Consider the following 55072-nt stretch of genomic DNA (forward strand, 5'->3'; position numbering starts at 1 on the left):
GGTTTGCAGTCATCAGGGGCTTTCGGTGCGCGCGATGTGCATCAGTCCTTCTTGACCTTGGCCGCCTTGCCGTCGAGAAAGGCGCGCACGCGGGCCTTGGCCTCGGGTGCGCTCTGTGCGATGGCGGCCATCATGGCTTCGGTCATCAGGCCCTGGTCGGACGGCTGCTCGGCAATGCGGGGCAGCGCGTGCATCAGCGCGTAGTTGGTCAGCGGCGCGTTCTGGGCGATGCGCTGGGCCAGCTCGAAGGCCTTGTCGAACGCGGTGCCAGCGGGCACGAGGTACTGCGCAAAGCCGACCTTCTCGCCGTCCACGGCGTTGTAGACGCGGCCGGTCATCATCATGTCGGTCATGCGGGCCGTGCCGATCAGGCGCGGGATGCGCACCGCGCCGCCACCGCCCACGAAGATGCCGCGCGAGCCTTCGGGCAGCGCGTAGAAGGTCGATTCGTCGGCCACGCGGATGTGGCACGCGCTGGCCAGCTCCAGTCCGCCGCCCACCACGGCACCGTGCAGCGCGGCCACCACGGGCACGGGGCCGAACTGGACGCGATCGAGCGCTGCATGCCACATGCGCGAGTGGTGCAGGCCCTGGCCGGCATCGCGCTCCTTGAGTTCGCTGAGGTCCAGCCCCGAGCAGAAGTGCTCGCCCTGGCCGTCGATCACCGCGGCGGCCACAGTGGCGGGCAGGCTTTCCATCAACTCGCGCAGCGCGAGGATCAGGCCGTCGTTCAAGGCGTTGCGCTTGGCGGGGCGGGTCAGGCGGATGACCGCGATTTCCTCGCGTTCGCCGCGAATTTCCAGGGAGATGTCGGTGGACTGGGTCATGGTGATGTGGGTGAGTTGGCGGAATTATGGTTATTGAAGATAACTAAAACAAGGTCGAGGCCGGGCTCTTTTCTAGGTGCTTTCCCTAGCTTTTCCAGTGGATCATATGGTTATGATAAATAACTAAATGCAGACCTAAGGAACAAGGAACCCGCCGTGAACGCCTTCATCCCCTACGGTATCTACTGGTCGTCTCCCTTTGCCAAGTGGCAGGGCTCGCTGGCCAACCTCAATGCACTGCCGCTGGCCGCCAAGGTGGGCCGGCAGGCGCTGGCGGCGCGCGGCTACGACCTCGCGGCGGTGGACCTGGCCATCCTGGGCATCACCAATCCGCAGAAGGGCAGCTTCTACGGACTGCCGTGGGTCACGGGGCTCATGGGCATCGATCGCGTGGCCGGCCCCACGGTGCAGCAGGCCTGCGCCACCAGCGTGCGCGCACTGCAGATGGCCGCGCAGGAAGTGGCCTGCGGCACGGCCGGTAGCGCGCTGCTGGTGATGGCCGACCGTCAGTCCAACGGGCCGGTCGTGTACTACCCGGATTCGAGTGGCACCGGCGGCTATGGCATCACCGAGCACTGGGTGCCCGACAACATGGCGCACGACCCCTACGCCAAGAACGCGATGCTGCAGACAGGCGAGAACGTGGCCGCGCGCTATGGCATCAGCACCGAGGAACAGCACGCGCTGAAGCTGCACCGCTACACCCAGTACCAGCAGGCGCTGGCCGATGACCGCGCGTTCCAGAAGCGCTACATGGCCGACGTACCGCTCTCCGACTCGAAATTCCGCAAGCAGACCGGCACGCTCGGCACCGACGAAGGCATCTTCCCGACCACGGCCGAAGGCCTGGCCAGGCTCAAGCCCGTGAAGGAGGGCGGCACCGTCACCTTCGGCGGGCAGACCCATCCGGCCGACGGCAACGCGGGCGCCATCGTCACCACGCGCGAACGGGCGCGCGCTGCGTCCATCGATCCCGGCATCGAGATCGAGATCCTGGGCTTCGGCATGGCGCGCGTGGAGGCGGGCTACATGCCCATGGCGCCGGTGCCCGCCACCTTCAATGCGCTGAAGCACGCGGGCCTCGCCATGAAGGACGTGGACGCCGTCAAGACCCACAACCCGTTCGCCGTGAACGACATCGCCCTGGCGCGCGACACCGGCTTCGCGTGGGAGCGCATGAACAACTACGGCAGCTCCATCATCTGGGGCCACCCGCAGGCGCCCACGGGACTGCGCGCCATCATCGAACTCATCGAAGAGCTGGTGCTGCGCGGTGGCGGCGTGGGCCTGTTCACCGGCTGCGCCGCAGGCGACAGCGGCTATGCCACCGTGCTGCGCGTGACCGACAGCAGAACCCAGAAAGCTTGATCCATGACCACTGAACATTCCTTTTCCGCTCCCCTGAACGCCTGGCTGATCGACGGCGTGCGCACGCCGATGGTCGACTACTGCGGTCCCCTGGGCCATGTGTCGCCCACCGACATGGGCATCAAGGTCGCCCGTGCGGTGCTGGAGCGCAGCGGCGTGTCCGCCGCCGACGTGAACTCGGTCATCACCGGATCGATGGCGCAGGCCGACTTCGACGCCTTCGTGCTGCCGCGCCACATCGGCCTGTACGCGGGCGTGCCGCAGAGTGTGCCGGCCATCCTGGTGCAGCGCATCTGCGGCACGGGCTTTGAGCTGCTGCGCCAGGCGGCCGACCAGGTCGCGCTGGGCTATGCCGACGTGGCGCTGGTGGTGGGCACCGAGTCCATGACGCGCAACCCGATTGCCGCCTACACGCACCGCACGGGCTTCAAGCTGGGCGCGCCGGTGGAGTTCAAGGACTTCCTGATGGAAGCGCTGATCGACACCGCGGGCCCGGTCACGATGATCGAGACCGCCGAGAATCTGGCGAAGAAATACGGCATCACCCGCGAAGACGTGGACGCCTACGCCGCCCGCTCGTTCGAGCGAGCGCTCAAGGCCCAGGCCGATGGCTTCCTGGCCGGCGAGATCGTGCCGGTGACGAGCGAAAAATTCGCGCTCGAAGGCTATGCCACGCGGGGCATCACGCTGCCGCGCAAGGTGGCGCAGCTCGACCGCGACACCCACCCGCGCCCCTCGCCCATCGAGGCCCTGGCGGGCTTGCGCACCGTCTATCCCGGTGGCGTGCAGACGGCCGGCAACAGCTCGGCCCTGGTCGATGGCGCCGTGGGCGCGGTGGTGGCCGGCGATGCGTATGTGCAGCAGCGCGGCCTCAAGCCCCTGGCGCGCCTGCGCGGTGCGGCAGCGGTGGGCGTGGCGCCCGAGTACATGGGCATCGGCCCGGCCCCCGCCATCCGCGCGCTGCTGGCGCGCACCGGGCTCGCGCTGGACGACATCGGCCTGTTCGAAATCAACGAGGCCCAGGGCGCGCAGACCATCGCGGTGGAGCGCGAGCTGGGCCTCGACCGCGACAAGCTCAACGTGAACGGCGGCGCCATCGCGCTGGGCCACCCGCTTGCCGCCACCGGCGTGCGCCTCACGGTGACGCTGGCGCGCGAACTGCGCCGCCGCGGCCTGCGCTACGGCATTTCCAGCGCCTGCGTGGGCGGCGGGCAGGGCATGGCGTTGCTTATCGAAAACCCCGAAGCCTGAGAGCTGCCGGACTCAAGACGCCAGAACGACCGAACCCGTTCCCGACAACAAAACCACACACCATGAAAATCATCACCGCCGCCCAAGCCGGGGCCCTCATCCCCGACGACGCCACCATCTTCCTGGGCGGCCTGGCCGTCACCAGCCTGCCCGAGGAAGTGCTCAAGGGCGTGGAGCAAACCTTTCTGGACACTGGCCACCCGCGCAACGTGACCACCTGGGCCTGCGGCGCCATCGGCAACAGCAAGGACGCGGGCATGGTGCACTTCGCCCACCCCGGCATGATCAAGCGCACCGTGGCCGGCCACTTCGGCCAGACCGGCGCCGAGATGATGAAGATGGTGTTCGAAGGCGAGGTCGAGGCCTACAACTTCCCGCAGGGCAGCCTGTCGCACCTCACACGGCACATCGCCAGCCGCAGCCCGGGCCTGCTGACCAAGGTGGGCCTGGGCACGTTCGTCGATCCGCGCATCGAGGGCGGAAAGCTCAACGGCAAGTCCACCGAAGACCTGGTCAGGCTGGTCGAATTCAACGGCGAGGAATGGTTGTTCTACCCCTCGCCCAAGATCGACGTGGCCATCATCCGCGGCACCCTGGCCGACGAGAACGGCAATATCACGCTGGACAAGGAAGGCATGCTGCTGGAGCAGATCAACATTGCCCATGCGGCCAAGGCCTGCGGCGGCATCGTCATCGCGCAGGTGGAGCGCATCGTCCAGGCCGGCAGCCTGCACCCCAAGTCGGTGAAGGTGCCTGGCGTGTCGGTGGACTACGTGGTGGTCAGCCAGCCCGAGAACCACATGCAGACCATCACCACGCAGTTCAGCCCCGCGCTGTGCGGTGACGTGCGCGTGCCCGTGAACTCGCTGGAGCCCATGCCGCTGGACGAGCGCAAGGTGATTGCCCGCCGCTCGGCGCTGGAGCTTGCGCCCGGCGCGATCACCAACCTGGGCATCGGCATCCCGGCCGGCGTGCCCTCGGTGGCAGCGGAGGAGGGCGTGGCCGACCAGCTGACCCTGAGTGTCGAGAGCGGCATCACCGGCGGCATTCCCGCGCAGGGCGGCGACTTCGGTGTGGCCTACAACGCCGACGCCATCATCGAGCAGTCGCTGCAGTTCGACTTCTACGACGGCGGCGGCCTGGACGCCAGCTTCCTGGGCCTGGCCCAGGTGGACAACCACGGCAACGTGAACGTGAGCAAGTTCAACGGCCGCCCCGTGGGCTGCGGCGGCTTCGTGAACATCACGTGCTCCACGAAGAATCTGGTGTTCTGCGGCACCTTCACCGCCGGGGGCCTGCAGGTGAAGGTGGCCGACGGGCAGCTCACCATCGTCAAGGAAGGCAAGTCCCGCAAGTTCATCGAGAAGGTGGAGCAGATCACCTTCAATGGGCTGGATGCCGCGCGGCGCCAGCAGAACGTGCTGTTCGTCACCGAACGCGCGGTGTTCCACCTGACCACCGAAGGGCTGGAACTGATCGAGATCGCGCCGGGCATCGACCTGGAGCGCGATGTGCTGGCGCACATGGGGTTCAGGCCCCTGATGCGCGACGTGAAGACCATGGACCCAGGGCTGTTCCGCGCCCGGTGGGGTGGCCTGGCCAAGGCCATGGCCGAAAGGTCGCGCGTCGAGTGAAGTACCTCCGATAGCGCCCGCATCGTCTTCGGCCCTGCGCGCGGACGCAGAACCACAGGGAACTTCATTCCCCCCGCGAGTACACCTTCTGCAGCAGCCGGATCAGCGTCTTGCGCTCGGCGGCCGTCAGGCGCCCGGTGGCGTCCACCTCCAGGTCGGCGGCGGTCTGCTCGGCCTGCGCGGTCAGATCCATCCCTGCCGGCGTGAGGTGCAGGCCGAGGGCGCGGCCGTCGCTCGGGTGCGGGCGGCGTTCGATCAACCCACGCCGCTCCAGCGCGGCGATCAGTCCCACCAGGTTGGGCGGCAGCACATCGAGCGTGGCGCACAGCTGGCGCGAGGTGATGCCGGGGTTGTGCGCCATCAGCGACAGCACCGAGAAATCCACCACCTTCAGGCCGTACACCGCCATGCGCTCCATGAACACCTCGATCACGGCCAGCGAGGCGCGGCGCGCGTTGTAGCCCACCAGCGTGCGAAGGAAGGCGGTGTCCACGGACCCGGTCATGGGCGCCGGGGTGGCTGCGACCGCAGGGGCTGTCTTTTTCTTGATGGGTTGGACGCTGGGCATGGGGTGATTGTGCCGAGGCGACGCGTTCGCACGGCGTTCCATGTCCGATTACAACAGTCGGCTTGCGAAGCCGCCGCGGCGCTCGTGGACAACCCCGCCATCCCGAAGAGGGACCCGTCGCCCGCATTAAGCGCGCATCGGCGCGCGGCTCTTTTCGTTGTTGACGGTGACGAATTTCCTGAGCAACGCCATGAAATCCGCGCGCTCCTTCTCGCTCAGCGAACCCAGGAGAGTGTCTTGCATCTGCGCCATCGCGGGCACCATCTCTGCAAGCAAATCCTCGCCGGCGGTCGTGAGGCGCAACTCGCGCTGTCCGCGCGCCAGCATCTTGCGGGTTATCAATCCCTTCGTTTCCAGGCGCGCGGCGATGTCGGCAGCGCTGGAGGTATCGAGGGCCACCTGCTGGGCCAGGGTGATCTGGTCGATGCCCGGCTTGTCCTGCAAGACGCGCATCGCGGCATATTGCACCGGCGTGACGTCGCGCCCCAGCGTCTCGTGGAATACCGACACTGCGATCTGATGGGCGCGCCGGATGAGGTGGCCCGGCTGGTCGTTGATGTCGATCGCGGCGGTATTGGACTTGCTGAGGGACATGATGGAGAAAACAGATCGGCTTCGGCGGCGCAGAAGCCCGCGATCTTACCGAGACCCTCCCGCTCCAAGCGCCCTACAGGTCGAGCACGAGGATCGGCGAACGCGATCGCGAACAGCAGGGCGTGAACTGATCGTTGGCTGCCTGTTCCTCGGGCGTCAGATACATGTCCTTGTGGTCGGGTTCGCCTTCGAGCACGCGCGTGAGGCACGTGCCGCACACGCCCTGCTCGCACGAAGTGGCGACCTCGATACCCGCCGCCGCAAGGGCCTGCACCACCGTCTTGTCCTTGGGCACCGCAACGATGCGGCCGGAGCTCGCGAGCTTGACCTCGAAGGCTGCGTCGGCGTCCGACTTGACCACCTCGGCCGAGAAGAATTCGTAGTGGAGCTGGTCGACCGGCCAGCCGGCGGCGCGTGCAGCGTCGAGCACCCAGTCCATGAAGCCCTTGGGCCCGCACACGTACAGATGAACGCCCGTCTTCGGAGCCTGGACAATGGCCGGAAGCGACAACTTCTGCGCTTCATCCCCGTCATCGAAGTGAAATTGCACCCGGGAAGCGAATGGCGCTCGCGCGATGCGCTCGACAAACGCGGTGCGTTCCTGCGAACGCGTGCAGTAGTGCATTTCAAAGGCCGCGTCGGCGACCGCCAGCCGCTCTGCCATGCACAGAATGGGCGTCACACCGATTCCGCCGGCAATCAGCACGCTGTGCGCAGCGCCGTGCGCCAGCGGGAAGTGGTTCTTCGGTGCGCTGATGCGAAGCGCGTCGCCCTCCTTGACGAGGTCGTGCATCGTTTGCGATCCGCCGCGGGAGTTCGGGTCGCGCAGCACGCCGATCAGATAACGATGGCTCTCGCTCGGGTCATTGCACAGCGAGTACTGGCGCGTGGCACCGTTCGGCATGTGCACGTCGATGTGCGAACCGGCCGAGAACGCCGGCAGGGCACCTCCATCCTCCCGCACCAGTTCGAATGTGCAGATGTCCAGCGCTTCGACGTGCTTGCGTGCAACGCGCACGTTGAGTTCGGAGGCGTTCATTCTGCGACCTCCTGCTTGCTGGAAGCTTCGTCTTCCTGTGCGATCAGGCGTTCGATGACACGGCGCGACTGCACGCCGCCGGAATCGATGTTGAGCTTGAGCAACTGCCGTTGCGGGTGCGCGAGCAGGTTGCGCTGCTGCGATTCGAGCATCTCGAGGTCTTCGCTGAAGATCTTGCCCTGACCCTCGCGGATCGATGCGGTGAGCGCCTTGTCGTGCGGCTGAAAATTGCGCGCCATGCCCCAGAAGTACCAGATCGAGGTTTCCGTCTCGGGGGTGATGAAGTCGACCACGATGCTCGACACCTTGTGCGCCGGGTCGGCGTGATAGCCGCCCTTGCCGGCGTGCGCGACGCCGACTTCGATCAGCACGTGGCTCGGCGGCGTGAAACGGCAGATTTGCCAGCGGTCGACCGGCACGTCGTCGGCCAGGTGGTTGCCGCGCAGCGCCATGCGCCAGAAAGGGGGCGCCATGATGTTTTCCATGTGGCGGGCGGTGGTGACGGTGTCGCCTTCGGTGACGGTCTTGGTCGGCGTCTCGTCGATTTCCTTCTGGCCGATGCTGGTCGCGTGCACGTAGGTCTCGTGCGTCAGGTCCATCAGGTTGTCGATCATGAGCCGGTAGTCGCACTGGATATGGAAGAGGCCGCCGCCGTAGGCCCAATCCGGGCTTTCGGCCCACTCGAGGTGATGCAGCTTGGCCGGGTCGGCCAGGGCCGGGTCGCCGGGCCACACCCAGACAAAACCATAGCGCTCGATCACCGGGAAGGACCGGATCGCGGGGAATCCACGCACGCGCTGGCCGGGCATGGCGACCGTCTTGCCGTCGCAGCCCATCTCCAGGCCGTGATAGCCGCACACGAGCTTGCCTTCGACGACCGAGCCGAGCGAGAGCGGTGCACCCCGATGCGGGCAGAAATCCTCCAGCGCCGCAGCCTTGCCCTCAGCCGCACGGTACAGCACGAGCTTTTCGCCGCAGATCATCCGGCCCAGCGGCTTGTCGTCGATTTCGTTGGCGGTGCAGGCCACGTACCAGGCATTTTTCGGGAACATGTGTGTCTCCTTGAGATTTCCGGGAAAGAAAAAGAAACCGGCTCAGTGCGCACTGATCACGGCGCCTGTGGATTGCCGCGCGGCGCTTTGGCGCAGCGCCAGCACTGCCGCCATCGCCGCGATCAGCGGCAGCGCATAGGCGTAGTACAGCTTCGGTGCCTGCCAGCCGCTGTCGAGCAGCATGCCGGCAATCAGCGGAGCGAGGATGGCACCGATGCGCCCGATACCGATGGCCCAGCCCATGCCGGTCGTGCGCACCGCCGCCGGATAGATGACCGGCGCGAACGCATAAAGGCCGGCCATCGAGCCGAAGATGAATGCGCCGATCAGGAAGGCAATCGCGAACGACGCACCGAGGTGACCGGTCGAGGCGCCGAAGGCAGCCATGGCGACGGCTGTCATCGTCAGGCTGGCAGCCGTCAGCCGGCCGAGGTCCAGCCGGGCGGCCAGCAGCCCGAACAGGCTGCCGCCAACGATGCCCCCGATGTTCAGCAGCACGCCGCCCGTGATCCCCTGGCGGGCCGAGAGCCCCGCCGAAACCAGCAGCTTCGGCGTCCAGCTGAGCGCGAAGTAGAAGCTGAACATGAGCAGGAAGAACGCGGCCCAGAGCAGCAGCGTCGAGCGGGCCAGTCCGCCGTTGAACAGGCCCGGGATCGTGTTGGAAGGGCGTTCGCCAACGGCCGGGAGCGGCGGGAGTTCGGCCAGTTCGGTGCGCTGCATTTTTCGCAGCAGGGCGTTGAGCTTTTGCAGCGCGCCAGCCGGGCGCCTCGAAGTGAGGAAGTCGACGGATTCCGGCAGCCGCCAGAGCACCAGCGGAATCATGGCAACAGTGGCCACGCCGCCGAAGACGAAGACCGAGCGCCACCCGTAGGCCTCGAGCAGCACCGCGGCGATGCTGCCACCGATCGTCGCACCGATGGGATAGCCCGTCGCCTGCAGGGCGACAGCCGTGCTGCGCCACTTGTTCGAGGCGAATTCGGCCGTGATGACGCCGACGCTGGCCAGCATTCCGCCGATGCCGAGCCCCGTGAGTGCGCGCAGGGCCGCCAGTTGGGTGCTGCCTTGGGCCAGCGCCGAAAGCCCCATGCCGAGCGCGATCACGACGAGGCACAGGAGGATGATGGCCTGGCGCCCGAATCGGTCGGCGAGGGGCGCGAGAAACAGCGAACCCGCGGCCATGCCAAACAGCCCGGCACTGAACAGCACGCCGAGCTGGGCGCCGCTGAGCTTCCATTCGGCCGAGACGCTGGCGGCGGTGAATGCCATCACCAGCACGTCGAAGCCGTCGAGCATGATGAGCGTGACGCAGATGGCGATCGCACTCCATTGGAATCTGCTCATGGGACCTTCGTCCAGGTCACGGCGCAAGGCGTGTTTCATCGTTGTCTCCTGAAGGGAAATACAAGCGCAGTCGCACGAAGTTTTTTTTTGAGTGCGACATGACATTCAGCACACTGAATATGACAATCAGTGTACTGAATGAAGGATCGGGGCTTGCTGAGGGGAAACCCTGATGGAAATCGATATGGCGTCCCGCTCTTCGTGGCTGGGGCGGCAGGTCCACGCCCGACGTGATGTCGGGGCCCCTGGAGGCGCGAGCGGAAGGGCGCTACGCGTCCGCCTCTTCCTTCGTTGCCTCGTTTTCGTCGATCCGATCCCAGTCGCGCCCCGAGCGCCGCTGTCGCTCCTCGCGCTCGCGCGCCATCTGTTCCTCGAACTGCTGGCGGCCCGCCTTGTTGGCCGCGATCAGCTTGGCGCGGTCCTTGTAGTGCGGATAGATCTCGTCGCTGAGCTTGATATTCCGGCGGCGAAAGCGCATGGCCGACTCGCGCGCTTCATGCGCCGGCCAGCCCAGTGCTTCGAGCGTGGTGCGGGCGCTGCGCAGCGATGACTCGAACACCTCGCGCTCCACGTCCATCACGCCACGGTCGCGCAGCTGGAACAGGTGCGTCACGTTGCGGGCCCGCGCGATGATGCGCGCCTGTGGGAAGTTCTCCCGCACGAGATCGACGATTTCGAGCGACTGCTCGATGTCGTCCACCGCCACCACGATGGCCTTGGCCGTGCCCGCGCCTGCGGTGCGCAGCAGGTCGAGCCGCGTGGCATCGCCGTAGAACACGCGAAAGCCGAACTGGCGCAAGCCTTCGACGGTGTCGGCGTCGTGGTCGAGTACGGTCACGCGCAGGCCTTGCGACATCAGCATGCGGCCGACGATCTGGCCGTATCGGCCGAAGCCGCAGATCAGCACCTTGGCGTCCTGCTGCTCCGAAATCTCTTCCAGCTGGGTGCCGCCGTTGCGGCTGTAGCGCGGCAGCACGAATTTGTCGAGCAGCACCAGCAGCAGCGGCGACAGCAGCATCGACAGCGCGACCGCGCCGATCAGCAGCGAGGTGATCTCGGGCGGCAGCACGTCGGGCCCCGCGGCCTGGAACACCACGAACGCGAACTCGCCGCCCTGCGCCAGCAGCAGCGTGAACACCGGGCGCTCCTGGTAGGCAATGCCCATGGCCTTGGCGAGCGCGTAGATCACCACCAGCTTGACGGCCATGAAACCGACCACCAGCATCGCCATGACCCAGGGGCTCGCGATCAGCACGCCGAAGTTGATCGACATGCCCACGGCGATGAAGAACAGGCCCAGCAGCAGGCCCTTGAAGGGCTCGATGTCGGTCTCGAGCTCGCGCCGGTATTCGCTCTCGGCCAGCAGCACGCCGGCGAGGAACGCGCCGAGCGCCATCGACAGGCCGACCGCCTGCATCAGCGCGGCGATGGCCACCACCAGCAGCAGCGCGGCGGCGGTGAAGATCTCGGGCGTGTCGCTGCGCGCGATCCAGCGCAGGATGGGACGCAGCAGCAGCCGGCCGCCAAGGATGATGCCGCCGATCACGCCGATGATCTTCGCGGCCTCCAGCGCGCGTTCGAGGCCGGTGATGGACTGCTCGGCCGCGGTGGCGCCCGCGAGCAGCGGCAGCAGCGCGAGGATCGGAATCGCGGCCACGTCCTGGAACAGCAGGATCGAGAAGCCGGCCTGGCCGCTGGGCGTCCTCAGCAGGTTGCGCTCACCGAACACCTGCAGCGCAATGGCGGTGGACGACAAGGCGAGGCCCAGCGCTGCCACCAGCGCCACGCGCCATTCGGCGCCCACGGCCCAGCCCGCGGCGAACAGCACCGTGGCGCAGCTCAGCACCTGCGCGGTGCCCCAGCCGAAGATGGGGCGGCGCAGGCTCCACAGGCGCCTGGGTTCGAGTTCGAGGCCCACGAGGAACAGCATCAGCACCACGCCGAACTCGGCGAAGTGCAGCACGTCCTCGACGCTGGACACGAGGCCCAGTCCCCAGGGGCCGATGGCGATGCCGGCCACGAGGTAGCCGATGATCGAGCCGAGGCCCAGGGCCTTCGACAGCGGCACCACGAGCACGGCGGCGCCCAGGTAGATCAGGCTGCTGGTCAGCCAGGCGGGTGCGTGTTCCATTCAGGCCGCCTTGCCGTTGTCTGCGGCCGTGGCCGCGAGGCCGTGGGCCATGGCAGCCTGGAGGGCGCTGGAGACCACCTGGCCGATGTCGTCGGTGTCGGCTGGCCGGTCGCTCTCGGGCACGGGGCAGGCCACGCAGGCGTCGATCTCCTCGATCTCGGGCCAGTCGGGGTAGCTGCCGAGGCGCTGGGCAAAGGTTTCGACGTGCGAAGCCACGTCCGCCTCGCTGGCGCTGCGCGCACCGTAGAAGACCAGCGGCGGCAGGAAGCGCATGCCGCACAGCGCGGCGGTCTGCTCGTAGGGCGGCAGGAAGGCGTCGAAGAAATAGCGGTGGTAGTTCTGGGGGTGGTACGCGGCTTCGGGGCTGCCGGTGGTGGCGACCAGCCAGAGGTCCTTGCCCTGCAGCGCCGTGCCGCCGGGGCCGTAGGCCCAGCCGTAGCCGAGCACGTCGTCGACCCAGAGTTTTTGCAGCGCTGGCATCGAGTACCACTGGATCGGGTGCACCAGCACCACCAAGTCGGCCTTGGCGAGCCGGGCCTGCTCGGCTTCGACGTCGATGGCGAAGTCGGGGTAGCTGCCGTAGAGGTCGTTGACGTCGATGCCCGGCACGGCCCGCGCGGCGGCGAGCATGCGGCGGTTGACGCGCGAGTCGCGCCAGTGCGGGTGGGCCGCGAGCACGTAGATGCCGCCGGAATTTCCCGTGGATGTTGTTGTCGTCATCCCGCGAACATAGCGCAGTCAAGGCCGGTTCGCCGGGCGAAAGGGCGCCGGCGGCTACCATTCCCGCTGTCCCTGTTCCGGAGGAGAGCTTTTATGCCGGTGGTTCTGGTCGCCAATCCCAAGGGTGGCGTAGGCAAGTCGACGATCGCGACCAACGTCGCGGGCTACTTCGCAAGCCACGGCCATGCCGTGATGCTGGGCGACGTGGATCGCCAGCAATCCTCGCGGCTCTGGCTGGGCCTGCGTCCGCCGATGGCCCGGCCCATCGCCACCTGGGAGGCCATCGGCGACAGCACGGTGGTGCGGCCGCCGCGCGGCACCACGCACGCGGTGCTCGACACGCCGGCCGGCCTGCACGGCTGGCGCTTCAAGGAAGTGCTGGCGCTGGCCGACCGGGTGATCGTGCCGCTGCAGCCGAGCATCTTCGACATCTACGCGACGCGCGACTTCCTCGACCGGCTGCTGGAAGACCGCCGCGCCGAAAAGACGAAGATCGGCCTCGTCGGCATGCGCGTGAACGCCCGCACGCTGGCGGCCGACCGGCTCCACGAGTTCATCGCCGGGCTCGGCGTGCCGGTGATCGGCGAACTGCGCGACACGCAGAACTACGTGCAGCTCGCGGCGCGCGGACTCACGCTGTTCGACATCGCGCCCGGCCGCGTGCAGCGCGACCTGGAGCAGTGGCAGCCGATCCGCGAATGGCTCGACACCTAGTCCAGGCTCCCGGTTTTCCCTGAGCCCGGTTGTCGCGAGCCCGACAGCCGGGCGTACACCCCGCACGCCAGAATGCCCGCATGACCAAAAAGACATTCCAGACCCTTCAGGATCTCGCCGCCTGCGTTGGCCAGGAGGTCGCCGTGAGCGACTGGATCACCATCACGCAGGAGCAGGTCAACCAGTTCGCCGAGGCGACGGGCGACCACCAGTGGATCCATATCGATGTCGAGCGGGCCAAGGCCGGCCCTTTCGGCGGACCGATCGCCCATGGTTTCCTCACGCTGTCGCTGCTGCCGCGCTTTTTCGAGACGGCGATCGACGTGGTCGAGTCGCGCATGGGCGTGAACTACGGCATGAACCGGGTTCGCTTCATGTCGCCGGTGCCGGTGGGCAAGAGGCTGCGCGCCCGCATGAAGCTGCTGAGTTCGGAGCCGATCGCCGACGACGGCTTCCAGATGACCTGGGAAGTCACCATCGAGCTCGAAGGCGCCGCCAAGCCGGCGTGCGTGGCCGAGTCGGTGGTGCGCCGCTACCGCTGAGGCGTCGGGCTTTTTTCGTTTCAGCCGAAGCCGTTCTGCCGCCAGGCCTCGAACACCGTCACCGCCACTGCATTCGAGAGATTCAGGCTGCGCTGGCCCTCGCGCATCGGCAGCCGCAGGCGCTGCGGCTCGGCGAAGCCGTCGCGCACGACGGGCGGCAGGCCGCTGGTCTCCGAGCCGAACACTAGCCAGTCCCCGGGCTGGAAGCGCACGTCGTGCACGGGCCGCGTGCCGCGCGTGGTGAGGGCGAACATGCGGTCGGCGGCCGGTTGCTCCGTGGCGAGCAGCGCCTGCCAGTCGGCGTGGCGCTTCACTTCGGCGTACTCGTGGTAGTCGAGCCCTGCGCGGCGCAGCAGGCGGTCGTCCATCGAAAAGCCGAGCGGCTCGACCAGGTGCAGCGTGCAGCCGGTGTTGGCGGCGAGCCGGATCACGTTGCCGGTGTTCGGCGGGATTTCGGGGTGGACCAGGACGATATGGAACATGCGCCGATTGTCGGCGGGCCGCCTCGGAGATTCAGCGCGGCGGATCGGTCCGGGCCAGCACGACTGCCGTAATATGGGCCGCGCCCGCCAGCCGCAGCACTTCGGCGGCCGCGAACAGCGAGGCGCCGCTGGTCATCACGTCGTCCACCAGCACGAGGCGCTGGCCGCGCAGCTTCTCGGCGCGCAGCGGTTCCACGGCGAAGGCGCCGCGCAGGTTGTGCAGCCGGTCGGCGCGCGAAAGGCCGCTCTGTGCGGGCGTCTCGCGGGTGCGCAGAAGCAGGGTGGCGTCGGTCTTGGCAGGCGACAGCCGCCGCGCCAACTCGTGCGCCTGATTGAAGCCGCGTTCGCGCAACCGGCCGGGCGCCAGCGGCATCGGCAGCACGCTGTCGCAAGCCTCCAGCGCCGGCTCCACCCAGGGCGTGCTGCGCAGCAGCGTGGCGAACGGGCCGGCCCAGCCGGCCTCGCCCCGGAACTTGAATGCCGTGATGGCGTCCGGCCACGGCCATGCGTAGGTGCAGGCCGCGAGGCAGGCGTCCAGCGGCGGCGGGTGCGTCACGCAGTGGCCGCAGCGGCTCACGCCCTCGGGCACGGGCAGGGCGCAACTGCAGCAGCGCGCCGTCGGCGGTGCGAAGCGGGCCACGCAGGCATCGCACACCGGGCGAGACGGCCAGGCGCGGCAGACCGCGCACTGGCTGGGCAGCCGTGCGAGCAGCGAGGTGAAAGGCATGAAAGGCCACAAGGCCCGATGGCTGGACATGGCCTCAATATACTCACGGCCCCATGGCCACCGACCCCTCACGACGACCGCCGACCATCGATGCCACGGCGGCCGCCCGCTGGCGCCAACTCGCGCCTGCCGACGGCTCCCCCTGGCTGCACGAGGAAATCGGCCGCCGGATGGAAGACCGGCTGCAATGGATCAAGGCCCAGCCCCGCACATGGGCCGACTGGGCACCGTTGCGCAGCGGCCTCGAGGCGCATGAACTCGTCGCCCGCCGCTACAAGGACGCGGCTTCCTTCGTGATCGAGCCGGAGCCCGCGCTCGCGGCCGCCACCGGTCAGGCGCTGGCCGCCCCATGGTGGAGCGCGCGCCGCTGGCAGGCCGGCAAGGCGCGCTTCGACGCGCCGCCCGAAGACGGCGTCGACCTGCTATGGGCCAACATGTCGCTGCACATGGCGGCCGACCCGGAGGCGCTGATTGCGCACTGGCACAAGCTGGTGGCGACCGACGGCTTCCTGATGTTCTCTTGCCTCGGGCCCGATACCGTGCGCGAGCTGCGCGCGCTGCATGCCCGGCTCGGCTGGCCGGCCGCGGGCCACGAGTTCACCGACATGCACGACTGGGGCGACATGCTGGTGCACGCCGGCTTCGCCGAACCGGTGATGGACATGGAGCGCATCGTGCTGACCTGGGCCACGCCCGAGGCGGCGCTGGCCGAGCTGCGCACGCTGGGCCGCAACCTGCACCCGGCGCGCTTCCCGGCGCTGCGCGGCAAGGCCTGGCACCGGTCGCTGAAGAAGGCGTTGCCCGAACTCGCCCCGGCCGAAGAGGGCGGCGGGCGCATCGCGCTGACCTTCGAGGTCATCTACGGCCACGCGTTCAAGCCGGTGCCGCGCGTGTCGCTGTCGGCCGAAAGCGCGGTGTCGCTGCGCGAGATGCGCTCGATGCTCCAGCGCGGCCGCCCGAGTGCCTGATACGGGCCTTTTTGCCTAGTTAGTAGTGACCCGTAGGCGTCCTCTACGCAACGCGGGCGCAGATATCTACCCGCTACAATCCGCCGTTGCGTGGAACCCGCGGGTATTGTCCCGCGATCGACGGGTGTCGGATCCTGTTTGTACGAAGGTGTACGAGGGATTGGGCGACCATCGACGCACCGATTTGCTGAACTCGCCCGTGTCGAATTCCGTGTTTCGATTTGCCACCGTTTCAGGCCAGAGCATCCACTGGTTCCTGAGGCGGAACTGCTCGGTGACGCCGAGCCAGCTGGGCTGGCTCTACGCCTCGCTGTGCGTGGTATCGCTCGGCACCGGCACCCTGTTCTGGCTGCACGGTGCGCCGCTGGTTCTGCCTTTTGCCTGGCTCGAGCTGGCCGCTGTCGGGTTTGCGTTCATGGTCTACGCACGGCATGCGACCGACGGCGAGAAGATCGCGCTGCAAGAGGGGCGGCTCGTCGTGGAGCTCGAGAACGGCGGGCACTACGAACGCACGGAATTTCTTCCGCACCAGGTGCGGATCGAACCGCAGACCGGCGATCGCTCGCTGATCGAGGTCTCGGGGCAGGGTCGATCGGTCAGGGTGGGGCGCTATGTACGCCCGGAGTTGCGTGCGGCTTTGGCCCGCGAGATTCGCATGGCGTTGCGTGGCGCCTGAGGGGGCTCGCGCAGTGCTGCACGGTTGGGTTGTCGATAAATTGAAGAAACGTGAACACGATGAAGAGCATTTGGCGCAATAAGTACAGGCCGGCGAATCTGTTGCTGGCGGCCGGCGCGGCTTTCAGCAGCGCGGCGCACGCAGTCAACGATCTGCCCGGCGGCCCTTCGGTTCGCCAGTTGAATCTTCCGGTCGGCGTGACCAAGATCGCGCAGGAGCAGCATCTGCTCCACACGATCATGATGATCCTGTGCACGGTCATCTTCGTCGCCGTGTTCGCGGTCATGTTCTATTCGATCTGGAAGCACCGCAAGTCGGTCGGCCACAAGGCGGCCAACTTCCATGAATCGGTGGTGGTCGAGGTCATCTGGACCATCGTGCCCTTCCTCATCGTGATCGTCATGGCGCTGCCCGCCACCAAGGTGCTGGTGGCCCAGAAGGACACCACCAACGCCGACCTCACGATCAAGACCACCGGCTATCAATGGAAGTGGGGCTACGACTACCTGAACGGCGAAGGCGAGGGCCTGGCCTTCATCTCCACGCTCGACAGCTCGCAGCGCGCGATGTCCGACGCCGGCGCCAAGGGCGCGATGCCCGACGACTACCTGCTGAAGGTCGACAACCCGCTGGTGGTGCCGGTCAACAAGAAGGTCCGCATCATCACCACCGCGAACGACGTGATCCACGCCTTCGCCGTGCCGCAGCTGGGCTTGAAGCAGGACGCGATTCCCGGCTTCGTGCGCGACACCTGGTTCCGTGCCGAGACCGTGGGCGACTACTACGGCCAGTGCCAGGAACTGTGCGGCAAGGAACACGCCTACATGCCGATCCACGTGAAGGTGGTCTCGTCGGCCGACTACACGACCTGGGTGGCCGCCAAGCGCAAGGAAGCCGCCGCCAAGCTCGACGACCCGACCAAGGTCTGGACGCTGCCCGACATGCTCGTTCGTGGCGAAAAGGTCTATGCCGCCAACTGCGCCGCCTGCCACCAGGCCAACGGCAAGGGCGCGGGCCCGATCAAGGCGCTCGACGGCGACCCGAAGGTGCTCGATGCCGACCACTCGGTGCAACTGCATGTGCTGCTCAACGGCCAGAACAACGGCGCGATGCCGTCCTGGAAGCAGCTGAGCGATACCGACCTCGCGGCCGTGGCCACGTACACCAAGAACAGCTGGTCGAACAAGACCGGCCAGCTGGTGCAGCCGGCCGAAGTGCTGGCCCTGCGCGGCAAGTGATGCGACAGCGTCCCGCGACGAAGAAATTGCAAGGAACAACGAAATGAGTGCAGTCCTCGACCCCCACGGTCACGCCGCCCACGGCGACCACGCACACGACGAGCATCACGACCACCACGCGCCCACCGGCTGGCGCCGCTGGGTCTTCGCGACCAACCACAAGGACATCGGCACGCTCTACCTGCTGTTCAGCTTCACCATGCTGATGGTGGGGGGCGTGCTCGCGCTGCTGATCCGCGCCGAGCTGTTCCAGCCCGGCCTGCAATTGGTGAACCCCGAGCTGTTCAACCAGTTCACCACCATGCACGGCCTGATCATGGTGTTCGGCGCCATCATGCCGGCCTTCGTGGGCTTCGCGAACTGGATGATCCCGCTGCAGGTGGGCGCCTCCGACATGGCGTTCGCGCGCATGAACAACTTCAGCTTCTGGCTGCTGATTCCCGCGGCGCTGATGCTGGTCGGTTCGTTCTTCATGCCCGGCGGCGCACCCGCTGCCGGCTGGACGCTCTACGCACCGCTCACGCTGCAGATGGGCCCCTCGATGGACGCCGGCATCTTCGCGATGCACATCATGGGCGCCTCGTCGATCATGGGCTCGATCAACATCATCGTGACCATCCTCAACATGCGCGCCCCCGGCATGACGCTGATGAAGATGCCGATGTTCTGCTGGACCTGGCTCATCACCGCCTACCTGCTGATCGCGGTGATGCCCGTGCTCGCAGGCGCCATCACGATGACGCTGACCGACCGCCACTTCGGCACCAGCTTCTTCAACCCCGCCGGCGGCGGCGACCCGGTGATGTACCAGCACATCTTCTGGTTCTTCGGCCACCCCGAGGTGTACATCATGATCTTGCCGGCCTTCGGCATCATCAGCCAGGTGGTGCCGGCCTTCGCCCGCAAGCGCCTGTTCGGCTACGCCTCGATGGTGTACGCCACCTCGTCGATCGCCATCCTGTCGTTCATCGTGTGGGCGCACCACATGTTCACGACCGGCATGCCGCTCACCGGACAGCTGTTCTTCATGTACGCGACCATGCTGATCGCGGTGCCCACGGCCGTGAAGATCTTCAACTGGATCGCGACGATGTGGCAGGGCTCGATGACCTTCGAGACGCCCATGCTGTTCGCCGTCGGCTTCATCTTCGTGTTCACGATGGGCGGCTTCACCGGCCTGATCCTCGCGGTCGCACCGATCGACACGCAGCTGCAGGACACCTACTACGTGGTGGCCCACTTCCACTACGTGCTGGTGGCCGGCTCGCTGTTCGCCATGTTCTCGGGCTTCTACTACTGGGTGCCCAAGTGGACCGGCGTGATGTACAACGAAACGCGCGGCAAGGTGCACTTCTGGTGGTCGCTGATCTCGTTCAATGTGACCTTCTTCCCGATGCACTTCCTGGGCCTTGCCGGCATGCCGCGACGCTACGCCGACTACCCGATGCAGTTCGCAGACTTCAACGCCCTGGCGTCGGTCGGTGCCTTCTTCTTCGGTTTCGCTCAGCTGTATTTCTTCCTTTTCATCGTGCTGCCCACCATGCGCGGCAAGGGTGAGAAGGCTTCGCAGAAGCCATGGGAAGCCGCTGAAGGCCTCGAGTGGGAAGTGCCGTCGCCGGCGCCGTTCCACACCTTCGAGACCCCGCCCAAGCTCGACGCGACCGCCACCAAGGTGATCGGCTGACAGGCCGCACGACGATGACGACGCCTGAACAAAGAAAGAACAACCGACGCATGGGGCTCACGCTGGCCTCCATCGCGGTGATCTTCTTCATCGGCTTCATCGTCCGCATGGTCTTCTTCAGCGGCCGCTGACCGCCAACCGAACGGGAGCAGCACGCACCATGAGCCTCGGCCAACGCATTCGCCGCGCCAACGTGCGCATGGTCGGCAAGCTGGCCGTCGTGGCTTGCGGCATGTTCGCCTTCGGCTATGCGCTGGTGCCGATGTACCGCGCGATCTGCGAAATGACCGGCATCAACATCCTCGCGCTCTCCGAGCTCGAGGTGCCGGGCGGTGCCAGCGGCGGCAAGAACGTGCGCGTGCCCGACAACACGCAGGTCGACATGACCCGCACCATCACGGTCGAGTTCGACTCCAACGTGCGCGGCGGCCTCTGGGACTTCAAGCCCGCGGAGCGGACTATCCAGGTGCACCCCGGCCAGCTCAACACGGTGATGTACGAATTCCAGAACGTGCAGAACCGCCGCATGGCCGCACAGGCCATCCCGAGCTACGCGCCGCAGCAGGCTGCACCCTACTTCAACAAGCTCGAGTGCTTCTGCTTCAACCAGTACACGCTCGATCCGGGCGAGAAGAAGCAGTGGCCGGTCGCGTTCGTGATCGATCCCAAGATTTCCAAGGACGTGAAGACCATCACGCTGTCGTATACCTTCTTCGAGGTGGGCGGCAAGACGCCTGCGGCACCGGTGGCCGCCGTTTCCAGGACTTCCGATGAGCCGCGCTCGTGACCGATCCCTCGTCAAACCGGCCGAAGGCTTCGCTGTGGGACACGGTGAAGGCGGTGGGCTGGTCGTTCTTCGGCGTTCGCAAGAACAGCGCCTACCAGGAAGACCTGGGCAAGCTGAATCCGCTGCACATCATCGCGGTGGCGTTCGTTGCCGTGATCGTCTTCGTGGTCGGGCTGGTGCTGCTGGTGCGCCACGTGGTCGCAGCAGCCTGACGGTGAAACCCGCGACAAGCAGAATCCATTGAATCGAGAGAAGAAAGAAAGCCAGGAGCTGATATGAGTTCAACCACCCACGGCACCACGCCCTACTACTTCGTGCCCGGACCATCGGCGTATCCGGTTTCGGCCGCGATCGGCCTGTTCTTCGTGATCCTGGGCGCCGCGCAATGGATCAACGGCCACGAGTGGGGCGCATGGTCCCTGCTGGCCGGCATGGTGGTCTGGCTCGGCACGCTGTTCGTGTGGTTCCGCGCCGCCATCGGCGAAAGCGAGAGCGGCCAGTACGGCCACAAGGTCGACCTCTCGTTCCGCTGGAGCATGAGCTGGTTCATCTTCTCGGAAGTGATGTTCTTCGGCGCGTTCTTCACGGCGCTTTGGTGGGCCCGCACCCACGCGCTGCCGTCGCTCGGCGGCCTGGACAACGCGATCCTCTGGCCCGACTTCAAGGCCGTGTGGCCCAGTGCCGCCGCCGGCGCCACCGGCTCGCCGGCCGGCATCGTCGAGCCCTTCCAGACCGTTGGCCCGTTCTGGCTGCCGACGATCAACACCGCGCTGCTGCTGAGTTCGGGCGTGACGCTCACCATTGCCCACCACGCATTGCGTGCCGGCCACCGCGCACAGACGATCCGCTTCATGTGGCTGACCGTGCTGCTCGGCCTGATCTTCCTGAGTGTGCAGGGCTACGAGTACCACCACCTGTACACCGAGCTGAACCTCAAGCTCAGCTCGGGCACCTACGGTTCGACCTTCTTCATGCTGACCGGCTTCCACGGCCTGCACGTGTTCATCGGCATGCTGATGCTGCTGTTCATCACGCTGCGCCTGCGCAAGGGCCACTTCACGCCGGAACGTCACTTCGGCTTCGAGGGCGCGGCCTGGTACTGGCACTTCGTGGACGTGGTCTGGCTCGGCCTCTACATGCTGGTCTATTGGCTTTGAGCGAAGAACCTCGTCCCGGCATTCCAGAAAAAAGGCGCCGCAAGGCGCCTTTTTCATGGTTCTCGTGGAACGAGCACCATCTACTTGCCGACTGGGAGCCCGGTGGGCTGGATGTAGCCGAGTTTCCAGGCCAGCAGCAGGCAGAGGAACAAAAATACCGAAAGGCCGATCCGAACGGTGAGCGCGCGCGCCATGCCGCCGCTCTTGGCGCGCCCATTGCGCCCGTCCTTCAGCATGAAGAACAGGGCAAACGCGAGGCTCGCGAAGATGCCCAGGAACACCAGGGCGACGAAATATTTCATGACCCACATTATCGGCCGCACGCCCCGTTCCCTCCAGTGACTCCTGAACCCCTGTATTCCGAAGACCGGCGCCGGCCGGGCCGTTTCTGGCTCATCACCATCGCTGCCGTGCTGACGGTGGCAGCCACCGTTTCACTGGGCCGCTGGCAGTTGTCGCGCGCCGCGCAGAAAGAAGCGCTGCAGGCCGACATCGAGGCCCAGAAGCTGAAGCCGGCGCTGACCCAGGCCGAGTTCCTGGCGATGGAGAAGCCCTCCGACGCGATGCATCGCCCGGTGCGCCTGCGCGGCCTGTGGCTGACGCCGCAGACCGTATTTCTCGACAACCGCCAGATGCACGGCACGCCAGGCTTCTACGTGCTGACGCCCTTCGCCCTGGAAGGCACCGAACAGACGGTGATGGTGCAACGCGGCTGGATCCAGCGAAATTTCGTCGACCGCACGCGGCTGGGCGCGGTCGAGACGCCCGCCGGCATCGTCGAGGTCACGGGCCTGGTCGAGCCGCCGCCGAGCCATCTGCTGGAATTGGGCACCCCCGCATCCGCACCGGCCGCGGCTGCTTCGGCGCCTGCTCCGGCGGCCTCCGCACCGGCCGCTCCGGCATCGGCCGCCGAGGGGTATTCGCCCATCCGGCAAAATCTCGACCTGGAAGCCTTCCGCGCCGAAACCAAGCTGCCGCTGCGCACCGACGTGTCGCTGCAGCAGAGCGGACCGGCTTCCGAGGGCCTGCAGCGCGACTGGCCGGCCCCGGCGCTGGGCCTGGAGAGGCACTACGGTTACGCATTCCAGTGGTTCGGCCTGTCGGCCCTCGTCGTCATCCTCTATGTCTGGTTCCAATTCATCACACCCCTCCGCCGCTCGAGGCGCCGCGCGCGCGATGGCCGCTTCTGACGAGCCGCTGGGCCTGACGGTGCATTCGATGCCGTCGCCCAACCAGGCGCTCGACGGCGCGGAAGGCCGGCGCACGGTCATGGGGCGCTGGAAGATGATCGCCGTGATGCTGATGTGCGCGGCGCCCGTCATTGCCTCGTACTTCACCTACTACGTGATCCGGCCCGAAGGCCGCAGCGTCTACGGCGAACTGGTCGAGCCGCAGCGCGAGCTGCCGAAGCTGACGGCCACCGACCGCAATGGTGCGCCGGTGGACATCGCCACGCTCAAGGGTCAGTGGCTGCTGGTGGCCGTGGCCGATGCAGCCTGCGATGCGCTTTGCGAGCAGCAGCTCTACCTGCAGCGCCAGCTGCGCGAGAGCCTGGGCCGGGAGAAAGACCGCATGGACCGTGTCTGGCTCGTGAGCGACGCCGCGCCCGTGCCCGAGCGCCTGAACAACGGCCTGCATGGCGCGACGGTGCTGCGCGTGCCGGCCGACCAGCTGGCCAAGTGGCTTGCTCCCATGCCGGGCCACTCGCTGGCCGAACACCTCTACGTGGTCGATCCGATGGGCAACTGGATGATGCGTTTCCCCGCCCGCATGGACGCGGCCGGTGCCAGCCGCGCCAAGCGCGACCTCGACCGCCTGCTGCGCGCCTCGGCGTCGTGGGACGAACCGGGCCGCTGACCGCCTCCGACTTGCCCATGGACACGACCACCTCGCTCTACGATCTGACGCCCATCGCCTGGCTCATGGCCGCGGGCGTCCTGATCGCGCTTGGCCCGCTGGTGTGGGTCTGGCGGCGCAACGCGGGTGCAGGCCCGGCGCGGCGGCTGCATGCGCTGACCGTGCTCACGCTGTTCCTTACCTTCGATCTCACGCTGTTCGGCGCCTTCACGCGGCTCACCGACTCCGGCCTGGGCTGCCCCGATTGGCCCGGCTGCTACGGCAACGCCAGCCCGGCTGGCGCGCGCCATGAAATCGCGATGGCGCAGGCCGCGCAGCCGACCGGCCCCGTCACGCACAGCAAGGCGTGGGTGGAGATGGTCCACCGCTATCTGGCAACGGGTGTCGGCGTGCTGATCCTCACGCTCGCGGGTGCCACCTGGATCGCGCGCCGCCGCCAGCGCCGCGCGCCGCCGCCGTCGAAAGACGGCGAGCACCACGCCACGCTCAGCGCGTGGTGGCCGGCATTTACCCTGGTCTGGGTCTGCCTGCAGGGCGCCTTCGGTGCACTCACGGTGACTTGGAAGCTCTTCCCCGCCATCGTCACGCTGCATCTGCTCGGTGCCGTGGTGTTGTTGGCGCTGCTCTGCATCCAGGCCGTGCACTACCGGCAGACGGCTGCGCAGCGGCTGCCCATCGCCGTAGCGCCTGCACTGCGCAACGGGCTCATTGCGACCACCGTGCTGCTGGGGCTGCAGATCGCGCTCGGCGGCTGGGTCAGCACCAACTATGCGGTGCTGGCCTGCACGCAGTTCCCCATCTGCCAGGACAGCTGGTGGCCGGCCATGAACTTCGCGCAGGGCTTCGAGATCTGGCGCCACCTTGGTGTGACCGGCGAGGGCCAACCGCTCGATTTTTCCGCGCTCACCGCCATCCACTATGCGCATCGGTTGATGGCCTATGCGGTGTTCGTCGCGCTCGGCGTGCTCGCATGGCACCTGCGCCGCATCGCGGCGTTGCGTCCGCAGGCGCGCTGGCTCGCGGGGCTGGCGCTGCTTCAGCTCGCCACGGGTCTTGGCAACGTGCTGCTGGGCTGGCCGCTGGCTGCGGCGGTGCTGCACACCGGCGGCGCCGCTGCGCTCGCCGTGGTGCTCACCTGGGCGCTGTGCGAGAGCCGGCGCGATCCCGCGGCGCTGATCGTGCGTGCCGGTGACAATGCGTCCGCCAACAACAATAGCCAGAGGAAGGCCGCCGCGTGAGCACCCCGATCCCCGTTCAGCAAACCAGCACCGCGAACGTGCTGCGCCAGTTCTACGCGCTGACCAAGCCGCGCGTGGTGCAGCTGATCGTGTTCTGCGCGCTGATCGGCATGGTACTGGCCGTCCCCGGTCTGCCTTCGTGGGCCGACGTACAGCGCGCGGTGCTGGCCTGCATTGGCATCTGGCTGGTGGCCGGTGCCGCTGCCGCGTTCAATTGCCTCGTCGAGAAGGGCATCGACGCCAAGATGAAGCGCACCGCGTGGCGTCCCACGGCGCGCGGCGAACTCAGCGATAGGCAGGCGCTGGTTTTCTCGGCGCTGCTGTGCGCGGCGGGTTCGGCGCTGCTGTGGTTCACGGTCAATCCGCTCACCATGTGGCTCACCTTCGCCACCTTCGTCGGCTACGCGGTGATCTACACCGTGATCCTCAAGCCGCTGACGCCACAGAACATCGTGATCGGCGGCGCGTCGGGCGCCATGCCGCCGGTGCTGGGCTGGGCCGCGATGACGGGCTCCCTGGACCCCGGGGCCTGGATTCTTTTCCTCATCATCTTCCTGTGGACGCCGCCACACTTCTGGGCGCTGGCGCTCTACCGCGTGGAGGACTACCGCAAGGCCGGCCTGCCGATGCTGCCGGTCACGCATGGCAACGAGTTCACGCGGCTCCAGGTGCTGCTGTACACCTTCATTCTGTTCGCGGCCTGCATGATGCCCTTCATCTACGGCATGAGCGGCTGGCTCTACCTGGCGGTGGCCGTCGCGGTGAGCGCCGGCTTCACCGGTTATGCGTTCGCGTTGTGGCGCAACTATTCCGACGCGCTGGCGCGCAAGACCTTCCGCTTCTCGCTGATCCACCTGAGCGTGCTGTTCCTGGCGCTGCTCGTCGATCACTACCTTCACTGACCAAGTCTTCATGAACAAGCGCAACGCTCTTCGACTGATGGCCACGGGCGCCGGCTGGGTGGGCGTGGCCGCTGCCCTGGGCCTGGGCCTTGCGGGCTGCGGCGAGGCCCGGCAGAACTTCAACGCCGTCGACATCACAGGCGCGGACTACGCCAAGGACTTCTCGCTGAAGGACGCCGACGGCAAGGTCCGCACCATGGCCGACTTCAAGGGCAAGGTGGTCGTGCTGTTCTTCGGCTATGCGCAATGCCCCGACGTCTGCCCCACCACCATGACCGAGATGGCGCAGGTCAAGCAGCAGCTCGGCAAGGACGGCGACAGGCTGCAGGTGCTGTTCGTCACGGTCGATCCGGCGCGCGACACGGCAGAGGTGCTCAAGGCCTACATGGGCGCGTTCGACCCGAGCTTCGTCGCGCTGATCCCCACGCCCGACGAGCTGGCCGCTGTCGCGAAGGACTACAAGGTCTACTACAAGAAGGTCGACGGCAAGACGCCCACCAGCTATTCGATGGACCACTCGGCCGCCAGCTATGTCTACGACACGCAGGGGCGGCTGCGGCTCTATGCGCGTTATGGCGCGGGCGTGCCGTCGATGGTGTCGGACCTGAAGACGCTGCTGGCTTCCTGAGGAAGACCGCTTGTTGGCCGCCGTGGACTCGGTCGAGCACCTGAAAGGGCGCAAGGGCGCCTTCCGCATCGCGCTGATCCCGCCCGAGGTGCTCAGCGCACTCAACGACGGGCTGCTCGAAACCGTCAACCTCAACGAATTCATGGCGCTGGAGCTGCCCCGGCTGGCGCGCAGCGTGGCGGGGCACATCGGGCTCGACGCGCAGGGCGAGCGGCTGGTCGACACACTCGCGATGCTGAGCGCTTTCAAGCCCATGCAGCGGCACGGGCACATCGCGCGTGCGCTCTACGACATGGCGGCACTGCACGGCGAGCGTGACGCTGTCGCACACCGGCTGGCCACGCACGCGAGCGACGTGGCCCGCTGCTGGGCCGCGCAATGGGTCGCGTTGTCGGGCCTGCCGCTGGCGGCGCAGCTGGAGGCGGTGCGCCGCTTCGCCGCCGATCCGCATTTCGGCGTGCGCGAGATCGCCTGGATGGCGGTGCGCGACGAGGTCATCGCGTCGCTCGACGAAGCGCTTGCGCTGCTGCAGCCGTGGGTCTCCGATGCCGACCCCAACATCCGCCGCTTTGCGAGCGAACTCACGCGGCCGCGCGGCGTGTGGTGCGCGCAGATCGATGCGCTCAAGACCGAGCCGTGGCGGGCGTTGCCGCTGATCGAGCCGCTGCGCGCCGACCCCAGCCGCTACGTGCAGAACTCGGTCGCCAACTGGCTCAACGACGCAAGCAAGAGCCAGGGCGAGTGGGTCGACAAGCTCTGCGCGCGGTGGGTGGCAGAGTCGGACACGGCCGAAACCCGCTACATCGCGAAGCGGGCGCTGCGAACGCTCTCCAAATGAAGAAAGCCCGGGAGTGCCGGGCTTTCTTCTGGAGGGACAAGGCTTACGCGTAGTCCGCGAGCGCCTTCTTCATCTTCTTCATGGCCGCGACCTCGATCTGGCGGATGCGCTCGGCACTCACGCCGTACACCGCGGCCAGGTCGTGCAGCGTCATGCCGCCCGAGCCGTCGTCGTTGACCTTGAGCCAGCGCTCTTCCACGATGCGGCGGCTGCGGTCGTCCAGCGCTTCGAGTGCGGTGGCGATGCCGTCGCTCGACAGGCGGTCGCGCTGCTGCGATTCGAGCAGGGCGGTCGGTTCCTGCGTGGCGTCGGCCAAATAGGCGATCGGGCCGAAGGCTTCGTCGCCGTCGTCGGAGGGGCCCGGATCGAGCATGACGTCGCCGCCCGACAGGCGGGTTTCCATCTCGAGCACTTCCTCGGGCTTGACGTTCAGCCGGGTCGCCATCTGCGACACCTCGTCGGGGCTCAGCGTCTCGCGGTGCGTGCCGTTGTCGGCCGCGGCCGAGTCGGCCTTGAAGCCTTGCTTCATCGAGCGCAGGTTGAAGAACAGCTTGCGCTGCGCCTTGGTCGTCGCGACCTTGACCATGCGCCAGTTCTTCAGGATGTACTCGTGGATCTCGGCCTTGATCCAGTGCATGGCGTAGCTCACGAGCCGGACGCCCTGGTCGGGGTCGAAGCGCTTCACGGCCTTCATGAGGCCGACGTTGCCTTCCTGGATCAGGTCGCCGTGCGGCAGCCCGTAGCCCAGGTATTGGCGGGAAATGGACACCACGAGGCGCAGGTGCGACAGCACCAGCGCGCCGGCGGATTCGAGGTCGTTGTGGTCGCGCAGCTTGCGTGCGAAGCCCTGCTCTTCTTCAAGCGTGAGCAGCGGCAGGCGGTTGGCGGCCGAAATGTAGGCGTCCAGGTTGCCCAGCGGGGGAACCATCGACCATGGGTTGGCGACGGCCAGCTGGTTGGCAGAGACTCCAGACAGCGTTGTCATCAGGGAAACTCCTTTGTGTGGGCCATATTAGCACTCGATTAGAGGGAGTGCTAAACCAAGGGTTCCCTTGAATTTCTATCGCCGTGATAGACCAGGGCTACCAGCGTACCCCCAGCTTTAGGAAAAGCTTGGACAGCACGAACAACGGTCCGACCCAGAGATATTGGAGGTCTTCGAAGAACGAAGGTTTCTTGCCCTCGATCTTGTGGCCCACGAACTGGAAGATCCAGGCCACCACAAAGATAGCGGCTGAAATCGGCAATGCAAGTCCGCCCATCGCATGCACCAGCGCCAAGGCCAGCGCGGTCAGGGCGAGCATGGCCAGCAGGAAGGCCGGCGAGCGCAGCAAGGCGTAGTAGACGAGGCTGGCGGCCACGAAACCGTAGGCCACCCAGGGATGGAGCGCGAACAGCAAGCCGACGATGCTCAGCATGATGGCCGGGATGGCCACGAAATGGATCAATTCGTTGGTCGGATGGCGGTGGCTCTCCTCGTAATGGGCGAGCAGCCGGTCGACCTTGCGGTCGCTCGATCCAAGGGGGGCGGCGGCGGTGTGCGTCATGGCGGGTCTCCGGGGCGCCGTGGGATGCGGCGAGATATTCGATGGTGCCCACGGCAAAGCCCGATGGCAAGCGCGCCCGCCATGAAATTGCTATAAAAAATGTAGCATCAGGAACCACGGCTGCCGTGCACGCCGTGACTTTGTGCACTGTCGCCAAAAGGCCCCGTCGCTAAGATCAGCACGTGCCGTCATTCGACTCTCCATCCGCATCTCTGTCACCGGCCGCGGAGGCCGGCGCCTCCACCCGTGCACCCGGGGCGATCCTTGTCGTGGACGACCATGACCTGCTGCGTCTGGGCGTCTGCGCGCTGGTGCAGGCGCAGGCTGCCTCGTCCGGCGCGAGCATCGAAGTCTTCGAGGCTGCCAACGCTGCCGATGCGATCGCGCTGTACGAAACCCACCAGGCCTCCATCGGCCTGGTGCTGCTCGATCTCGCGTTGCCCGACACGCACGGCCTGAGCGGGCTGGCGGAGTTCCGCCGGCGCTTTCCGGCCGCGCGCATCGTGGTGCTCTCGGGCACCGGCAGCAGCGCGCTGGCGCAGGGCGTGCTCGCGCTGGGCGCCGCCGCCTTCCTGCCGAAGTCGGCCGACCTGAAGGAGGTGGTGAGCTTCATCCGCGCCTGTGGCCTGCTCGATCCAGCTTCGCCCGACGCGGCGGAACTGCCGCCCCCGCCAATGCCCAAATCGCTCGCCGGTTATGCGGAATTCGCGCACGCCAGCGCTTGGCGGGAGCTCACGCCGCGGCAGATGCAGGTGCTGCAATGGGTGCTCGAAGGCAAGGCCAACAAGGAAATCGCACAGCTCGCAAACCTGAGCGAGGGCACGGTGAAGAACCATGTCTCCACCATCCTGCTGCTGTTCGGCATGCGTTCCCGCGCCCAGTTGATCAGCACCCTGCATTGAGCGTGCAGCCCGTCGCGCCGAACGACCCGCCCGCCGACCACGCTCTCGCCCAGCGCGTGCTGCGCGAGCACGTCGCCTCGGTCTACGACACCTATCGCACTTCGACGCTGACCCACATGGCCTTCGTGGTGGTGTTCGGCGCCATCATCTATTCGCAGCTGAAGAACCCGAATCTGCTGTTCTGGCTGGCCGGTCTGCTGATGGTCGATGTCTACGTCTTCTTCACGCCGCGATGGAACCCCTCGCGCCCCGCGCGCGAAAGCGCGTACTGGGCGCGCAAGATTTCGCGCATGGTCACACTCGTCAGCATGGTCACGGCGGTGGTGCCCTGGCTCATCGTCCCGTACGACAACCTGCCGATGACCTCGCTGCTGATGGCCGTCGTCGTGGGCAGTTGCTCTCGCGCCGCACAGTCGCTGTGGCCGCTGAAGGCCGCGCTGTTCGGCTACACGCTGCCCATGTCGCTGGGCCTGCTCACGGCGCTGGCGTGGCAGGGCGACGGCCTGCATCTTTTCCTGGCTGCGGCCGGCGCGGCCTACCTGCTGCTGACGCTGCGCGCGGGCATCGGCCAGCACAAGCTCCTGACCGAATCGCTCATGCTGCGCTTCGAGAACGAGGCGCTGGCCGCGCGGCTCGGCGAGCAGATCGCCGCGACCGAGCGCGCGAGCGAAGAAAAAACGCGCTTTCTCGGCGCTGCCAGCCATGACCTGCGCCAGCCGCTGCACGCCATCGCGCTGTTCGGCGCCGCACTCGAGAACGAATTGCGCGGCCGCCCCGAAAGCTGCAACGCCGAGCGCCTGATGCGCGCGGTGAACGCGCTGGGCGCTTCGCTCGACACCATGCTCGACGTCTCGCGCCTCGACGCCGGTGTGATCACGCCCGTGCCGCAGCCGGTGCAGCTCGACGCGCTGTTCCTGCCGCTCAATCACACCTTTGCGGCGCGGGCCGAACAGAAGCAGCTGCAGCTGCGCGTGCGCGCCAGCGGCCTGTGGGTGCACAGCGACCCGCAGCTGCTGCACCGCATGCTGTCGAACCTGATGGACAACGCGCTCAAGTACACCGCACGGGGCGGCGTGACCGTCACGGCCCGCGAGCGCGGCGACGCGGTGTGGATCGAGGTGCGCGACAGCGGCATCGGCATCGCGCCCGAGCAGTCCGGCCGGATCTTCGAGGAGTTCTACCAGATCAACAATCCGGGCCGCGACCGCTCGCGGGGGCTCGGCATCGGGCTGTCGATCGTGCAGCGGCTGTCGTCGCTGCTCCGGCATCCGGTGCAGATGCGTTCGCGGCTGGGGCGGGGCACGCACTTTCGCGTGGTGGTGCCGGCCGTGAGTGCGGCGGAGCGCGCGGTGGCAGGGGTGCCGGCACCGGCCGCCATGACCGGAGCGACCACCGAGAAGCGCAGCAGCCCCGCGCCGGTCCTGCCCAGCCGCGTGCTGCTGCTGGACGACGAACTCGAAATCCGCGAAGCCATGACCGGCCTGCTGCGTTCCCATGCCATCGACGCCCATGCCGTGGCGGACGAGGCTGGCGCTGCCGCCGCCCTGCGGCAGGCGATCGGCGAGCGCCGTCCCTTCGATCTCCTGCTGTGCGACTACCGCCTGGCCGACGGTGCCGATGGGCTAGACGCGGGCCTGCGATTGAGCCAGGGGCAGGGCGGCAGCGCCGGAGTGCCGCTGCTGCTGATCACCGGAGAAACCTCGCCCGATCGGCTGCAGCGCGTGCGCGAATCGAGGGTGCCGGTCCTGTTCAAGCCGGTGGTCGCAGCATCGCTGCTCCAGGCCATGGCGGAGCTCGTCACGGCGAAGCAGCCGCTGCGCCCTGCCGCCTGAATCCATCGCCATGCACTGAGGCCGCTTCGCGCACCCGACCCGCGAATGCAATGACTTTCGGCACTGGCGAGAGTCAACCTCTCGCCCTACCTTCGATGGAGTCCCCCTGCGGCATGCCAGTCCCGGCCGCAGCGGTGCAATTCGAACAATCGACAGCGGAGGTTCTTCAATGAAATTCAAACGAGCGGCGGCCGCGCTTGCAGTGGCGGGCACACTTGCCCTGGTCGCATGCGGTGGTGGTGGAGGTGCGGGCGGTGGCGGCGGATTTCCGCTGCTGCCCGGTGACGGCGGCACGCCACCCCCGCCACCACCTGCGCCTGCGCCTGCGGCACCACCGCCTCCCGCGCCGCCAGCGCCGGCTCCCGTGCCGGCCACGCGCACCTTCATGTATGAGGCACTGCCGCTGGCAGGCAACCGCGGGGCATTCGCCGCCAACCTCAATGCGCAGGGCGCACGCGGTTTCCGCTTCCTGAGCGGCTTCGCCTTCACGACCAGCCCAACCACCGCCGAACAGGTCGAGGGCTACGTGCGCGACGCCGACACCACCTACAGCTACGAGCTCCATCCGATCACAGCGAACAACGCCGCCTTCCTGACCCAGGCCAATGAAGTCGGCGCGCGCGGTTTTCAGTGGGTGGGTTCGTACATCATCAACGGCGACCAGTTCTACATCTATCGGAAGAACAACGGCGCGCAGGGCGTCTTCAGCTACCGGGTCGAGCCGCTGTCGGCGAACAAGGCGGGGTTCCTGGCCCAGGCCAACGGGCAGGGCGCGGAGGGCTTCTACAACGTGGCGCCCGCGTTCCTCGTGGGCGATCCCAGTGCCGTGTCGATCTACGAGAGGAATGCGGCCGCCGGCGCCACCTATGCCTACGAGATCGGCGACATCGCCGGCAACGACACCGCCTACCTGGCCCAGCTCAACGAGCGCGGTGGGCGCGGCTTCCGCTCTCGCACCGAGTACCTGTTCGGCGACGGCGGGGGCGTGATCTACGCGAAGGACTTGTCGCAGTCGGCCACCTTCAGCTTCTACACGCTGGAACCCCAGCCCGGCAGCACGGCCTTCATTCAGCAGGCCAACACCGAAGGCGCCAAGGGCGGTGGGCTGGTCGGCGGCATCGGGCTGCCCAGCGGCGCGATCAAGACGCTCTATTTCAAGCCGCTCAACTGCGCAACCGGCTCGCTGTGCGTTCCGGTGTCGCTGTTCGGCCTCTGAACCTCCAGCAGCCGGTCAGGGAGCAAGGGAGAGAAAAAATAGAAAGCGAAAGCGGCCCCGGCGCAAGCAGGGGCCGCTTTTTCCTTCCTATCCGAGAAGCGCCTGCGCGAATTCGCGGGCGTTGAAGGTCTCGAGGTCTTCGAGCTTCTCGCCCACGCCGATGAAATAAACCGGAATCGGCCGTTCGCGCGCAATGGCGCACAGCACGCCGCCCTTCGCAGTGCCGTCGAGCTTGGTCACGACGAGGCCAGTCAGGCCCAGTGTCTCGTCGAAGGCCTTGACCTGTGCGAGCGCGTTCTGCCCGGTGTTGCCGTCGATCACGAGCAGCACCTCGTGCGGCGCCGTGGCGTCGGCCTTGGTGACGACGCGCTTGATCTTCTTGAGCTCGTCCATCAGGTGCAGCTGCGTCGGCAGCCGGCCGGCCGTGTCGACGAGCACCACGTCCTTGCCGCGCGCCTTGCCGGCGTTCACCGCATCGAAGCTCACGGCCGACGGGTCGCCGCCCTCGTTGCTGACGATCTCGACCGTGTTGCGGTCGGCCCAGACCAGCAGCTGCTCGCGCGCCGCCGCCCTGAACGTGTCGGCCGCGGCCAGCAGCACCGAGGCGCCTTCGTCGGCCAGGTGCTTGGTGAGCTTGCCGATGGAGGTGGTCTTGCCCGCGCCGTTGACGCCGGCCACCATGATGACGGTGGGCGTGAACCGGCCGATGACCAGTGGTTTCTCGAGCGGACGGAGCAGGTCGGCGATGGCCTCGGCCAGCAGCACCTTGACCTGCGCCGCGTCGGTGGCCATCTGGCGCTTGACGCGGCCGCGCAGGTCGTCGAGCAGGTACTCGGTCGCCTTCACGCCGGTGTCGGCCATCAGCAGGGCGGATTCGAGCTCTTCGTACAGCGCGTCGTCGATCTGCGCGTTGACGAACACGGCCTGGATGCCGGTGCCGGTCTTGCGCAGGCCGGTCTTGAGCTTGTCGAACCAGCCTTTGCGTTCGGTGGCGACGGCGGCTTCGATCGCTGGCGCTGGCGCTGGCGCAGGAGCAGGAGTCGGTGCGGGTGCGGGGACCGGTACGGGCGCCGCCACGACCGGCGGCGCGGCAATGGGCGCAGGCGCCGGGGACGGCACGGGTGGTGTTGCAGGCGGGGGCGCAGGAGGCGTTTCTTCAGCCGCCGGCTTCGAACCAAACCAGCTCGAAGGCGAGAACACGGAGCGTGCCGGTGCGGGCTCCGGGGCGGGCGCCGGCGCGGCCGGCGGGTTGGCAGCCGGCGTACCGGGGGTCTCGGCAGGCGGTTTTTTCTTGAAGAAACTGAACATCGGGAGCTTTTTACAATCCGACCCATTCTATGAAACACCTCCCGCCACGCCGTGCTGCGTCTGGTGCGGTGCTGGCGATGGCGCTTCTGGCGCCATGGGCCATGCCTGCGCAGGCCCAGACTGATTCGACTCCCGCCGCCGCAGCAGCCGCGCCCGGCCCCCGGCAATTCACGCTTGCCAACGGCATGACGCTGATCGTCCAGCCCGACCGGCGCTCGCCCACGGCGGTGCAGATGGTCTGGGTCCGCGTGGGCTCGATGGACGAGGTCGACGGCACCTCGGGCGTGGCGCATGCGCTCGAACACATGATGTTCAAGGGCACCAAGGACATCAAGCCCGGCGAGTTCTCGCGCCGCGTGGCGGCCCTCGGTGGTCAGGAAAACGCCTTCACCACCCGCGACTACACCGGCTACTACCAGCAGATCCCGGCCGGCAGCCTCGAGCAGGTGATGAAGCTCGAATCGGACCGCTTCGCCAACAACCAGTGGCCCGACGACGAGTTCAAGCGCGAGATCGAGGTCGTCAAGGAAGAGCGCCGCCTGCGCACCGAAGACCAGCCGCGCGCGCTGCTCGGCGAGCAGCAGAACGCCGCCGTCTTCACCGCCTCGCCTTACCACCGCCCCGTGGTCGGCTGGATGAGCGACCTCGACGCCATGACGCCCGAGGACGCACGCGCCTTCCTCAAGCGCTGGTACGTGCCCGCCAACGCCGTGCTCGTGGTGGCCGGCGATGTCGACGTGGCCCAGGTGCGCGCCATGGCCGAGAAGTACTACGGCCGCATCGCCTCGCGCGCCGTGCCCGTGCGCAAGCCGCGCACCGAGCCGGCGCAGCGCGGCATCCGCCGTGTCGAATTGAAGGCGCCGGCCGAGCAGGCGTACGTGTCGCTGGCCTTCCGCATACCGCAGCTCGCCAACATCGACGACGCGAACAGCGATGCGTGGGCGCTGGTGGTGCTGTCGGCCGTGCTCGACGGCTACGCCGGCGCCCGGCTCGACCGCGCCCTGACCCAAGGCCCCGACCGTGTCGCCGATTCGGCGGGTGCCTATTCGGGATTCATCGGCCGCGGCCCGCAGCTCTTCATGCTCGACGGCGTGCCGGCCGCCGGCAAGAGCGCCGAGACGGTCGAGGCCGCACTGCGCGCGCAGGTCGCGCGCGTCGCCAGGGACGGCGTGGGCGAAGCCGAGCTGGCCCGCGTCAAGACCCAGTGGGTGGCGAGCGAGACCTACAAGCGCGACTCGGTGATGGCCCAGGCGCGCGAACTCGGCAGCAACTGGATCCAGGGCCTGCCACTCGACGCGAGCGAGCGCATCGTCGCCCGGCTGCAATCCGTCACGGCTGCCCAGGTGCAGGCGGTGGCCGCCAAGTATTTCGGCGACGACCAGCTCACGGTCGCCACGCTGCGCCCCCTGCCGCCCGAAGCCAAGCCACGCGGCCGCGGCTTCGCGGCGCCCGCAGGCGAAATGCGCTGAAAGACAGGTCCCGATTCCATGAAAACTCTCAAGAAGATCGCGCAATGCGCCCTGTTCGCAGGCGCGGCCCTCATGGGCATCACCAGCGCGCAGGCCGCGCTGCCCATCCAGCAATGGACGCTGGCCAACGGCGCGAAGATCTACCTCGTGTCGACCAACGCGCTGCCGATCGTCGACATGCAGGTCGATTTCGACGCCGGCAGCCGCCGCGACCCCGCGGCGCAGGCCGGCCTGGCCAGCGCCACCGCGACCATGGTGGAGAAGGGCGTGCGCGCCGGCAAGGGCGGCGAACCGGCGCTCGACCAGAACGCGCTGGGCGAAGCCTGGGCCGATCTGGGCGCCAGCTTCGACGTGAGCGCGGGCACCGACCGCACCAGCTACTCGCTGCGCACGCTGTCCGATCCCGCGCTGCTGAACAAGGCGGTCGCGCTGGCGTCGCGCGAGATCGGCGAACCTGCCTTTCCGGACGACGTTTGGCAGCGCGAACGCGAACGCATCAACGCGGCCATCAAGGAAGCCAACACCAAGCCCGCGACCATCGCGGGCCGCGCCTTCGCGCACGCGGTGTACGGCGTGCATCCCTACGGGCAGGAAGTGACGGAAGAGACACTGGCGCGCATCGACATCGCCGCCATGCGCCAGCGCTACCAGCAGCTCATCGTGCCGTGCCGCGCCAAGCTCAGCATCGTGGGCGCCGTCACGCGCGTCGAAGCCGAGACGCTGGCGACCACGCTGCTGTCGCGGCTCCCGGCGTCAGAGTCCTGCACACCGCTGCCGGCCATCGCGCCGGTGGCCGCGCTGGCAGCGCCGAAGGACGAGCGCATTCCCTTCGACTCGGCCCAGGCCCACGTCTTCGTCGGCCAGCCCGGCTATCCGCGCAAGGACCCGGACCACTTCGCCCTCACGCTGGGCAACTACGTGCTCGGCGGCGGCGGTTTTGTCTCGCGCCTGATGAACGAGGTGCGCGAGAAGCGCGGCCTGACCTACAGCATCTACAGCGGCTTCGCGCCGGGGCTCGATGCGGGCGCCTTCCGCGTCGGCTTCCAGACCCGGCCCGACCAGGCCGAGGAGGCGGTGAAGATGTCGCGCGAAGTGGTCGCCAGGTTCGTGGCCGAGGGCCCGACCGCCAGCGAACTCAAGGCCGCGAAGGACAACCTGATCGGCGGTTTTCCGCTGCTGCTGGACAGCAACCGCAAGCTCATCGGCAACGTCGCCAACATCGCCTGGCACGACCTCCCGCTTGATTATCTCGACACCTGGACTGCGCGCATGAACGCGGTCACGGCGGCCGACGTCAAGGCGGCCTTCCAGCGCAAGCTGCAGCCCGAGCGCATGGTGACGGTGGTGGTGGGCGGCAAGGACGCCAAGACCGCCAAGGCGCAGCCGTAGCCGTAGCCGGTCACGCCAGGGCGTGCGGGCCGCGGCGGGCGGCTGCGCGCACCGCCGCTCCCAGCCTTTCGAGCAGCCGCGGCGCGGCGCGCGCCTGCTGCCAGTAGAGCGGCACCGGCAGCGTCGAGCCGGGCACCAGCTCCACCAGTTTCCCTTCGCGAATGGCATCGGCCACCATGCTGGCCGGATGCATGCCCCAGCCCATGCCCGCGCACGCCGCCTCGACGAAGGCATTGGGCGAGGGAATCCAGTGGCGCGACGTCTCCACGTTGCGGTGGCAGATGCGGCGCACCCAGCGTGCCTGCAGCCTGTCCTTGCGGTCGAACACCAGGCTCGGCGCGCTCGCCAGCGTGCGGGCGCCCACGCCCTTGGCGAAATACTCGCGCACGAACGCGGGGCTGGCCGCCGCCACGTAGTGCATCGTGCCGAGCGCCTCGCTGTTACAGCCCGCCACCGGCTGGGCCAGCGCGGTGACGGCCGCGAGCACCGCGCCGCTGCGCAGCCGTTCGGCCGTGTGGTCCTGGTCGTCCACCGTGAGGTCGAGCAGCGCGGCCGGCTCCTGCGCGGCGAAGGCCGCGGCAGCCGCCATGAACCAGGTCGCAAGGCTGTCGGCGTTGACGGCCACCCGCACTGTGACGCGCTCGCCGCCCGCCTTGTCGCCGGCCATGCCGAGGGCAGGCAGGGCATCGCGCAGCTCGTGCTCCAGCATGCCCACGCGTTCGACATGCCGGCACAGCTGCAGGCCGGCCTGCGTTGCGACGCAGGGCTGGCCGCGCACCAGCAGCGCGCCGCCGGTGCGTTCCTCCAGCTGTTTGATGCGCTGCGACACCGCCGAGGGCGTGACGTTCAGGGCGCGGGCGGCGCGTTCGAAGCTGCCTTCGCGCACGACGGCGGCAAGGGCGTTCAGGGCGGCGTAGTCGAGCATAGTGATAAAGAGAAACTGAACTTGCGTTAGAAAGTTTAGTTTGAGTTAACTTGCATCCAGCGGCAAGCTCGAAGCATGCAAGCCGTACACGCCACCACCGCCTTCGCCAATGGGCTCTTCATGAGCCTGGTCCTCATCGTCGCCATCGGCGCGCAGAACGCCTATGTGCTGCGCCAGGGCTTGCGCCGCGAGCACGTGGGCGCGGTGGTGCTGTTCTGTGCGGCCAGCGACGCGGTGTTGATCGGCGCGGGGGTGGCCGGCATGGCGCAGGCGTTGCAGGGGCGGCCGATGCTGGCCACGGTGCTCGCGGGGCTCGGCGCGGCGTTTCTTTGCGGCTACGGACTGAAGGCGCTCTGGCGTTCGCGCCGGTCCGCCGCGCTGCAGGCCACGGCGGGGGGCGTTTCGCTGTCGCGCGCGGCCGTGGTGGCGCAGGCGGCCGGCTTCACGCTGTTGAACCCGCATGTCTATCTCGACACGGTGCTGCTCGTGGGCAGCGCGGGGGCGCAGTACGCGGGGCTGCTCAGGCTGTGGTTCGTGGCGGGCGCGGCCACGGCAAGTGCATTGTGGTTCACCTCGCTGGGCTTCGGCGCAAGGCTTCTCGCGCCGGTGTTCGCACGTCCGCGCGCCTGGCGGATGCTCGACGCACTCGTGGGCGGAACCATGCTCGTGCTGGCGGCCATGCTGGCGCGGCGCGCACTGGCCGGCATCTGAGAAGGTGCCCGGACGGCGGCGTTAAGCTCGCCGCATGCCCCAGAAAGCCGCCCCCGCCAAACGTCCTTCCGCACCTGCTGCACCCAAGCGTCCGTCGCGGCCCAGCGAAGTGCGCATCATCGGCGGCGAATGGAAGCGCACCCGCCTCGCCGTGGCCGACAAGCCCGGCCTGCGCCCCACGCCCGACCGCGTGCGCGAAACGCTGTTCAACTGGCTCGCAAGCCTGGCCGGCGCCGGTGGCGGCGAACTGCCCGGCTGGCAGTGCGTCGACGCCTTCGCGGGCACCGGCGCGCTCGGCTTCGAGGCCGCCTCGCGCGGCGCTGCGAACGTGCTGCTGTGCGAGCAGGACGCCGCACTGGCCGCCCAGTTGCAGGCCACGAAGACCAAGCTGGCCGCCGAGTCCGTGCGCATCGAGCGCGGCAACGGGGTGACCGCGCTCGAACGGGTGCCGGCCGGCAGCCTCGATGCCGTGTTCCTCGATCCGCCATTCGACAGCACGGCGCTCTACGAGCCGGCGCTGCGCGCCGCCGCGCGCTCGCTGCGTGACGGCGGCTCGGTGTACCTCGAAGCGCCGCGCCGCTGGAGCGACGAAGAACTTGCCGCCTTCGGCCTTGTCGGTTTTCGTTACCTCAAGGCCGGCGCCGTTCATGCCCATCTGCTGCGGCGCGCGGCGGATAGGACTGCATAATCCGCCGGACAAGCCGCACCGGCAGCATGAGGAAGAAGCAACCATGGCCAGCAACGTGATCGCGGTTTACCCCGGCACTTTCGATCCCATCACCCTCGGTCACGAGGACGTGGTGCGGCGCGCAACCCAGCTCTTCTCCAAGGTGATCGTCGCGGTCGCCGCGGGCCACCACAAGAAGGCGCTGTTCACGCTCTCCGAACGCATGGACATGGCCCGCGATGCCGTGAAGCCCTACAGCGACCAGGTCACCGTCGAGAGCTTCTCGGGCCTGCTGCGCGACTTCGTCGTCGCGCGGGGCGGCAAGGCCATGGTGCGCGGCCTGCGTGCCGTGACCGACTTCGACTACGAGTTCCAGCTCGCCGGCATGAACCGCTCGCTGATGCCCGACGTCGAGACCGTGTTCCTGACGCCCAGCGACAAGTACCAGTTCATCTCCAGCACCTTCGTGCGCGAAATCGCCATGCTCGGCGGTGAAGTCCACAAGTTCGTCTCTCCCAATGTGGGGCAGCAACTGGCGGCCAAGGTCCGCAGCCTCGGCCGTGAATAGGCTCTCCCCCAGGCTGCGTGCACTTCGTGTCGCATCGCCAACCCCCTCGCCGGAGGCAACACCGGTGGCCCGGCAAAGCCGGTTCCACGGTGTTCCGCGAAAAGTCCAGCCTGAACTGCGGGCCGGCGTGAGGTGAGCGACATCCCCTTGCCCCGCCTGCATCTGCTGGGCGATGCAGCGCTGCTGTGCGAACTGCCCGCGCCGGCCACGCTGGTGCAGCAGCAGCGCATCTGGGCGCTGGCCCGGCAGGCGCAGCAATGGCCGGGCGTCGGCGAAACGCTGCCGGGCATGAACAACCTCACGCTCACATTCGACCCGACGGTGATGGATCTCGACACGCTCACCGCGCAGGTCCTCGAAGCCTGGCCCAGGCTGCCGAGCCGTGCCGTCGAAGGCCGGCTGGTCGAGATCCCGGTGGCTTACGGCGGCGAGCACGGGCCGGACCTTGCCGACGTCGCGGCTCACACCGGCCTCACGCCGGCCGAGGTGGTGCGGCGGCACAGCGGCGCCGAGTACGTCGTCTACCTGCTGGGCTTCCTGCCGGGCTTTGCCTTCATGGGCGGGTTGCCGCCCGAACTGGCCACGCCGCGCCGGGCCGAGCCGCGCACCGCCGTGCCCGCGCGCTCGGTCGGCATCGGCGGCGAGCAGACCGGCATCTATCCGCTGGTGTCGCCGGGCGGCTGGCAGCTGATCGGCCGCACCCCGCTGGAGCTGTTCGATCCGGCGGCCGAACCGCCCACCTTGCTGCGCCCTGGCGACCGCGTGCGCTTCGTTGCAGAAAGCGTGCAGGCATGATCGCCGTACGCAAGCCCGGCGTACTTGCCTCGGTACAGGACCTGGGCCGGCACGGCCATCGCCAGCTGGGCATCTGCCCGGGCGGCGCGCTCGACATGCTGTCGCTCACGCTGGCCAATCGGCTCGTCGGCAATGCCGACGGTGCGGCGGGCCTCGAACTCACGATGGGCGCCTGCGAGCTGCAGTTCGAAGCCGCCACGCGCATCGCCCTCACCGGTGACGGCTTCGGCGCCAGCCTCGACGGCGTGCCGCTGTGGCCCTGCTGGAGCGTGCCGGTCGCGGCCGGCCAGACACTCAGGCTCGCCGGTGCCAACGCGCCCGGCGTCAAGAAGACCGGCCTGCGCAGCTGGCTCGCGGTGGCGGGCGGCATCGACGTGCCCCCGGTCCTCGGCTCGCGCAGCACCGACCTCAAGGCCGGCTTCGGCGGCCTCGAAGGCCGTGCGCTGCGCAAGGGCGACCGGCTCCCGACAGGTGCCTCCTCTCTCGATGCGGCACAACGCGAACGCCGTGCCTTCGGCCTGCGCGGTCCCGACTGGGGCCCCGACGAAGACGACGGTGCCATCGTCCTGCGCGTGCTGCCCGGTCCCGAGTTCGAGCTGTTCACGCCGGCCGCGCGCGAACTGCTGTGGGGCGAGCGCTGGCGCATCACGCCGCAGAGCAACCGCATGGGCAGTCGGCTCGCGGGTGCCGAACTCAAGCGCAAACACAGCGGCGACATGCTCTCGTCGGGCGTGATTCCCGGCACGATCCAGGTGCCGCCCTCGGGCCAGCCGATCATCCTGATGGGCGATGCGCAGACCACAGGCGGCTATCCGCGCATCGGCGTGGTCATCCGCGCCGACCTCTGGAAGCTCGCGCAGGCGCCGCTCAACGGCCAACTGCGCCTCGTGCAGGTCGACCAGCCGAGGGCGCTGGCTGCATGGGCCGCGCAGCAGCGCTACCTGTCGCAGGTGGCACAGGGTCTGGCCGCTGCAGGCTGGCCGAGCGCGACATAGACTTCGCGGGAAATCGCGAAAAGAGGAAGCCCACCATGCAAATCGACCTCAATGCCGACCTCGGCGAAGGCGCCGGCAACGACGAAGCACTGCTCGCGCTCGTGAGTTCCGCCAACATCGCCTGCGGCTGGCACGCAGGCGACGCGAAGACCATGCAGCAGTGCGTGCGCTGGGCGATGCGCAACGGCGTGGCCATCGGCGCCCACCCCAGTTTTCCCGACCGCGAGAACTTCGGCCGCAGCACCATGCACCTGCCGCCCGACGAGATCGTGGCCAACGTGCTCTACCAGGTGGGCGCGCTGGCGGCCATCGTGAAGGCCGAGGGCGGCAGGCTCTCGCATGTGAAGGCCCACGGCCAGCTCTACAACCAGGCCGTGAAGGACCCCGAGCTCGCCGAGGCGCTGTGCGAGGCCGTGCGACGCTTCGATCCATCGCTCAGGTTCTTCGGCCTCGCGGGCAGCAACATGATCGACGCGGCCCGCCGCGCCGGTCTCGTGCCCGTGGAGGAAGTGTTCGCCGACCGTGGCTACATGCCCGACGGCAGCCTCGTGCCGCGCAGCCAGCCCGGCGCGCTGATCGAGAGCGAGGAGCAGTCGATCGCGCAGACGCTCTCGCTGGTGCGCGACCGCCGGGTGACCGCCATCGACGGCAGCATCGTGCCCGTCAATGCGCAGACCGTCTGCCTGCATGGCGACGGCGCCCACGCGCTGGCCTTCGCGAGCCGTATCCGCGAACGGCTGAAGCAGGAAGGCATTGCCGTCCGGGCGCTGGCCTGACGGCCGCGGACGCGAGCGCCAGGCCGTGGCAGCGAAGCCCATCGATGTCCTGCTGACCGGTTTCGATCCGTTCGAGCGGGAAGCCATCAACCCCTCGTGGGAAGCCGTGCGCGTGCTCGACGGCTGGAAGGTCGGCCGCGCGACGGTGCATGCGCGCCAGATGCCCTGCGTGTTCGGCGAGGCCATCGACGCACTCGCCAGCGCGATGGACGAACTCCAGCCGCAGCTGGTGCTGTGCGTCGGCCAGGCCGGCGGGCGCGCGGAGGTGACGCCGGAGCGCATCGCCATCAACATCGACGATGCCCGCGTGGCCGACAACAAGGGCCGCGAACCCGTCGACTCGCCCGTGGTGCCCGGGGCGCCCGCGGCATACTTCTCGACGCTGCCGATCAAGGCCATGGTGCGCAAACTGCGCGCGGCCGGCGTACCGGCCTCGGTGTCGAACAGCGCCGGCACCTTCGTCTGCAACCACATCTTCTACGGCCTGATGCACCGCATCGCAATGCACCCGATGCCGGGGCTGCGCGGCGGCTTCATCCACATTCCGTACCTGCCCGAGCAGGCGGCGCGCTTTCCGGGGGCGCCGAGCATGTCGCTGGAAACGATGATCGCGGCCCTGCGCATCGCCGTGAGCACCGCGCTCGCGGTGAAGCGCGACATCGCCGAAACCGGCGGCCAGTTGCACTGAACCGCCGAGGCGGCTCAGGTGCCCGGGAAGTGCTTCGCCAACCAGCCGTTGAGCGCGGCGTTGACGAACTTGGGCTTTTCCATCGTCAGCATGTGGCCGCAGTCAGGCACCCACGCGACTTGTGCCTGCGGCAGCAGCGCCGCCATCTCGCGCGTGCACTCGGGCGGTGCGAGCCGGTCATCGTCGCCGCACACCAGCAGCACCGGCACGCGCACAGACGCAAGATGCAGCCGCGCATCGGGCCGGCGCATCACCGCGCGGTTCTGGCTGATGAGCTGCTGCGCGCCCGCGCCGAGCACGATGTCGAGATAGCGCTGCACCAGCACCTGATCGGCCGCCTGCGCGGGGTGGAAGGCGAAGTAGACGTTCGGCTCGATCACGTCGCGCACCTCGCCGCGCTCGAAGTATTCGATGGCGCCTGCGCGCAGCCTGGACATGTCGGGCGTCTCGGGCCGCGCGCTGGTGCCGAGCAGCGCGAGCCCCGCGATGCGCCCGGGCGCCTGGCGGGCCGCTTCCATGGCGACCATGCCGCCCATCGAGGCGCCGCACAGCACCAGCGGTCCGTCGTTGTCGCGCAGCACGGCGGCGGCCATGCCCTCGATGGTGTCGTGGTGCCGCTGGGCGTCGCTCACGCGAGCGCCGAAGGCGGGGGGAAGTGCGAGCAACTGGGCTTCCCAGATGCGCTCGTCGCAGGCGAGACCGGGCAGCAGGATGAGATTGGGCATGGAGAGAGATTCTGCGCGAATGCGGTGGAAAATGGACGCCGATGCCAACGCCCAAGCCCGACACCACCACCGACCTGATCCTCATCCGCCATGGCGAAACCGCCTGGAATCGCGAACTGCGCTTCCAGGGGCACGCGGACGTCCCGCTCAACGACATTGGCCATGAACAGGCGCGCCGCATCGGCCTGCGCCTGGCCGGCGAGAGCGCGGTGCAGCACATCATCAGCAGCGACCTGATGCGTGCGCAGCAGACTGCCGCGCCCGCCGCGTCGCAGCTGTCGCTGCCGGTGGTGACCTCGGCGGCGCTGCGCGAGCAGTTCTTCGGCGTGGTCGAAGGCATGCGCTCCGACGAAATCCAGAACCTGCATCCGCGCGCCTGGGAAGAATGGCTGGAGTTCCGCGAGGACCACGCCATGCCCGAGGGCGAGACGGCGCGCGAGTTCCACGCGCGCATCATCGCGGCGCTGGGCGGCATCGCCTCGGAACATCGGGGCCAGCACCTGATCGTCGTCACCCATGGCGGCGTGCTTGACATGGTGTGGCGCACCGCCAGGGGCCTGAGCCTGAGCGGCCCGCGCCGCAGCGACATTCCCAACGCGGGCTTCAACCGCATCCGCATCGCCGATCCGGCCGAGCCCGAGGCGATCGAGATCGTGGAATGGGCCGACACGCGGCACCTGGCCGACCTGCCGCCGCAGCCGACCTACGACCAGACGCGGCACCTGAAGGACAAGGACTGAGGAGAGCCCTCAGCTACAGCTGCCGGCCTTCGGCATGCGCAGCAGCGGCCGGCCAGCGCCCACGCCCGTGGGCTTGCCGTCATCGACGGCGAGCTGGCCGTTCACCAGCACCGTGCTGACGCCCTCCGACAGCAGCGCAGGCTGCGTGTAGGTGGCTTTCGCCGCATAGCGCGCCGGGTCGAACACCACCACGTCCGCGTAGTAGCCAGGGCGCAGGTGCCCGCGCTGCTTCAGCCCCAGCGTGTCGGCCGTGAGCGAAGAGCTGCTGCGGATGAACTGCGCCAGCGAGATCGTGTGCTCCTTCACCACGTACTGCTCGTACTTGCGCGCGAAGGTGCCGTAGGCGCGCGGATGGCCCAGCGACGAGTCGGACGAGGTCATGACCCAGGGCCGCTTCATGAAGGCGCGTACGTCGTCGTCGCTCTGGTTGAACGAGGCGATCATCAGGTCGCCGTCGCGCAGCACCGCGATGGCGGCTTCCACTGGATCGGCGTTCGATGCCTTGGCCACGTCGGCCAGCGTCTTGCCCACGTACTTCGTGCTGCCGGCCGAGAACAGGATGGCCTCGGGGCCACCGCGCAGCCGCAGGTTCTCGCGCACGTCCTTGCGCAGGCGCTCCTGCTGCGAGGCGTCGTCGAAGCGCTGCAGCGTCGCCGCACGGCCGCCCTCGTTGGCCCAGGGCGGCAGCAGCGCGGCCGAGAAGCGCGTGCTCGACGCGGTCCACGGATAGTGGTCGGCCGTGATGTCCAGCCCGCCCGCGCGTTCCTTCTCGATGCGCTTGATGATGTCGCCGCTCTGGCCCTGCACGTCGACGCCCAGCGCCTTGATGTGCGCCACGTGCACCGGCAGCTTCGCCTCGTGGCCGATGCGGATCGCCTCGTCGATGGAGCCTTTCAGGCCGATGTTGTACATGGACTCGTCGCGGATGTGGCTGTCGTACAGGCCGCCGTGCCGCGCCGCCACCTTCGCGAGCTCGATGACCTCCTCGGTCTTCGAGAAGTTCTGCGGCGTGTAGAAGAGCCCGGTCGAAAGGCCAAGGGCGCCTTCGCACATGCCCTGGCTCACACGCTTCTTCATCGCCTCGAGCTGCTCGGGCGTCGGTGCCCGGTTGGCCTCGCCCAACTCGCTCATGCGCACCGGGCCGAAGCCCACGTACATGGCCACGTTGGTGCCTACCGGCGTGGCACGCAGCTTCTGCGCCTGCGCCGCGATGTCGAAGCCGCCGAAGCCGTCGTTGCCGATCACCGCGGTGGTCACGCCCTGCGTGATGAACGGGATGTTCAGCCGCTTCTTCGGATCGTTCGAGTGCAGGTCGGCATCCGCATGCGTGTGGGCGTCGATGAAGCCCGGCGCCACCACCATGCCCGTGGCATCGATGACGCGCCTGGCCGTGAACTGCGCCGGCGCCGCCTTGCCCGCGAACACGATGCGATCGCCCGCGATGCCGACATCGCCCACCACCGGCGTGTCGGAGTCGCCCGTGTAGACGGTGCCGCCGCGCAGCAGCAGGTCCAGCGCGACGGGCGTTCCGTCGGCGGCATGCAGGGTGGGTGCGAAGGGTGCGAGGGCTGAGAGCGCGGCCAGCGTGACGAGAGACTTGCGCATGGGCGATGGTGCCTTGAAGGCTTCTTGTCGATAGGGAGCGGCCAGTTTAGGAGCCGCCTCCGGGCCATCGCCAATTCCTTTTGCACCATGCCCCATGACCTGAAGGCATGGGCTGCCGGGCGGTGCTCGCAGATGCGCTCAGGCGTGCGTCGCAAGCTGCCCGAGGCCGAGGCGCTCGTACACCGCCGCCGTCTGCCGGCGCAGGCGCAGCGACTCGGGCTGGCCATTGAGCTGCTGCTGCAGGATGCCCTGGGCAGCGGACAGCGAAGCCTCCGTGCCGCTGCGCACCAGCGCATCGAGATACACCTGCTCGAACAGGTCGCGCTGCGCGTGGCTGCCGCCGATCTCGATCATGCGCGGCAGGGCAGTGCCCAGCCCTTCGATGGCTGCCGCGAGATCGCCGCGCGCATACGCCACCAGCCCATGCGCGGCCGGTACGCACACGCGCTGCCATGCCGCGCGCGTCGATGCCGGTGCGTTCGGCGTGAAGGCCACTATGTTGCGCAGCAGAACCGCCGCCTCGGGGCGCCCGGCGCGCGCCAGGCCATAGAGGTACTGCAGGTCGAGAAAGGGCAGCACGTGGTCGGCCTGGCGCTGCCGCAGGTAGCCCGCCACGTCGTTCCAGCGCGCGCCCACGTCGATGCCCGCGAGCTCGAGCCGCGCGAGCAGCGAGACGGCGCCGATCTGGTCCTGCGAGTAGTCCTTGACCACGCCCCAGGCGTGCTCGTCGTACACCGCGAGCGCCTCGGCATCGCGGCCCAGGTCGATCAGGAACAGCGCCACATGCCACCAGTTGTGCGTGACCATGAAGGAGTTGAGCCCGCTCCACGTGTCGCTCACGCCCTGCATGAACGCCAGCCCTTCAGTGAGCCGGCCTTCGGTGAGCATCACGTGCGCCAGCGCATGGTGCGCCCACGGCTCCTTGCGGCACATGGCGATGGCATGGCGGGCGCTGGCCTCGGCCTCGCGCAGCAGGTGGCACTGCTCGTAGCCGAAGGCCGCCATGCCGTGCACGTAGGGCACGTCGGCCGCATGCGGCAGCACCGCCAGCGCGAGCTTAAGCATGCCGGGGCAGTCGCCGGTGTTGAAGCAGTGGTACTGGCCGAGCTTGACCGACACCAGGTCGCGCGGATGCTCGCGGGCCTGCTCGGCGTGCAGCGCGATGGCGCGGGCGATGTCACCGTCGGCCCAGGCTTCGACGGACGCGATGTATCGCTGCTCGCGCGGGGTGGCGCGCGCGGCGCCGGCACGGGCCTTCGCAAGGAACGGGCGGGCATTGGCGACGGCCTCCCGCGACTCGGCGAACAGGTGCAGCGTGGCGCAATAGGCCTGCACGATCGGGCTCGCATCGGCTTCGGCCACGGCGAGCAGGTTGACTGCACGCGCCTCGGTCGAGATGAAGCCCATGACGAAATCGTCGACCAGCGGCAGGCTGGCGGGGTCGCCGAGGGTGAGGGTGTTGCCGAGGCTGTCGGCGAGCGTTTTTCCGGGGGGCATGGCGGCATCGTGCCATGCCCCCGGCGATGCTTCAACGATCCGTCGTCAGACGCCGGCCTGCTGGTGGCGGTACTCCTGCGTCTTGCCGCCGTAGCCGTAGGCCGCGCCGCGTGCATCGATCACGTGGATGTACGACACCTCGTGCAGGTCCGGCCGGATCTTCGCCATGGCCGCATGCACCTCGCGCAGGTAGCGCGCCTTCTCGGCCTTGGTGTTGGTCTCGTCGGTGACGCTGATGTCGAGGTGGAACGCAGACTTGCCGAGCGAGGCCAAAGACTGGCCCCCGATGAACCAGGCGTCGGCGGCGATGTACTGCACGGTGATGGCGATCACAGGCAATTGCTTGCCCAGCACGCTCTGGGTGAGCTCGGCGACGGCGTCGACGGTCTTGCGGGTGAGGTCGGCGTCGGGTTGGCCGGAGAGGTGGACGACGATGTGGGGCATGACTGGCTCCTTGGATGGATGGGTTGTCGATGGGGTGATTGTGGGAGCCTCCTGGTCATCGGAAAAGCGGGAAGATATGATGAATTACATCGGATAAACGGATGGATTGACCATGCAGGGATTCGACCTGGAGCAACTGCGCACGCTGGCCGCCGTCGCCGACGCTGGCAGCCTCACGGCGGCCGCGCCGCGCGTCTTCCTCTCGCAGTCGTCAGTGAGCGAGCAGATCCGCAAGTTGGAAGAGCGGGCAGGGCAGTCGCTGCTCACGCGCAGCAAGGCAGGCGTGGCCCCCACCGGGGCGGGTGTGCGGCTGTTGGGCTATGCGCGGCGCATCCTCGCGCTGAGCGACGAAGCATTTCGCGACCTGCATGGCGAGACGCTGCATGGCGAGCTGCGCCTCGCGGTCACCGACTACTTCCGCCCCGGCGACCTGACGCGGCTGCTGGGGCGGCTCGGCGAGAGCTATCCGCAGGTGCGGCTGCACGTCAGCATCCTGAAGAGCGATGCGCTGCGGGCGGCCTATGCGCACGGCGATTTCGACGTGGGCCTTGCGATGAACATCGCGGGGGCTTCCACGCCGCAGGCTCGGGGCGCGGTGCTGCGGCGCGAATCGCTGGTGTGGCTCGGCGCGGAGGGCATGCGGCTCGCGCGCGGGGAGCCGGTGCGGCTGCTGGCCTTGCCCGACACCTGCTCGCTGCATCAGTTCACCGTGGCGCTGCTGCGGCGCCGGCGCGTGCCCTATACGCTCGCGCACGTCGCGTCGGGTGTCGCGGGCCTGCAGTCCGCGCTGGCCGCGGGGCTGGGCGTTGCCTGCCTCAACGAGTCCTCGATCAGCGACGGCGTGACGCGGCTGGCGGCACCGCACGGTCTGCCGGCCCTGCCGCGTGTCGCTTTCCAGCTCCTGTCGGGGCGCAAGGGCGAAACCGCATTCGTGACCCGGGCGAGGGAGATGCTGGCAACCCACCTGATGTGAAGAATCTCTCCAGGGGTGGCGCGGGATTTGCGTCAGCCCCTGTCATGGATGCGCCACCTCCCACAACTGCGCCGAATCTGCTGCGCCACACCCGCTCCGACGACGCACAGGCCATTTTCTCGGGCACGCTGTTCGTCGCCATCGCGATGATGCTGTTCGGCCAGGCGGGGCTGCTTACAGGCGGCACGGCCGGCGTCGCGTTTCTCCTGCACTACGCCACCGGCCTGAGCTTCGGAAAGCTGTTCTTCCTGGTCAACCTGCCGTTCTACTGGTTCGCCTGGCGCCACATGGGCCGCGCGTTCACGGTCAAGACCTTCTCGGCCATCGCATTGCTCTCGGTGATGACCGACCTGGCGCCGCGCTACCTGTCCATCGACTCCCTGCACCCGGCCTTCGCGGCCGTGCTCGGCGGCCTGTTGCTGGGCACCGGCTGCCTGTTCCTCGCCCGCCACCGCGCCAGCCTGGGCGGCGCGACGGTGCTCACGCTGTACCTGCAGGAAAAGCGTGGCTGGCCCGCGGGCAAAGTGCAGATCGGCATCGACTGCACGGTGGTGCTGCTCGCCCTGTTCGTGATTCCGCCGCAGCGGGTCGGGTGGTCGGTGCTGGCTGCCGTGGTGATGGGGCTTTTTCTCTGGATCAACCACAAGCCGGGGCGGTATGCGGCGACCTGACGCTTCCCGTCAGCGGCCGGGCGGCAACGGCCAGGGCCGCTGCGGTTCGCGGATCTGCTCGAAGGCGCGCGACACGCGCAGCACCCCGAGGTCGTCGAAGCGCTGGCCGGCAATCTGCAGCCCGATCGGCAATCCACTCGCCGAGTAACCGCAGTTCACCGAAGCCGCCGGCTGCTCCGACATGTTGAACGGCACCGTGAACCCGATGTGCTCCAGCGGACGCAGGGGATCGTTCGTGGGTGAGGGCGCTTCGGCTGCCGCGGGCATGTTCGGCGACACGGGCGAAATCACGTAGTCGAAGCGCGCGCATGCAGCCACGGCGGCGACGCGCGTGGCGTGGAACTGGCTGAAGCCGCGGAACACATGCTCGCCGCTGAACTCGGCCGCACTCTCCGCCCATTCGCGGATGTACGGCAGCACCTTCGCGCGCTGGTCGGCGCGCAGGCCCTTCATGTCCACCAGCGAGCGCATGCGCCAGAAGTGGTCCATGCCGTCGAGCATGGCCTGCGACATGAATGGCTGCATCGGCTCGATCACCGCGCCGGCCTTCTCGAGCAGCCGCGCGGCGTTTTCCACCGCTGCCTGGATCTCGGGCTCGACCGCCAGTCCGCAGCCCGCGTCGAGCAGCAGCCCGATGCGCAGGCCGCGCAGATGGTCCGGTGCCACGTCGAAGCCTGCCCAGGCGATGTCCTGCGGCGGCAGGCTCATGCTGTCGCGCGCGTCGGGCCGGGACAGCGCCTGCATCATCAGCGCCGCGTCGCCCACCGTGCGGGTCATCGGCCCAGCGGCGCGGCCCATGTAGGGCGGGTCGATCGGAATGCGCCCCAGGCTCGGTTTCAGCGTGAAGATGCCGCACCAGCTCGCGGGCAGGCGCAGCGACCCGCCGATGTCCGTGCCCAGGTGCAGCGGGCCGTAGCCGGCAGCCGCCGCGGCGCCAGCTCCTGCGCTGGAGCCGCCCGGCGTCAGGCGCAAGTCCCACGGGTTGCGCGCCAGTGTGTGAAAGCTCGACAGCCCCGAGGACAGCATGCCGTAGTCCGGCATGGTGGTCTTGCTCACGATCACCGCACCGGCTTCCTTGAGGCGCGCGGCTGGCGGCGCGTCGGCCGCAGCGGGCTTCAGGTCGACCGCGGCGGTGCCGGCTGGCATCGGGTCGCCGCGCGTGGCGATGTTTTCCTTGATGGTCGCGGGCACGCCATCGAGCGGGCCGAGTGCATCGCCGCGCTGCCAGCGCGCTTCCGAGGCGCGCGCCTGTTCGAGCGCGGCCTCGGGCCGGAACAGCCAGGTGGCCTGCAAGTGCGGCTCCCAGCGTTCCACTTGCGCGATCACGGCCTGCGTGACTTCCACCGGCGAGAGTTCGCGGCTGCGGTAGGCAGCGGCAAGCTCCTGGACGGACAGGTCGCTCAGCCCCACGACAGTGCCGACAGGTCGTTCACGAAGATCGGGTTCTCTTTCCAGATGCCCTTGACGTTCTTCTTCGCGACAGTGGGGAACTGCGGCTGGTACAGGAAGCCGTTGGCCGCGTCGGTGGCAAGCATCTTCTGTGCGTCGCCAAGCAGCTTGTTGCGCTCGGCCGCATTGCCGGTGGACTTGATCTTGTCGAACAGCGCGTTGAAGGCCTTCGACTGGTAGCCCCAGTAGTAGTCCGGCTTGGCATAGTTGCCGAGGTCGAAGGGCTCGACGTGCGAAATGATCGACAGGTCGTAGTCCTTGTTGCCGTAGGTGCCGCTGAGCCACTGCGCCCATTCGACGTTCTGAATCTTCACCACGATGCCGATCTTGGCGAGCTGGGCCACGATCACCTCGCCGCCCTGGCGCGCATAGGGCGGCGGCGGCAGCGTCATCGTCAGTTCGAGCGGCGTCTTCACGCCGGCCTCGGCCAGCAGCTTCTTGGCCTTCTCGACGTCGAAGGGGTTGATGCCCGTGGTGTCGACATAGCCCGCCGCGCCCGGCACGTAGTGGCTGCCGATGGGCACGCCGAAGCCGTCGGCCGCGCCTTCGATCACGGCCTTGCGATCGATGGCCGCAAGGATGGCGCGGCGCACGCGCACGTCGTCGAGCGGCTTCTTCCTGTTGTTGATCGACAGGATGGTCTTGGCGCGCGAACCTGCCAGGATGACCTGGAACTGCGGGTTCGCCTTGAACTGCGGCACCACGCGCGTGCCGATGCGCGCGAACACGTCGACGTCGCCCGACAGCATGGCGGCGGCCTGCGCGGCCGTGTCGGAGATGAAGCGGAACGTCACCTTGTTGATCTTCGCGGTGGCGGGGCTGCGGAAGCCCTCCCACTTGCTCAGCGTGAGCGACGAGCCCTTGGCCCAGTTGTCCAGCTTGTAGGGGCCGGTGCCGACCGGTTTGCTGGCGTTGGTCTCGGCGCTCTTGGGTTCGACGATCACGGCCGTGGCCTGGCCCAGCACGAAGGGCAGGTCGGGGTCGATCTCCTTGTTGATGACGACGACGGTGTAGTCGTCCACCACCTGCGTCGCGAGGTTGGCGAAGGTGCGCTTGTCCTTGTTGGTGCTCTTCTCGCCGCCGGCGCGGTCGAAGGAGAACTTGACGGCGGCGGCGTTGAAGGGCTCGCCGTTCTGGTACTTCACGCCGCGCCGCAGCTTGAAGGTGTAGGTCTTCAGGTCGGGCGAGACCTCCCAGCTCTCGGCCAGCAGCGGCGTGACGCTGCCGTCGGCGTTGATCTTGGTGAGCGTCTCGAGGATGTTGTAGTGCACGACCTCGGCGATGGCGGCGGCCGCGCCGGTGGTCGGGTCGAGCCCCGGCGGCTCGAGCGCCATGCCGATCACGATGGCGTCCTTCCGGCCCTGCGCCATGCCGGCGAGCGGGGTGGCCAGCGCAACGGTGGCGCCAGCGGTGGTGAGAAGGGTGCGGCGGTTCAACATACGTGTGATCTCCGGATAGACAAGCCAGGTTCGAATGACGACTGCTCCGGCGTGTGCCATGCCCCGAAGGGAGGCGCGACGCCGCGAAAGACACGACACGCAGCACGAAAGATGCCACGTGCGCAGCCGGTCATTCTCTCGCAGCGGGTGCGCCGCCGCGCGGTCCGCGAGGCGGTTTTTCCTCCGGACGTTCCCGTAGGCGAGGCCGTCCGGATCAAGCCCAGGACAGCACCGCGATGTCGTTCACGAAGATCGGCGTGTCTTTCCAAAGCCCGCGCAGGTTGCGCGCGGCGACGGTGATGAACTGCGGCTGGTACAGGAAGACATTGGCCGCATCTTCCGCCAGCAGCCGCTGCGCATCGCCGAGGTAGCGCAGGCGGTCGGCGGGGCGCGCCGCGTTGCGCGCCTTGTCGAAGATCTCGTTGAACTTCGCCGACTGGTAGCCCCAGTAGTACTCGGGCTTGGTGTAGTTCACCAGGTCGAAGGGCTCGACGTGCAGGATCAGCGAGAGGTCGTAGTTCTTGTTGCCGTAGGTGCCGCTGATCCATTGCGCCCATTCGACGTTCTGGATCTTCGCGACGATGCCCACCTTGGCCAGCTGCGCGGCGATCAGCTCGCCGCCTTGGCGCGCATAGGGCGGGGGCGGCAGCACGAGCTCGAGTTCGAGCGGCGTCTTCACGCCGGCCTCGGCCAGCAGCTGCTTGGCCTTCTCGACGTTGTAGGGGTTGATGCCGGTGGTGTCGATGTATCCCGGCGCGCCCGGCACGTAGTGGCTGCCGATGGGCACGCCCCGGCCGTCGACGGCGGCTTCGATCACCGCCTTGCGGTCGATGGCCGCGGAAATCGCGCGGCGCACGCGCACGTCGTCCAGCGGCTTGCGCTTGTTGTTGATGGCGAGGATGGTCTTGCCGCGCGAGGCGTTGAAGACCACCTGGAAGCGCTTGTCGTTCTGGAACTGCGGCAGGCTGCGCGACACCGAGGCATGCGGAAACAGGTCGACGTCGCCCGAGAGCAGCGCGGCGGTCTGCGCAGCCGGCTCGGAGATGAAGCGGAAGCTGGCCTTGCGGATCTGCACCGTGTCGGCATTGCGCCAGCCGTCCCACCTGGCGAGCACGATGCCCGATCCCTTGGCCCAGCTGTCGAGCTTGTAGGGGCCGGTGCCGACAGGCTTGGTGGCGTTGGTCTCGATCGTTTTCGGCTCGACCTGGATCGCGGAGGCCTGCCCGAGCAGGAACAGCAGGTCGGGCTCGACCTCCTTCGTGATCAGCACCACGGTGTGTTCGTCGACTACCTGCGTCGCGATGTTGGCGAAGGTGCGCTTGTCCTTGTTGGTGCTGTTGGCGGCGGCCGCGCGGTCGAACGAGAACTTGACGGTCTGCGCGTCGAACGGCTCGCCGTTCTGGAACTTCACGCCGCGCCTGAGCCTGAAGGTGTAGGTCTTCAGGTCAGGCGAAATGTCCCAGCTTTCGGCCAGCAGCGGGGTGACGCTGCCGTCGGAGTTGATCTTGGTGAGCGTTTCGAAGACGGTGTAGAGCACCACCTCGGCGATCTCGGCGCCGGCCTTGGCCGTGGGGTCGAGTCCCGTGGGCTCCAGCGTGAGACCAAGCACCAGCGCGTCCTTCTTCTTTTGCGCGAAGGCGTCGATCGGCACTGCGAGCGGGGCCAGGGCTGCGGCGCCGGTGGCGAGCAGGGTGCGTCGTTTGAGCATGAAGCGGTGTCCTCGGAACAGGGGGGCAGGCATCATCCGCGAGACCGGTGCGTCCGCGCAACCAGATGCTTATGACCCACTCATCCTAGAGGCGGCGGACGACGCTTCGATGTCAGGCGGCCAGCAGCGTGCCACCTGCGGGCGTGCGCGGCACAGCGTCGAGCAGCGTGCGCGTGTACTCGTGCTGCGCGTGGTGGAAGAGTTCGGCGGGCGGACCCTGCTCGACGATCTTGCCCTTCCACACCACGCACACTTCGTCGCACAGGTGGTTGACCACCGCGAGGTCGTGGCTGATGAGCAGGTAGCTGATGCCGAACTGCTGCTGCAGGTCCTGCATGAGGTTGAGCACCTGGGCCTGCACCGACACGTCGAGCGCGCTCACCGGCTCGTCGGCCACGATGAGCTTGGGGCGCGTGATCAGCGCTCGTGCGATCGCAATGCGCTGGCGCTGGCCGCCCGAGAACTCGTGCGGGTACTTGTCCATGTCGGTGGTGCGCAGGCCGACTGCGGCGAGCGCCTCGTTGGCACGCTCGCGCTGCACGGCGCGGCTCGTTTCGGCCAGCGCCTCGAGGGGCTCGGCGACGATGCGCGCGACGGTCTGGCGTGGGTCTAGCGAGCCGTAGGGGTCCTGGAACACCATCTGGAAATCGCGCCGCGCGGTGCGCAGCTCGGCCTTCGACAGCGTGTGCAGGTCGCGGCCTTCGAGGCGCACGCTGCCCGAAGTCGGCGTGTCCAGCGCCATCACGAGGCGCGCGATGGTCGACTTGCCCGAACCCGATTCGCCGACGATGCCGACGCTCTTGCCGGCGCGCACCTCGAAGCTCACGCCATTAAGCGCCTTCACGGTCGGCGGCGGGCCGAAGAGCTTTTCGCGCGGCAGCGCGTAGTGACGCACGAGGTCGGTGACCTGTAGCAGCGGTGAAGCGGTGGTCCCACTCATGGTGCGATGGCCCCTTGCGCGGCGATTTCCTCGAGCCGGATGCAGCGCACCGCGTGATCTGGCGGCAGCATCGTGGCTGGCGGCCGCGTGGTCTTGCAGGCGTCGACGGTGTAGCTGCAGCGGCCCGCGA

The 55072-nt window shown here is 68.0% G+C and carries 58 protein-coding genes (1 of these 58 cut by a window edge); 34 read left to right on the forward strand and 24 right to left on the reverse strand.

Going from position 1 to position 55072, the window contains the following annotated elements:
* Window positions 1–41: 41 nt before the first annotated feature.
* Complete coding sequence (locus tag ACCD11_RS14340) at window positions 42–827, reverse strand: crotonase/enoyl-CoA hydratase family protein (protein ID WP_413314372.1); 786 nt, start codon at window positions 825–827, stop codon at window positions 42–44.
* A gap of 156 nt (window positions 828–983) precedes the next feature.
* Here ACCD11_RS14340 and ACCD11_RS14345 point away from each other — a divergent pair, with 156 nt between their 5' ends.
* The 3 genes from ACCD11_RS14345 to ACCD11_RS14355 all read left to right on the forward strand — a co-directional run bounded on the left by ACCD11_RS14345 (window position 984) and on the right by ACCD11_RS14355 (window position 5080).
* On the forward strand, window positions 984–2195 hold the full coding sequence (locus tag ACCD11_RS14345; protein ID WP_413314373.1) for a thiolase family protein: 1212 nt from the start codon (window positions 984–986) through the stop codon (window positions 2193–2195).
* 3 nt (window positions 2196–2198) lie between these two features.
* Window positions 2199–3446 carry a thiolase family protein gene (locus ACCD11_RS14350; protein WP_413314374.1) on the forward strand — a complete coding sequence of 416 codons (1248 nt, stop codon included), beginning with the start codon at window positions 2199–2201 and terminating at the stop codon, window positions 3444–3446.
* A gap of 62 nt (window positions 3447–3508) precedes the next feature.
* A complete protein-coding gene (locus ACCD11_RS14355; protein WP_413314375.1) occupies window positions 3509–5080 on the forward strand; it encodes an acyl CoA:acetate/3-ketoacid CoA transferase in 1572 nt (523 codons plus the stop codon).
* A gap of 64 nt (window positions 5081–5144) precedes the next feature.
* Here the strand turns inward: ACCD11_RS14355 and ACCD11_RS14360 are convergent, their stop codons facing one another.
* The 7 genes from ACCD11_RS14360 to ACCD11_RS14390 all read right to left on the reverse strand — a co-directional run bounded on the left by ACCD11_RS14360 (window position 5145) and on the right by ACCD11_RS14390 (window position 12525).
* A complete protein-coding gene (locus ACCD11_RS14360; protein ID WP_007836387.1) occupies window positions 5145–5648 on the reverse strand; it encodes a MarR family winged helix-turn-helix transcriptional regulator in 504 nt (167 codons plus the stop codon).
* Between the two features lie 126 nt (window positions 5649–5774).
* The gene (locus ACCD11_RS14365) at window positions 5775–6242 is read right to left on the reverse strand and encodes a MarR family winged helix-turn-helix transcriptional regulator (protein WP_413314376.1); all 468 of its coding nucleotides are present in this window, start codon (window positions 6240–6242) and stop codon (window positions 5775–5777) included.
* A 73-nt stretch (window positions 6243–6315) separates the two neighbouring features.
* Window positions 6316–7281 carry a PDR/VanB family oxidoreductase gene (locus ACCD11_RS14370; protein WP_413314377.1) on the reverse strand — a complete coding sequence of 322 codons (966 nt, stop codon included), beginning with the start codon at window positions 7279–7281 and terminating at the stop codon, window positions 6316–6318.
* Complete coding sequence (locus tag ACCD11_RS14375) at window positions 7278–8333, reverse strand: Rieske 2Fe-2S domain-containing protein (protein ID WP_413314378.1); 1056 nt, start codon at window positions 8331–8333, stop codon at window positions 7278–7280. Before ACCD11_RS14375 ends, ACCD11_RS14370 begins: the two co-directional genes overlap by 4 nt.
* Before the next feature lie 42 nt (window positions 8334–8375).
* Window positions 8376–9713, reverse strand: a complete 1338-nt coding sequence (locus tag ACCD11_RS14380; RefSeq protein WP_413314379.1) for an MFS transporter — start codon at window positions 9711–9713, stop codon at window positions 8376–8378.
* A gap of 229 nt (window positions 9714–9942) precedes the next feature.
* Window positions 9943–11805 carry a glutathione-regulated potassium-efflux system protein KefC gene (gene kefC / locus ACCD11_RS14385; protein WP_413314381.1) on the reverse strand — a complete coding sequence of 621 codons (1863 nt, stop codon included), beginning with the start codon at window positions 11803–11805 and terminating at the stop codon, window positions 9943–9945.
* Entirely contained in the window at window positions 11806–12525 is a 720-nt protein-coding gene (locus tag ACCD11_RS14390; RefSeq protein ID WP_413314382.1) for an NAD(P)H-dependent oxidoreductase, read from the reverse strand.
* A 93-nt stretch (window positions 12526–12618) separates the two neighbouring features.
* On the opposite strand from ACCD11_RS14390, the gene ACCD11_RS14395 reads away from it, so the two are divergent.
* Both ACCD11_RS14395 and ACCD11_RS14400 read left to right on the forward strand, forming a co-directional pair.
* A complete protein-coding gene (locus ACCD11_RS14395) occupies window positions 12619–13239 on the forward strand; it encodes a ParA family protein (protein ID WP_007836377.1) in 621 nt (206 codons plus the stop codon).
* An 80-nt stretch (window positions 13240–13319) separates the two neighbouring features.
* Window positions 13320–13781 carry a MaoC family dehydratase gene (locus ACCD11_RS14400; RefSeq protein ID WP_007836376.1) on the forward strand — a complete coding sequence of 154 codons (462 nt, stop codon included), beginning with the start codon at window positions 13320–13322 and terminating at the stop codon, window positions 13779–13781.
* A 20-nt stretch (window positions 13782–13801) separates the two neighbouring features.
* Here ACCD11_RS14400 and trmL read toward each other — a convergent pair whose 3' ends face one another.
* Both trmL and ACCD11_RS14410 read right to left on the reverse strand, forming a co-directional pair.
* A complete protein-coding gene (gene trmL / locus ACCD11_RS14405; protein WP_007836375.1) occupies window positions 13802–14263 on the reverse strand; it encodes a tRNA (uridine(34)/cytosine(34)/5-carboxymethylaminomethyluridine(34)-2'-O)-methyltransferase TrmL in 462 nt (153 codons plus the stop codon).
* Between the two features lie 31 nt (window positions 14264–14294).
* Window positions 14295–14990 carry a phosphoribosyltransferase family protein gene (locus tag ACCD11_RS14410; protein WP_413314383.1) on the reverse strand — a complete coding sequence of 232 codons (696 nt, stop codon included), beginning with the start codon at window positions 14988–14990 and terminating at the stop codon, window positions 14295–14297.
* 53 nt (window positions 14991–15043) lie between these two features.
* On the opposite strand from ACCD11_RS14410, the gene ACCD11_RS14415 reads away from it, so the two are divergent.
* The 8 genes from ACCD11_RS14415 to ACCD11_RS14450 all read left to right on the forward strand — a co-directional run bounded on the left by ACCD11_RS14415 (window position 15044) and on the right by ACCD11_RS14450 (window position 21500).
* Window positions 15044–15958 carry a biotin synthase gene (locus ACCD11_RS14415; protein WP_413314384.1) on the forward strand — a complete coding sequence of 305 codons (915 nt, stop codon included), beginning with the start codon at window positions 15044–15046 and terminating at the stop codon, window positions 15956–15958.
* Between the two features lie 199 nt (window positions 15959–16157).
* Window positions 16158–16634, forward strand: coding sequence for a DUF2244 domain-containing protein (locus ACCD11_RS14420; protein WP_042673895.1), 477 nt, complete (start codon window positions 16158–16160; stop codon window positions 16632–16634).
* Between the two features lie 59 nt (window positions 16635–16693).
* Window positions 16694–17872 carry a cytochrome c oxidase subunit II gene (coxB, locus tag ACCD11_RS14425; protein ID WP_007836364.1) on the forward strand — a complete coding sequence of 393 codons (1179 nt, stop codon included), beginning with the start codon at window positions 16694–16696 and terminating at the stop codon, window positions 17870–17872.
* A 43-nt stretch (window positions 17873–17915) separates the two neighbouring features.
* Window positions 17916–19556, forward strand: a complete 1641-nt coding sequence (ctaD, locus tag ACCD11_RS14430) for a cytochrome c oxidase subunit I (RefSeq protein WP_007836362.1) — start codon at window positions 17916–17918, stop codon at window positions 19554–19556.
* Window positions 19557–19570: 14 nt separating this feature from the next.
* A complete protein-coding gene (locus ACCD11_RS14435; RefSeq protein WP_007836360.1) occupies window positions 19571–19687 on the forward strand; it encodes a cytochrome oxidase small assembly protein in 117 nt (38 codons plus the stop codon).
* Between the two features lie 29 nt (window positions 19688–19716).
* Complete coding sequence (locus tag ACCD11_RS14440; protein ID WP_007836358.1) at window positions 19717–20343, forward strand: cytochrome c oxidase assembly protein; 627 nt, start codon at window positions 19717–19719, stop codon at window positions 20341–20343.
* A complete protein-coding gene (locus tag ACCD11_RS14445; RefSeq protein ID WP_007836356.1) occupies window positions 20340–20555 on the forward strand; it encodes a DUF2970 domain-containing protein in 216 nt (71 codons plus the stop codon). Before ACCD11_RS14440 ends, ACCD11_RS14445 begins: the two co-directional genes overlap by 4 nt.
* A gap of 63 nt (window positions 20556–20618) precedes the next feature.
* Window positions 20619–21500 (forward strand): cytochrome c oxidase subunit 3, encoded by an 882-nt coding sequence (locus tag ACCD11_RS14450; RefSeq protein WP_007836354.1) that lies wholly within the window; start codon window positions 20619–20621, stop codon window positions 21498–21500.
* 80 nt (window positions 21501–21580) lie between these two features.
* Here the strand turns inward: ACCD11_RS14450 and ACCD11_RS14455 are convergent, their stop codons facing one another.
* The gene (locus ACCD11_RS14455) at window positions 21581–21811 is read right to left on the reverse strand and encodes a twin transmembrane helix small protein (RefSeq protein WP_007836352.1); all 231 of its coding nucleotides are present in this window, start codon (window positions 21809–21811) and stop codon (window positions 21581–21583) included.
* A 27-nt stretch (window positions 21812–21838) separates the two neighbouring features.
* On the opposite strand from ACCD11_RS14455, the gene ACCD11_RS14460 reads away from it, so the two are divergent.
* The 6 genes from ACCD11_RS14460 to ACCD11_RS14485 are packed head-to-tail and all read left to right on the forward strand — an operon-like array spanning window position 21839 to window position 26963.
* On the forward strand, window positions 21839–22690 hold the full coding sequence (locus tag ACCD11_RS14460) for an SURF1 family protein (protein WP_413314385.1): 852 nt from the start codon (window positions 21839–21841) through the stop codon (window positions 22688–22690).
* The gene (locus tag ACCD11_RS14465; RefSeq protein ID WP_007836347.1) at window positions 22677–23357 is read left to right on the forward strand and encodes a hypothetical protein; all 681 of its coding nucleotides are present in this window, start codon (window positions 22677–22679) and stop codon (window positions 23355–23357) included. The genes ACCD11_RS14460 and ACCD11_RS14465 overlap by 14 nt, the downstream gene beginning before the upstream one ends.
* Window positions 23358–23374: 17 nt before the next feature.
* Entirely contained in the window at window positions 23375–24595 is a 1221-nt protein-coding gene (locus tag ACCD11_RS14470; protein WP_413314386.1) for a COX15/CtaA family protein, read from the forward strand.
* A complete protein-coding gene (cyoE, locus tag ACCD11_RS14475; RefSeq protein ID WP_413314387.1) occupies window positions 24592–25497 on the forward strand; it encodes a heme o synthase in 906 nt (301 codons plus the stop codon). The genes ACCD11_RS14470 and cyoE overlap by 4 nt, the downstream gene beginning before the upstream one ends.
* A 10-nt stretch (window positions 25498–25507) precedes the next feature.
* Entirely contained in the window at window positions 25508–26125 is a 618-nt protein-coding gene (locus ACCD11_RS14480; protein WP_007836335.1) for an SCO family protein, read from the forward strand.
* Window positions 26126–26135: 10 nt separating this feature from the next.
* Window positions 26136–26963 (forward strand): DNA alkylation repair protein, encoded by an 828-nt coding sequence (locus ACCD11_RS14485; protein ID WP_413314388.1) that lies wholly within the window; start codon window positions 26136–26138, stop codon window positions 26961–26963.
* 43 nt (window positions 26964–27006) lie between these two features.
* Here the strand turns inward: ACCD11_RS14485 and rpoH are convergent, their stop codons facing one another.
* Both rpoH and ACCD11_RS14495 read right to left on the reverse strand, forming a co-directional pair.
* Window positions 27007–27948: an RNA polymerase sigma factor RpoH gene (gene rpoH, locus ACCD11_RS14490; RefSeq protein ID WP_007836332.1), complete on the reverse strand. Its 942-nt coding sequence runs from the start codon at window positions 27946–27948 to the stop codon at window positions 27007–27009.
* A 97-nt stretch (window positions 27949–28045) separates the two neighbouring features.
* Window positions 28046–28510: a DUF962 domain-containing protein gene (locus ACCD11_RS14495; RefSeq protein ID WP_007836331.1), complete on the reverse strand. Its 465-nt coding sequence runs from the start codon at window positions 28508–28510 to the stop codon at window positions 28046–28048.
* Window positions 28511–28692: 182 nt separating this feature from the next.
* Here ACCD11_RS14495 and ACCD11_RS14500 point away from each other — a divergent pair, with 182 nt between their 5' ends.
* The 3 genes from ACCD11_RS14500 to ACCD11_RS14510 all read left to right on the forward strand — a co-directional run bounded on the left by ACCD11_RS14500 (window position 28693) and on the right by ACCD11_RS14510 (window position 32460).
* Window positions 28693–29412, forward strand: a complete 720-nt coding sequence (locus ACCD11_RS14500; protein ID WP_007836328.1) for a response regulator transcription factor — start codon at window positions 28693–28695, stop codon at window positions 29410–29412.
* 2 nt (window positions 29413–29414) lie between these two features.
* A complete protein-coding gene (locus tag ACCD11_RS14505; RefSeq protein ID WP_413314436.1) occupies window positions 29415–31244 on the forward strand; it encodes an ATP-binding protein in 1830 nt (609 codons plus the stop codon).
* A gap of 169 nt (window positions 31245–31413) precedes the next feature.
* Window positions 31414–32460 (forward strand): hypothetical protein, encoded by a 1047-nt coding sequence (locus ACCD11_RS14510; RefSeq protein WP_413314389.1) that lies wholly within the window; start codon window positions 31414–31416, stop codon window positions 32458–32460.
* Between the two features lie 87 nt (window positions 32461–32547).
* On the opposite strand, the gene ftsY is transcribed toward ACCD11_RS14510, so the two are convergent.
* Window positions 32548–33768 (reverse strand): signal recognition particle-docking protein FtsY, encoded by a 1221-nt coding sequence (gene ftsY, locus ACCD11_RS14515; RefSeq protein WP_413314390.1) that lies wholly within the window; start codon window positions 33766–33768, stop codon window positions 32548–32550.
* Window positions 33769–33797: 29 nt separating this feature from the next.
* Here ftsY and ACCD11_RS14520 point away from each other — a divergent pair, with 29 nt between their 5' ends.
* Both ACCD11_RS14520 and ACCD11_RS14525 read left to right on the forward strand, forming a co-directional pair.
* Window positions 33798–35237 (forward strand): M16 family metallopeptidase, encoded by a 1440-nt coding sequence (locus ACCD11_RS14520; protein ID WP_413314391.1) that lies wholly within the window; start codon window positions 33798–33800, stop codon window positions 35235–35237.
* 18 nt (window positions 35238–35255) lie between these two features.
* The gene (locus ACCD11_RS14525) at window positions 35256–36626 is read left to right on the forward strand and encodes a M16 family metallopeptidase (protein ID WP_413314392.1); all 1371 of its coding nucleotides are present in this window, start codon (window positions 35256–35258) and stop codon (window positions 36624–36626) included.
* A 10-nt stretch (window positions 36627–36636) separates the two neighbouring features.
* On the opposite strand, the gene ACCD11_RS14530 is transcribed toward ACCD11_RS14525, so the two are convergent.
* Window positions 36637–37551, reverse strand: coding sequence for a LysR family transcriptional regulator ArgP (locus ACCD11_RS14530; RefSeq protein ID WP_413314393.1), 915 nt, complete (start codon window positions 37549–37551; stop codon window positions 36637–36639).
* 75 nt (window positions 37552–37626) lie between these two features.
* On the opposite strand from ACCD11_RS14530, the gene ACCD11_RS14535 reads away from it, so the two are divergent.
* The 7 genes from ACCD11_RS14535 to pcp all read left to right on the forward strand — a co-directional run bounded on the left by ACCD11_RS14535 (window position 37627) and on the right by pcp (window position 42751).
* Window positions 37627–38262, forward strand: a complete 636-nt coding sequence (locus tag ACCD11_RS14535; RefSeq protein WP_413314394.1) for a LysE/ArgO family amino acid transporter — start codon at window positions 37627–37629, stop codon at window positions 38260–38262.
* Window positions 38263–38296: 34 nt separating this feature from the next.
* Entirely contained in the window at window positions 38297–38950 is a 654-nt protein-coding gene (locus ACCD11_RS14540; RefSeq protein WP_413314395.1) for an RsmD family RNA methyltransferase, read from the forward strand.
* Window positions 38951–38993: 43 nt separating this feature from the next.
* On the forward strand, window positions 38994–39497 hold the full coding sequence (gene coaD / locus ACCD11_RS14545; RefSeq protein WP_007836315.1) for a pantetheine-phosphate adenylyltransferase: 504 nt from the start codon (window positions 38994–38996) through the stop codon (window positions 39495–39497).
* Between the two features lie 147 nt (window positions 39498–39644).
* Entirely contained in the window at window positions 39645–40292 is a 648-nt protein-coding gene (gene pxpB, locus ACCD11_RS14550) for a 5-oxoprolinase subunit PxpB (protein ID WP_413314437.1), read from the forward strand.
* Window positions 40289–41287 (forward strand): biotin-dependent carboxyltransferase family protein, encoded by a 999-nt coding sequence (locus tag ACCD11_RS14555; protein ID WP_413314396.1) that lies wholly within the window; start codon window positions 40289–40291, stop codon window positions 41285–41287. The genes pxpB and ACCD11_RS14555 overlap by 4 nt, the downstream gene beginning before the upstream one ends.
* A gap of 35 nt (window positions 41288–41322) precedes the next feature.
* Complete coding sequence (gene pxpA, locus ACCD11_RS14560; protein ID WP_413314397.1) at window positions 41323–42063, forward strand: 5-oxoprolinase subunit PxpA; 741 nt, start codon at window positions 41323–41325, stop codon at window positions 42061–42063.
* 25 nt (window positions 42064–42088) lie between these two features.
* Window positions 42089–42751 carry a pyroglutamyl-peptidase I gene (gene pcp / locus ACCD11_RS14565; RefSeq protein ID WP_413314398.1) on the forward strand — a complete coding sequence of 221 codons (663 nt, stop codon included), beginning with the start codon at window positions 42089–42091 and terminating at the stop codon, window positions 42749–42751.
* Window positions 42752–42765: 14 nt separating this feature from the next.
* On the opposite strand, the gene ACCD11_RS14570 is transcribed toward pcp, so the two are convergent.
* Entirely contained in the window at window positions 42766–43476 is a 711-nt protein-coding gene (locus ACCD11_RS14570) for an alpha/beta fold hydrolase (protein WP_007836302.1), read from the reverse strand.
* Between the two features lie 41 nt (window positions 43477–43517).
* Here ACCD11_RS14570 and ACCD11_RS14575 point away from each other — a divergent pair, with 41 nt between their 5' ends.
* Window positions 43518–44216, forward strand: coding sequence for a histidine phosphatase family protein (locus ACCD11_RS14575; protein WP_413314399.1), 699 nt, complete (start codon window positions 43518–43520; stop codon window positions 44214–44216).
* A 9-nt stretch (window positions 44217–44225) separates the two neighbouring features.
* Here the strand turns inward: ACCD11_RS14575 and ACCD11_RS14580 are convergent, their stop codons facing one another.
* The 3 genes from ACCD11_RS14580 to ACCD11_RS14590 form a co-directional block, all read right to left on the reverse strand.
* On the reverse strand, window positions 44226–45821 hold the full coding sequence (locus tag ACCD11_RS14580; protein ID WP_413314400.1) for an N-acyl-D-amino-acid deacylase family protein: 1596 nt from the start codon (window positions 45819–45821) through the stop codon (window positions 44226–44228).
* Between the two features lie 138 nt (window positions 45822–45959).
* Window positions 45960–47318, reverse strand: a complete 1359-nt coding sequence (locus ACCD11_RS14585; protein ID WP_413314401.1) for a tetratricopeptide repeat protein — start codon at window positions 47316–47318, stop codon at window positions 45960–45962.
* 45 nt (window positions 47319–47363) lie between these two features.
* Entirely contained in the window at window positions 47364–47762 is a 399-nt protein-coding gene (locus ACCD11_RS14590) for a tautomerase family protein (RefSeq protein ID WP_007836295.1), read from the reverse strand.
* Window positions 47763–47874: 112 nt separating this feature from the next.
* Between ACCD11_RS14590 and ACCD11_RS14595 the strand changes: the two genes are divergently transcribed.
* Window positions 47875–48735 carry a LysR family transcriptional regulator gene (locus ACCD11_RS14595; protein ID WP_413314402.1) on the forward strand — a complete coding sequence of 287 codons (861 nt, stop codon included), beginning with the start codon at window positions 47875–47877 and terminating at the stop codon, window positions 48733–48735.
* Between the two features lie 44 nt (window positions 48736–48779).
* Window positions 48780–49406 carry a YitT family protein gene (locus tag ACCD11_RS14600; protein WP_413314403.1) on the forward strand — a complete coding sequence of 209 codons (627 nt, stop codon included), beginning with the start codon at window positions 48780–48782 and terminating at the stop codon, window positions 49404–49406.
* 9 nt (window positions 49407–49415) lie between these two features.
* On the opposite strand, the gene ACCD11_RS14605 is transcribed toward ACCD11_RS14600, so the two are convergent.
* From ACCD11_RS14605 to ACCD11_RS14625, 5 genes are all read right to left on the reverse strand, one after another.
* Entirely contained in the window at window positions 49416–50816 is a 1401-nt protein-coding gene (locus ACCD11_RS14605) for an amidase (protein ID WP_413314404.1), read from the reverse strand.
* Window positions 50807–52294 (reverse strand): ABC transporter substrate-binding protein, encoded by a 1488-nt coding sequence (locus ACCD11_RS14610; RefSeq protein WP_413314405.1) that lies wholly within the window; start codon window positions 52292–52294, stop codon window positions 50807–50809. Before ACCD11_RS14610 ends, ACCD11_RS14605 begins: the two co-directional genes overlap by 10 nt.
* Before the next feature lie 214 nt (window positions 52295–52508).
* Window positions 52509–54002 carry an ABC transporter substrate-binding protein gene (locus tag ACCD11_RS14615; RefSeq protein ID WP_413314407.1) on the reverse strand — a complete coding sequence of 498 codons (1494 nt, stop codon included), beginning with the start codon at window positions 54000–54002 and terminating at the stop codon, window positions 52509–52511.
* Between the two features lie 112 nt (window positions 54003–54114).
* The gene (locus ACCD11_RS14620) at window positions 54115–54942 is read right to left on the reverse strand and encodes an ATP-binding cassette domain-containing protein (protein WP_413314409.1); all 828 of its coding nucleotides are present in this window, start codon (window positions 54940–54942) and stop codon (window positions 54115–54117) included.
* Window positions 54939–55072: the final stretch of an ABC transporter ATP-binding protein gene (locus ACCD11_RS14625; RefSeq protein WP_413314410.1), read on the reverse strand. The gene runs 856 nt beyond the window's last position; 134 of the gene's 990 nt are visible here — the last part of the coding sequence; its start codon lies beyond the right edge, outside the window; its stop codon occupies window positions 54939–54941. Before ACCD11_RS14625 ends, ACCD11_RS14620 begins: the two co-directional genes overlap by 4 nt.

The sequence above is a fragment of the Variovorax sp. Varisp36 genome (assembly GCF_047304235.1).
Taxonomy (GTDB): Bacteria; Pseudomonadota; Gammaproteobacteria; order Burkholderiales; family Burkholderiaceae_C; genus Variovorax.

Bases quoted from the DNA above. Each gene is read 5' to 3' on its own strand.
- ACCD11_RS14600 (WP_413314403.1), top strand. From the start codon at position 48,780: ATGGATGCGCCACCTCCCACAACTGCGCCGAATCTGCTGCGCCACACC.
- ACCD11_RS14620 (WP_413314409.1), bottom strand. From the start codon at position 54,942: ATGAGTGGGACCACCGCTTCACCGCTGCTACAGGTCACCGACCTCGTG.
- ACCD11_RS14585 (WP_413314401.1), bottom strand. From the start codon at position 47,318: ATGCCCCCCGGAAAAACGCTCGCCGACAGCCTCGGCAACACCCTCACC.
- ftsY (WP_413314390.1), bottom strand. From the start codon at position 33,768: ATGTTCAGTTTCTTCAAGAAAAAACCGCCTGCCGAGACCCCCGGTACG.
- ACCD11_RS14390 (WP_413314382.1), bottom strand. From the start codon at position 12,525: ATGACGACAACAACATCCACGGGAAATTCCGGCGGCATCTACGTGCTC.
- ACCD11_RS14440 (WP_007836358.1), top strand. From the start codon at position 19,717: ATGAGCCTCGGCCAACGCATTCGCCGCGCCAACGTGCGCATGGTCGGC.
- ACCD11_RS14510 (WP_413314389.1), top strand. From the start codon at position 31,414: ATGAAATTCAAACGAGCGGCGGCCGCGCTTGCAGTGGCGGGCACACTT.
- ACCD11_RS14495 (WP_007836331.1), bottom strand. From the start codon at position 28,510: ATGACGCACACCGCCGCCGCCCCCCTTGGATCGAGCGACCGCAAGGTC.
- ACCD11_RS14370 (WP_413314377.1), bottom strand. From the start codon at position 7,281: ATGAACGCCTCCGAACTCAACGTGCGCGTTGCACGCAAGCACGTCGAA.
- ctaD (WP_007836362.1), top strand. From the start codon at position 17,916: ATGAGTGCAGTCCTCGACCCCCACGGTCACGCCGCCCACGGCGACCAC.
- trmL (WP_007836375.1), bottom strand. From the start codon at position 14,263: ATGTTCCATATCGTCCTGGTCCACCCCGAAATCCCGCCGAACACCGGC.
- ACCD11_RS14525 (WP_413314392.1), top strand. From the start codon at position 35,256: ATGAAAACTCTCAAGAAGATCGCGCAATGCGCCCTGTTCGCAGGCGCG.
- ACCD11_RS14340 (WP_413314372.1), bottom strand. From the start codon at position 827: ATGACCCAGTCCACCGACATCTCCCTGGAAATTCGCGGCGAACGCGAG.
- ACCD11_RS14555 (WP_413314396.1), top strand. From the start codon at position 40,289: ATGATCGCCGTACGCAAGCCCGGCGTACTTGCCTCGGTACAGGACCTG.
- ACCD11_RS14435 (WP_007836360.1), top strand. From the start codon at position 19,571: ATGACGACGCCTGAACAAAGAAAGAACAACCGACGCATGGGGCTCACG.
- coaD (WP_007836315.1), top strand. From the start codon at position 38,994: ATGGCCAGCAACGTGATCGCGGTTTACCCCGGCACTTTCGATCCCATC.
- coxB (WP_007836364.1), top strand. From the start codon at position 16,694: ATGAAGAGCATTTGGCGCAATAAGTACAGGCCGGCGAATCTGTTGCTG.
- ACCD11_RS14400 (WP_007836376.1), top strand. From the start codon at position 13,320: ATGACCAAAAAGACATTCCAGACCCTTCAGGATCTCGCCGCCTGCGTT.
- ACCD11_RS14535 (WP_413314394.1), top strand. From the start codon at position 37,627: ATGCAAGCCGTACACGCCACCACCGCCTTCGCCAATGGGCTCTTCATG.
- ACCD11_RS14360 (WP_007836387.1), bottom strand. From the start codon at position 5,648: ATGCCCAGCGTCCAACCCATCAAGAAAAAGACAGCCCCTGCGGTCGCA.
- ACCD11_RS14410 (WP_413314383.1), bottom strand. From the start codon at position 14,990: ATGCCTTTCACCTCGCTGCTCGCACGGCTGCCCAGCCAGTGCGCGGTC.
- ACCD11_RS14470 (WP_413314386.1), top strand. From the start codon at position 23,375: ATGGACACGACCACCTCGCTCTACGATCTGACGCCCATCGCCTGGCTC.
- pxpA (WP_413314397.1), top strand. From the start codon at position 41,323: ATGCAAATCGACCTCAATGCCGACCTCGGCGAAGGCGCCGGCAACGAC.
- ACCD11_RS14570 (WP_007836302.1), bottom strand. From the start codon at position 43,476: ATGCCCAATCTCATCCTGCTGCCCGGTCTCGCCTGCGACGAGCGCATC.
- ACCD11_RS14415 (WP_413314384.1), top strand. From the start codon at position 15,044: ATGGCCACCGACCCCTCACGACGACCGCCGACCATCGATGCCACGGCG.
- ACCD11_RS14480 (WP_007836335.1), top strand. From the start codon at position 25,508: ATGAACAAGCGCAACGCTCTTCGACTGATGGCCACGGGCGCCGGCTGG.
- rpoH (WP_007836332.1), bottom strand. From the start codon at position 27,948: ATGACAACGCTGTCTGGAGTCTCTGCCAACCAGCTGGCCGTCGCCAAC.
- ACCD11_RS14450 (WP_007836354.1), top strand. From the start codon at position 20,619: ATGAGTTCAACCACCCACGGCACCACGCCCTACTACTTCGTGCCCGGA.
- ACCD11_RS14610 (WP_413314405.1), bottom strand. From the start codon at position 52,294: ATGTTGAACCGCCGCACCCTTCTCACCACCGCTGGCGCCACCGTTGCG.
- ACCD11_RS14520 (WP_413314391.1), top strand. From the start codon at position 33,798: ATGAAACACCTCCCGCCACGCCGTGCTGCGTCTGGTGCGGTGCTGGCG.
- ACCD11_RS14380 (WP_413314379.1), bottom strand. From the start codon at position 9,713: ATGAAACACGCCTTGCGCCGTGACCTGGACGAAGGTCCCATGAGCAGA.
- ACCD11_RS14395 (WP_007836377.1), top strand. From the start codon at position 12,619: ATGCCGGTGGTTCTGGTCGCCAATCCCAAGGGTGGCGTAGGCAAGTCG.
- ACCD11_RS14580 (WP_413314400.1), bottom strand. From the start codon at position 45,821: ATGCGCAAGTCTCTCGTCACGCTGGCCGCGCTCTCAGCCCTCGCACCC.
- ACCD11_RS14540 (WP_413314395.1), top strand. From the start codon at position 38,297: ATGCCCCAGAAAGCCGCCCCCGCCAAACGTCCTTCCGCACCTGCTGCA.
- ACCD11_RS14465 (WP_007836347.1), top strand. From the start codon at position 22,677: ATGGCCGCTTCTGACGAGCCGCTGGGCCTGACGGTGCATTCGATGCCG.
- ACCD11_RS14575 (WP_413314399.1), top strand. From the start codon at position 43,518: ATGCCAACGCCCAAGCCCGACACCACCACCGACCTGATCCTCATCCGC.
- ACCD11_RS14455 (WP_007836352.1), bottom strand. From the start codon at position 21,811: ATGTGGGTCATGAAATATTTCGTCGCCCTGGTGTTCCTGGGCATCTTC.
- ACCD11_RS14355 (WP_413314375.1), top strand. From the start codon at position 3,509: ATGAAAATCATCACCGCCGCCCAAGCCGGGGCCCTCATCCCCGACGAC.
- ACCD11_RS14375 (WP_413314378.1), bottom strand. From the start codon at position 8,333: ATGTTCCCGAAAAATGCCTGGTACGTGGCCTGCACCGCCAACGAAATC.
- kefC (WP_413314381.1), bottom strand. From the start codon at position 11,805: ATGGAACACGCACCCGCCTGGCTGACCAGCAGCCTGATCTACCTGGGC.
- ACCD11_RS14350 (WP_413314374.1), top strand. From the start codon at position 2,199: ATGACCACTGAACATTCCTTTTCCGCTCCCCTGAACGCCTGGCTGATC.
- ACCD11_RS14595 (WP_413314402.1), top strand. From the start codon at position 47,875: ATGCAGGGATTCGACCTGGAGCAACTGCGCACGCTGGCCGCCGTCGCC.
- ACCD11_RS14530 (WP_413314393.1), bottom strand. From the start codon at position 37,551: ATGCTCGACTACGCCGCCCTGAACGCCCTTGCCGCCGTCGTGCGCGAA.
- ACCD11_RS14615 (WP_413314407.1), bottom strand. From the start codon at position 54,002: ATGCTCAAACGACGCACCCTGCTCGCCACCGGCGCCGCAGCCCTGGCC.
- ACCD11_RS14590 (WP_007836295.1), bottom strand. From the start codon at position 47,762: ATGCCCCACATCGTCGTCCACCTCTCCGGCCAACCCGACGCCGACCTC.
- ACCD11_RS14365 (WP_413314376.1), bottom strand. From the start codon at position 6,242: ATGTCCCTCAGCAAGTCCAATACCGCCGCGATCGACATCAACGACCAG.